Below are 48,140 nucleotides of genomic sequence, written 5' to 3'. Positions count from 1 at the left end.
AGCGCTGGCCCGCTCCGCTGCACAGCTTCGCAGGTGCAGACGCTACACGGGCCCTCCTCGGCATCGTAGTCCGGGCTACGACCTTCGTCGCGCGCCTTGCATCTGAGCATTTTTCGTGTCAAACGCGGCTCCCGGAGAGTTTTTCAACACCCTGCTAGGTCCTTGCTCTGGGGAATCTTTAGCGTGCAAGTGTTAAGCTCGGCCTCCTGGTTCGTTGAAACTTCGCTTCAGAGAAGGAAACCTAAAAATTGAAGGTGAGCAGCAAGACTATTCGCGGGACCTTGCTCCATTTGAAGGCGCGCCTCCGCGGAAACGGCTTGGCACAAAAGTACGCCGGCGACGAGCCACCGCTGCGATCGGAGCTGCTCAGTGCCGACCAGATGGAACAGCATGGCAAGACGCTGGCGGGCTCGCACAAGTTGAGTCTGACCCGCGCACCGGACCAGCTTCTGACACGGCTGGCTGAGAATGAAGGCGTCCTGATCGGGGTTTGCAACCTGCTTACGGCGGCAGTCAAGGCGAACCGACGGATTGCGCCGGCCGGGGAATGGCTGCTCGACAACTTCTATCTGATTGAAGAACAGATTCGCACGGCCAAGCGACACCTGCCAAAGGGTTACAGCCAAGAACTGCCGCGCCTAGCTCACGGCCCATCCGCCGGACTTCCACGGGTGTATGACATCGCGCTGGAGACGATCTCGCACGGCGATGGACGGGTGGACCCGGAAAGTCTCAGAAGTTTCGTAGCGGCCTACCAGAAGGTCACCGCCCTCAAGTTAGGCGAGTTGTGGGCAATCCCTATCATGTTACGCCTGGCGCTGATTGAGAATCTCCGGCGTGTTGGAGCGCGGATCGCCGCCTACACGCTCGACCGAGACCGCGCCGACTCTTGGGCGGACCAGATGATGGAGGTTGCCGAGAACGACCCGAAGAGCTTGATTCTGGTGATTGCGGACATGGCGCGGTCGAGCCCACCCATGGTGAGCTCGTTTGTCGCGGAACTTGCGCGCCGATTGCAGGGACAGAGCCCCGCTTTGGCATTGCCGCTCACCTGGATTGAACAGCGACTCTTCGAGGATGGCCTGACGATCGAGCAGTTGGTACAGTCGGAAAACCAACAACAGGCCGCCGACCAGGTCTCTATAAGCAACAGCATCGGCAGCCTCCGCTTTCTGGGGGCGATGGACTGGCGCGAGTTCGTCGAGACGATGAGCGTTGTCGAGCAGAAACTGCAGGAGGATCCGGGCGGGGTCTACGGCAAGATGGATTTTGCCACCCGTGATCGCTACCGCCACGTGGTGGAGAAGATAGCGAAAGCAAGCCGCCTGTCCGAAAGCGAGGTGGCGCGCAAAGCGATCCAACTGGCGCACGAGGGCACGGCCAGGAAAGACGGTGACGATCGAGCGGCACATGTTGGGTTCTACCTGATCGACAGGGGGCTGCCGCAGCTCGAACGAACGGCGGAGGTGCGCCTTTCTGCCTTCGAGGCTCTGCAGAGAATGAGCTGCCGGTTTCCTTTGCTCCTCTATCTAGGCACGATCGTGCTGCTGACGGTGATCTTCACCGGGAGCTTACTGGCAAAAGCTCATGCCGACGGGTTGCATGGTTGGATACTCGCGCTGATTGGCATCCTCTCGGCTTTGTGCGCAAGTCATTTGGCGGTTGCGCTGGTGAACTGGCTGGCAACGTTGCTAGCGACGCCGCATCTGCTGCCGCGCATGGACTTTTCCGGAGGAATTCCGTCGCAATCCCGCACTCTGGCGGTGGTCCCGGCCATGCTCATAAGCGCTCAAAACATCGAGGATCTGATCGAGGCACTTGAAGTCCGGTTCCTGGCGAATCGGGACGCAAACCTGCACTTCGGCCTGCTGACTGATTTTCGAGACGCGCACGAGGAAACGCTGCCGGAAGACGAACCGCTGTTGCGGCTGGCCCAGAAGAGAATCGAAGAGCTGAATGAAAAGTACCGGAGTGCGAAAGGCGACACTTTCTTCCTTTTTCATCGCCCACGCCGTTGGAATCCTCAGGAGCGGCTGTGGATGGGTTACGAGCGTAAGCGGGGGAAGCTGGCAGAGTTGAATTCGCTGCTCCGCGGCGGCAGGCAAGATAGTTTCTCGCTGGTCATCGGCACGACTGACGTGTTATCGACCGTAAAGTACGTCATTACCCTGGACACGGATACGCAGCTGCCGCGCGATTCGGCGTGGCAGTTTGTGGGAGCTATGGCGCACCCGCTGAATCGTGCGCGCTACGACGAAGACAAGCAGCGCGTCTGTGAGGGGTACGGCATCCTGCAGCCACGCATGGCCGTGAGCCTGCCGGGTACGAACCGGTCGCGGTATGCGCGACTGTGCGGGAGTGAGTCCGGCATCGACCCGTATACGCGCGCCGTCTCTGATGTTTACCAGGATCTGTTCGGTGAAGGCTCGTTCATCGGCAAGGGGATCTATGACGTTGATGCGTTCGAGGGGGCGCTCAAGGGACGCTTTCCCGAGAACCGGATCCTTAGCCACGACCTTTTGGAAGGGTGTTACGCGCGCGCCGGACTGTTGAGCGATGTGCAGTTGTACGAGGAATATCCCTCCCGCTACAGCGCGGACGTGAGCCGCCGCTACCGCTGGATTCGCGGGGATTGGCAGATTGCACAGTGGTTGCTGCCGCGCGTTCCCGGCTCCGGCGCCAGCCGCCAGAGAAATCCGCTCTCGGATCTGTCCCAATGGAAGATCTTCGACAACCTTCGGCGTAGTCTCGCGCCTTTGGCGTTGACGCTCCTGTTGCTGCTGGGCTGGACGGTCTTGTCACCGGCCTGGTTTTGGACCTTGTCGGTGATCGGAATCATCCTGATTCCTCCCTTGATTGCCTCTATTCTGGACATGTTCCAGAAGCCGGACGACGTGCTGCTAGGCCAGCATCTCGCCGCGGCATTACGCTCAGCTGGCCGGCACTTCGCTCAGGCGGCACCTACGCTCGTATGCCTCCCGTATGAGGCGTTCTTCAGTCTGGATGCGATCGTGCGCACGGCCGGGCGGATGCTGGTCACACACAAACGACTTCTGGAATGGAATCCGTCGGGGGAGCTGGATCGTCTGAGCCGCACGGACTTCATCGCCTCTTGCCGGTCGATGTGGATCGCTCCCGTTATCGCCTCTGCCGCGGTGATCTATCTGACACTATCAAACCCGGCCGCGCTAGCAGTGGCTGGGCCCATACTGTGCCTCTGGTTTGCCGCCCCCGCCATCGCCTGGTGGATCAGCCGACCGCTCGTTCGCCGCGCAGCCAGGCTGACGGCCGACCAGACCATTTTTCTCCAGAAGATTTCCCGCAAGACCTGGGCGTTCTTTGAAACCTTCGTCGGTCCGGAAGATCATTGGCTGCCACCGGATAACTATCAGGAGCATTCCGTTACTATGGTCGTGCATCGCACGTCCCCGACCAACATGGGACTTGCGCTACTTGCAAATTTGTCCGCGTACGACTTCGGCTACATTCCGGCCGGACAACTCATCGAGCGCACGGCGAATGCACTTCACACGATGGAAGCCTTGGAACGGCACCAAGGTCACTTCTACAACTGGTACGACACGCAGTCTCTGCAGCCGCTGCCACCTCTCTACATTTCGTCGGTGGACAGCGGGAACCTCGCGGGCCATCTGCTGACATTGCGGCCTGGGCTGCTCGCACTTCCCGATCACAAGATCCTGGGGTCGCGATTGTTTGAGGGCTTAAGCGACACACTGAGGATACTCGTGGACGCTGCGGGAGGAGACGCTTCTCCCCAGCTCGCTCAACTTCAGAAGGATCTGGAGTCTACATACGATTCCCGGCCTGCCACGCTCGCGGCGGCGCGGCGGTGGCTAGCCCAGCTGGCGACGTCCGCCGCGGAGGTGGCCGGCAGCCTCGATGTTGGCAACGCAACTGAGCCCGAGAGCGAAGCGAAGTGGTGGGCGCAGGCGCTGGCCCGGCAATGCCGGGGCGCGCTCGATGAGCTGGCGTTTCTCGCCCCATGGATATTGCTGCCGGCCGCGCCGAGTGGGCTCAGCGACTTCCCGGACATCGGTGAGATCCCAACGCTGCGCGAACTGGCAAGACTTGAGGTGGAGTGGCTGCCGGCAATCGCGCGTCGGCTCGACGCAGACGCGACAGCCGAGGAAAGCGGATGGCTGGATGAGCTTGGACGCGCCATAACGGCAGCAAGCCGCCGCGCCAATGAGCGGATTGCAGCCAGCGATCACCTCGCACTGCAAGCAAACGAACTCGCGCGGATGGAGTATGACTTCCTGTACGACAAGGCACGTCATCTGCACGCTATCGGCTACAACGTCGGTGAGCGCCGCCAGGACTCGAGTTACTACGACCTGCTGGCTTCCGAAGCGCGACTATGCAGTTTCGTGGCGATTGCGCAGGGACAACTACCGCAGGAGAGCTGGTTTGCCCTGGGGCGCCTGCTCACTACCGTCGGTGGCGAACCGATTCTCCTGTCGTGGAACGGTTCGATGTTCGAGTACCTGATGCCGCTGCTGGTGATGCCGACGTACGAACACACGCTGCTCGACCAGACCTATCAGACGGCGGTGGAGCGACAGATCGCGTATGGGAACCAGCGCGGCGTAGCGTGGGGCATGTCGGAATCCGGCTACAACACGGTCGACGCTGGTCTCAACTACCAGTACCGCGCGTTCGGCGTGCCCGGCCTGGGGCTCAAACGCGGACTGGTGGAGGATTTGGTCATTGCGCCGTATGCCTCGGCGCTCGCGCTGATGGTGGCGCCCGAGGCGGCGTGCCTGAATCTGCAGCGGCTCGCCGCTGAAGGGCTGGAAGGAAAATACGGCTTTTACGAGGCGATCGACTACACACCATCACGTCTGCCACGCGGGCAATCGAGCGCCGTGGTGCGGTCGTTCATGACTCATCACCAGGGCATGATCTTTCTCTCTCTGGCCTATCTGATCCTGGACCGTCCGATGCAGAAGCGATTCGAGTCGGATCCGCTGTTCCAGGCGACCACGTTGTTGCTTCAGGAGCGAATTCCAAAGGCTACGGCGTTCTATTTGCACACTGCCGAACTTTCCGACATTCGTGCGATTTCCAGCGGTCCGGAGATGCCGGTGCGCGTACTCAGCAGCCCCGACACTCCGATACCGGAGGTGCAGTTGTTGTCGAACGGCAGATACCACGTGATGGTCACGAACGCGGGCGGCGGCTACAGCCGCTGCAAAGACCTCGCCGTCACACGCTGGCGCGAAGACACTACCTGCGACAACTGGGGCACGTTTTGTTACATCCGCGACGTAGCCAGCGGGGAATTCTGGTCTACCGCTCATCAGCCGACACTGGCGCAACCGAAGAACTACGAAGTTATTTTTTCAGAAGGGCGAGCGGAGTTTCGCCGTCGCGACCACGATTTCGATACGTATACCGAGATCGTTGTTTCGCCGGAAGATGACATCGAACTGCGCCGGCTCCGCATCACCAACCGCTCTCGTATAAGCAGAACGATCGACGTCACGAGTTACGCGGAAGTGGTTCTCGCATCATCCGCTGCGGACGCACTGCATCCGGCGTTCAGTAATCTCTTTGTTCAGACCGAGATCATCCATCAGCGGCAGGCTATCCTCTGCACTCGCCGGCCCCGCTCCCTCGAGGAGCAGGCGCCATGGATGTTTCATCTGATGGCCATGCACGGAGCGGACCTCGGAGAGATTTCATACGAAACGGATCGCATGCGCTTCATCGGCCGCGGTCGCACCGTCGCCGCGCCTCAAGCGATGAGCGATTCCGCGGCACTCTCGGGCAGCCAGGGCTCGGTGCTGGATCCGATTGTCGCGATCCGGTATCGAATAACACTCGATCCGGAACAATCGGCAACGATCGATATGGTCTCCGGCATCGGCGAAACCCGCGACGCGTGCCTGGGCCTGGTCGGGAAATATCAGGATCGGCATCTTGCGGATCGAGTTTTCGAACTGGCGTGGACGCATAGTCAGGTGACCCTGCGGCAGATCAATGCCACCGAGGCCGACGCGCAACTCTATGGACGCCTTGCCAGCTCTGTCATTTACGCCAATTCCTCGCTGCGCGCCGACGCGAGCGTTCTCATCAAGAACCGCCGCGGGCAATCCGGTCTATGGGGCTACGCCCTTTCTGGCGATTTGCCGATCGTGCTACTGCAGATTAAAGACCCAGCGAATATTGAGTTGGTACGCCAACTCGTGCAGGCCCACGCGTACTGGCGCTTGAAGGGACTGGCCGTGGACCTGGTGATCTGGAATGAAGAGCGCGGCGGTTACCGGCAACTACTCCAGGAACAAATCATGGGGCTGATTGCCGTGGGCGTCGAAGCACACGTGATAGATCGACCCGGCGGAATCTTCGTGCGGCCTGCCGATCAGATTTCCAGCGAGGACCGCATTCTGCTCCAATCGGTCGCGCGCGCCATCATCACCGACAGTCGTGGAGCGCTGGCGGAACAGATCAACCGTCGCGGCTTTATAGAGAAGCGAGTCTCGCGGGCAGAACAGATCGACCGTCGCGGCTTTATAGAGAAGCGAGTCTCGCGCTTGGTGCCAACCAGAACCTACCGTCCCGAACTCCAGGCTGCCGCTGAGTTGTCGCGTCGCGATCTGATCCTCTTCAACGGACTGGGAGGATTCACCCCTGATGGGAGCGAGTACGTCATAACGACTGCTCACGGCCAAGTGACGCCGGCACCCTGGGTGAATGTGCTGGCGAATCCGCACTTTGGAACCGTCATTTCCGAGAACGGACTGGCCTATACGTGGAGCGAGAATGCCCACGAGTTCCGCCTCACGCCCTGGCACAACGACCCCGTGAGCGATGCGAGCGGAGAGGTCTTTTACCTGCGCGACGAAGAGAGCGGCCATTTCTGGTCTCCCACGCCTCTGCCCAGCCGGGGAGCGACACCTTACGTCAGCCGGCATGGATTCGGCTACAGCGTCTTCGAGCATGCGGAGGCCGGCATCCACTCAACGCTCACGGTTTACGTGGCAATGGATGCGGCCGTCAAGTTCTCGGTGTTGAAGCTGCGAAACATTTCGGGACGATCCCGCCGGCTCTCCGCCACCGGATATGTGGAGTGGGTGCTGGGCGATCTGCGGCCGAAATCGACCATGCACGTGATCACCGAAATCGACCCGCTCAGCGGAGCGCTCTACGCGCGAAACCGATACAACACGGAGTTCGCCGGTCGGATTGCCTTCTTCGACGTGGACGATGCGACTCGGACCTTAAGCGGCGACCGCACTGAATTCCTCGGGCGCAACGGCACGCTCAATAATCCGGCCGCTATGACTCGGTCGCAGCTTTCCAATAAGGTGGGGGCGGCTTTGGACCCCTGTGCCGCAATCCAAGTTCCATTCGAGCTGGCCGACGGGCAAGAGCGCGAGATCATCTTCAGGCTCGGCGTAGGGCGAGACGCCGATGATGCCAGCAACCTAGTGCATCGCTTCCGGGGATCAACCGCCGCGCGCGGCGCGCTCGACACGGTGTGGCAGCACTGGAAGCACACGCTCGGCGCAGTGCAGGTGGAAACACCCGACCAGTCCCTCAACGTGCTGACCAACGGCTGGTTGCTGTACCAAACGATAGCGTGCCGCCTTTGGGCGCGGAGCGGATACTACCAATCGGCGGGCGCCTTTGGTTTCCGCGATCAGTTGCAGGACGTAATGGCACTCGTCCACGCCGACGCGCGCCTTGTACGCGAACATCTACTGCTCTGTGCATCCCGTCAATTCAAGGAAGGGGATGTACAGCATTGGTGGCATTCTCCGTCGGGCCGTGGCGTGCGTACGCACTGTTCGGACGATCACCTCTGGCTGCCGTTGGCGACGTGCCGCTACGTTCTGAACACAGGGGATACCGGGGTGCTGGATGAATCCATCCACTTCATTGAAGGCCGGCCGGTGAACCTCGAGGAGGACTCGTATTACGATCTGCCCAGCCGGTCTGAGGAGGCGGCAAGTTTGTACCAACACTGTGCGCGAGCCATCCTGAGGGGTCTCAGATTTGGCGAGCACGGCCTGCCACTCATCGGCTCCGGTGACTGGAACGACGGCATGAATATTGTGGGCAAACACGGCAAAGGGGAAAGCGTCTGGCTGGGTTTTTTCCTTTATGAAGTGCTCATGCGATTCACCGAGGTTGCCCGCGTGCATGGTGACATATCCTTCGCCGAGCGTTGCCAGCGGGAGGCGGCTCAAGTACAACAGAACATCGAGCAGAATGGCTGGGATGGCGAGTGGTACCGCCGCGCTTACTTCGACGACGGTTCGCCGCTTGGATCGGCGAGTAACGCCGAATGCCAGATTGATTCGATTGCGCAAAGCTGGTCTGTTCTATCCGGTGCGGGAGATGCCAGACGCTCGCACATGGCAATGGAGGCGGTGGATAAGCGCCTCGTTTGCCGGGATCATGCGCTGATCCAACTTTTGGATCCGCCGTTCGACAAGTCGACTTTGAACCCCGGCTATATAAAAGGCTACGTCCCGGGCGTGAGAGAGAATGGCGGGCAATACACTCATGGGGCGATCTGGGCGGCGATGGCGTTCGCTGCATTGGGCGACAGCCGGCGCGCATGGGAACTGTTGGCCATGATCAACCCGGTAAACCATGCGAGATCTGCGGAGGCGATTGCCACCTACAAAGTAGAACCGTACGTGGTCGCGGCCGACGTGTATGCACTCTCGCCGCACACCGGCCGCGGCGGATGGACATGGTACACGGGCTCTGCCGGCTGGATGTATCGGCTTATCGTGGAATCACTCCTGGGGCTGAGGCTTGAAGTAGATAAACTGCGCTTTGTGCCGTGCCTCCCTGCGGATTGGGAGGCGTTCAAGGTGCATTACCGATACGGGGAAACTTTCTACCATATCGCCGTGCTGCATACGCGTGCCGGGAACGGCGAGATGAGTGTGATAGTTGATGGCGTTGAGCAACACGACAAGGCAATTCCTCTTGTTGACGACCGTCAGGAACACTCGGTCGAGGTGAGAATACACGCCCCACGCAGTTGATATCGAAGATTTCCCCACCATCAGCATCGTGTCAGTTCTGTCAACTTAACACCGTTATGAATTGAAAAAGCCGGCACGTGGGCGAGACTGTCACTGATGAAAGGCAATTCCCCCAGTGGCTAATAATTTGGGCTGGAAAACGATGACCGCGATACGAGAGGTGGGATGTGTTCATCCCCCATTTAGTCCCCTATCCTTGTAACTTGACAATACCCGGCCACTTGGGGTATTTCAACTATCTGATGCTCGCGGGGACGCTCTGCGGCGTCGAAATGGGACTGGCGATGGCAGGGGTACCGATCAGCCGGACCGGCGTGACTGCTGCCCTGGAATATCTGAGCGATGCGCAGCCTGCGACCCAGTCCGGCGGCCGGGTAGCCGTTACAACATGACGCCACGGTGGATTATTGCCTAGCCGGTTTTGCGCCAGAAGATGCTGCCGCTTTTTAGACAAAAAATTCGAGAGGAGATCACCAGCCATGAAGCCGCCAAAGTCACTGACCGTTCTACTGTTCGCGAGTATCTGCGCCGGCGCGGCGATGGCCGAGCCGATCGAAATCAAACTTGGCCATGTGGGCGAACCCGGCTCGCTGTTCGCCCAGTCGTCGGAGGAGTTTGCCCGCCGCGCCAACGCCAAGCTGGGCGACAAGGCCAAGGTTGTGGTGTTCGGTTCGAGCCAGCTGGGCGGCGACAAGGAGCTGCTTCAGAAGTTGAAGCTCGGCACGGTAGACATGGCGGTGCCTTCTACCGTGATGTCCTCGGAAGCGGATCTGTTCGGCGTCTTCGAAATGCCTTACCTGGTGAAGGACCGCGCCCACATGACGCGAATCGAGAAGGAGCTCTTCTGGTCAAAGTTCGAGCCCGAGGTGGAGAAGAAGGGCCTAAAGATCCTTGCGGTTTGGGAAAACGGTTATCGACACATCACCAACTCCAAGCGCCCAATCAACTCCCCGGCCGACTTGAACGGCATCAAGCTGCGCGTTCCCGAAGGCAAGTGGCGGGTGAAGATGTTCCAGGCCTACGGGGCGAACCCGAGCCCGATGAAGCTCTCCGAAGTCTTCACGGCGCTGCAGACCGGCGTGATGGACGGCCAGGAAAACCCCTTCACCCAGATTTACAGCCAGAAGTTCCAGGAGGTGCAGAAGTACCTTTCGCTCACCGGCCACGTCTACACGCCGGCCTACTTGACCGTCGGCGCTAAGAAATGGGCAACGCTGCCGGCCGACGTGCGCAAGAGCCTCGAGGACACGGCGAAGGAGACGCAGGCTTTCGTGTACCAAAGGGCGGAAAGCGACGATAACGAACTGCTCGGCAAGCTCAAGACCGCCGGGATGCTGGTGAACACATCCAACAAGGACGCCTTCATCGCAGCCTCGAAGCCGGTATACGAGGAATTCGCCAAGGAAGTTCCGGGCTCGAAGGAGATCATCGACCGCGCCATCGCGCTTGGAAAGCAGTAGCGCCATGAGCCTCGACTCGATCCGCGAGAGCTACGAGCGAGCCCTCGAGTGGCTGGTCGTGCTGCTCATGGCCGCGCTCGCGGTGGAAGTGACGCTCGGCGTCGTCTTTCGGACGTTCGGAGCATCCCTCGTGTGGTACGACGAGCTGGCCTCCATCCTGCTCGCCTGGCTCACCTTCTACGGTTCCGCCCTGGCATCGGTGAAGCGCGCGCACATCGGCTGTCCCGAGCTGGTGGCCTTCCTTCCACCCGTGCCCAAGCTCATCGCGCGAGTGATCGCGGAGGTGTTCACGATCGGCTTCTTCCTGCTGATGGGCTGGATGGGATACCAGGTGCTGGGCGTCCTCGATACCGACCATCTGGTGAGCCTGCCGTCGATCCCGGTGAGCTGGGTGCAGTCGGTGGTCCCGGTGAGCGCCGTGCTCATCATCGCGGCGGAGCTGATAACGATGCCGAAGGTGCTGGCCAACGCGATGGCGGCGCCCGCGGTGACCGGCGGGGCTTCGCACTGATGGAAATGCTCTTTCTCTTCGTCTGCGTGCTGGCGCTCGTCGTGATCGACGTGCCGATCGCGGTGTCGCTCGGCATCGTCGCGGTCGCCGCCATGGTATGGACCCAGGGCAGCGGCTCGCTTCCCAACCTGCCCATCGTGCTCTACAACGGCGCCACCAATTTTCCGCTCATCGCGATCCCGCTTTTCATCCTCGCGGGGGCGATCATGAACGCCTCGGGGATCTCGCGGCGCCTCATCGCCTTCGCCTCCGCCATCCTGGGCTTCATCCGCGGCGGGCTGGCCATGGTGTCCATCGGCGCGTCGATGTTCTTCGCCGAGATTTCCGGCTCCGCGGTCGCGGACGTCTCGGCGCTGGGATCGATCCTGATTCCCGCGATGAAGTCCAAGGGCTACCCGGCGCCCCTCGCCGCGGCCATCATGTCGTCGGCGGCCACGCTCGCGGTGATCATCCCGCCCTCGATCCCCATGATCCTCTATGCGGTCATGGCCGAAACCTCCGTCGTGAAATTGTTCGTTGCAGGCATCGTGCCGGGCATCCTCGGCGGCTTCGCGCTCATGGGCATGGCGTACTGGATGGCGCGTCGCTACAACCTGCCCATCGAGGAGAAGTTCCAGTGGTCGCGCGTGCGCAGCACCTTCCGGGGCGCGTTCTGGGCTTTCACGCTGCCGATGATCATCCTAGGATCGATCTTCGGCGGCTATGTCACGGCGACTGAAGGCGCGGCGATGGCGGTGCTCGCGGCGCTCTTCATCGGGCTTGCGGTTTATCGCGAGCTCGACCTGTCGCACCTCAAGACCGCGATGATCGAGGGCGGCGTGCAAACCGCGGTGGTGATGCTGCTCGTGGCCAGCTCCGCGCTTCTCGGCAGCTATCTCACGGAGATTCAGGCGCCGCAGAAGCTTGCCCATGTCATCACGCAGATCACGAGCAACAAGTGGTTCGTGCTGGCGCTCCTCAACCTGCTCTTCCTCTTGCTCGGGTGTTTCCTGCACTCGGCCGCGGCTATCATCCTGGTGGTGCCGGTGGTGATGCCGCTGGTAAGGTCGGTGGGCATTGATCCGGTGCACTTCGGACTCATCGTCACCATCAACCTCGGCATCGGGCAGCAGACCCCGCCGGTTGCCTCCGTGCTCATGGTCGCTTGCTCGATCGCCAAGGCGACGGTCTGGGAGGTGACGCGGGTCAACATATATTTCATCGGCGTGCTGTTCACGGTGCTGATGCTGGTCACCTATGTCCCCGTCACCGGCATGGGACTGGTACAACTCTTCTACCCATAGGCCATGTCCGACACGATTCTTATCCGGCGCGACGGTGCCGTCGCCACCGTTACGCTGAACAACGCGGAGAAGCTGAATGCCCTCACCTTCGGCATGTGGATGCGGTTGGGTGAGGTGATGCGCGAGGTGGACGCGGATGAATCGCTGCGCTGCATCGTGCTGCGTGGCGCGGGCGACAAGGCATTTGCGGCCGGCGCTGACATCTCGGAGTTTGCCACTGAACGCGCCAATTCGTCGCAGGCAAAGGCTTATGGTGAGGCCATCCATGGCACCATGCGGGCGATCGCCGATTGCCGGCACCCGACGGTAGCGCTGATCCAGGGCGTGTGTGTGGGCGGCGGGCTGGAGATCGCGTCCATGTGCGACCTGCGCATCTGCGGTGCCAGCAGTCGTTTTGGCGTGCCGGTGAACCGGCTTGGGCTGGTCATGGCATACGGCGAGATTCAGGGGCTCATGATGCTGGTGGGGCGGGCGACGGCGCTGGAAATCGTGTTGGAAGGCCGCGTGTTCGGTGCCGAGGAGGCGCGTGAAAAAGGCCTCGTCAACCGTGTGGTGCCGGACGACAAAGTCATCGAGGAGGCCTATGCCACCGCGCGCCGCATCGCCGACGGCGCGCCGTTGGCGGCACGCTGGCACAAGCGCTTCATCAATCGTCTCGGCGACCCGCGGCCTCTCACCGAAGCGGAGCGTGACGAGAGTTACGCCTGTTTCGACACCGAGGACTTCCGCATCGGTTATCGCGCGTTCCTCGCGAAGAAAAAACCCGAGTTCAAGGGGCAATGAACATGGGACCGCTGGCCGGCCTCAAGGTCATCGAACTTGCGCACATCATGGCCGGCCCCATCTGCGGCATGCTGCTCGCCGACATGGGTGCGGATGTCATCAAGGTCGAGAAGTTTCCTGGCGGCGACGATACGCGCCGCTTCGGCATTCCTGACATCCGCGGCGAATCCTCCGCGTTCATCGTCATGAACCGAAACAAGCGGGGCATAGCGGTCGATCTCAAGCAACCGGCCGGTAAGGATGTGTTGCGCCGCTTGTTGGCCACGGCAGACGTGGTCACCGAGAACTACCGCAAGGGGACGATGGAAAAACTGGGCCTCGGCTACGATGGGCTCGCGAAGGTGAATCCGGGACTCATCTACTGCGAGATTTCCGGTTACGGGCGCACCGGACCCTACTCCGACAAACCAGGCTTCGATCTGATCGCGCAAGGGATGTCGGGGCTTATGAGCATCACTGGGGAGCCGGGCCAGCCGCCCATCAAGTGCGGCGGACCAGTGACGGACGTGGGCGCCGGCGTGCTCGCGGCTCTGGGAATCGTCTCTGCCTACATCCATCGCCTGAAAACTGGCCAGGGCCAGCGAGTGGATACCTCGCTTTTCGAGGCGGGCATCATTCAGACCTACTGGCAGGCGGCCTACTTCTTCGCCACGGGAACGGCAGCCCCCGCCATGGGCTCGGGCAATCTCACCAGTGCCCCGTATCAGGCCTTTCAGACGAGCGACGGGTGGGTCAACGTCGGCGCAGCGAACCAGGCCAATTGGGAGCGACTGATTGCCGTGCTGAATACGCCAGAACTTGGCGCCGATCCGCGCTTCGCCAGCAACACCAGCCGAATGAAGCACCGCACCGAGCTGGTGGCGGCACTCAGCCCGATCATTAGCCGGTCCACCACCGCCAAGTGGTGCGAAAAGCTCGAAGAGGCGGGCCTGCCGGTCGGACCGGTCCTGAGCGTACCGGAGATGCTCGCTCATCCCCAGACCCTTGCGCGCGACATGGTCGTTGAAACCAATCATCGACGCATCGGCAAGGTGCCCGCACTCGGGTTTCCGCTCCGGTTCTCGCAAACGAAGGGCGAAGTCACCCGCAGCGCGCCGGTGCTGGGGGAGCACACACGGGAAGTGCTCGCGGAGTACGATTACACGGCAAACGACATTGAAAAACTGATCGAAGAAGGTGCCGTGGGCGTAGCTTAGGACGGGATTCGTTTGTTCCCGCCGTGCAGAAACCACGTTTGCATGATCGCCGAGACTTGGCGTGGCTATTTGTGGTCGTTTGACGAAAGGGAAATTAAAATACGCTAGGCCTTCGGTGTCGGACGTAGCGACCTGAATCCGCCTTTCTCCACATCCTTGTTTTGCCTCCAGGTGTAATCACCGGTCAAATAGAGCTTCGCGCTGAGCAAGAATATGTATCAAGGCTCAATTCCGGTGTTCACCGAACGGCGGGTTCTGGTGCAAAGTAGATTCGGGTCCACCATCCGTTGTGATTTTTGGAACTTTTCAACCACAACCCGTCGGAGGGTCGGCAAGTTGTTGCACCAGAACCATCCCAGGTTGAAGAGCAAATCCTCGCTTGGCAACCAGCTTATTAGATCTGGAATGCCTCAAACATCATAACGGTTCGGCAAGTTGTTCGAACACTTGAAGTGAGAACCCCAAACGTTCACGTGATGATCCCCTTACAAGCGTGCCTTCTTAATCTAGGCCGCATATAACCGGCCGAACCTGCCCAACGGCCATCTAAAGTACGCCGATAAAGTCACGCTTTCCGAGCTCGACTCCGACAAGCTCCGTCTGTCTGGCATACCTCTTGAGGTGAAAGACTCAATTCGGTTGATGATGAATGCCATTCTCCGTACGGAGCTGGCATCATCGAATCTCTCTATCGAAAAACGATCTTTTGGCACAGCCGCCAGAGAGTGAATCACCAAGTCTTTGAAGTTTGGTGGCCAAGGGCGGAATCGAACCACCGACACAAGGATTTTCAGTCCTCTGCTCTACCAACTGAGCTACTTGGCCATTTGATACTACCGGTACTTCGAGAAATCCTTGTTACAAGAATTTTGGCTCCGGCCGCGGGCTTCCACCCGCTTAACGTGCGACTAGTCGCACATTAGCCTGCACCTCAACAAGCCGCTTGCGCGGCGTGTTGTCAGTCCTCTGCTCTACCAACTGAGCTACTTGGCCATCCGTGCTGCTATCGATACTTCAAGAAATCCTTGTCACAAGGATTTTGGCTCCGGCCGCGGGCTTCCACCCGCTTAACGTGCGACTAGTCGTACAATTAGCCTGCACCTCAACAAGCCGCTTGCGCGGCGTGTTGTCAGTCCTCTGCTCATTCCGGCCAATTCCGTTGCATCGGGATTGGCGCTCGCAGGCTCGTCGCAGTGCGACTCGAATTCCCTGTTCGCCCAACTGAGCTACTTGGCCATTATTTGAAGCGCGGTATTACAATCTTAATTCAAAAACAAGTCAAGCCGACAAATTTGCGTGTACGTAAAACAAAACCCCTTGGCTACGAACCAAGGGGTTTTGTTTTTATGCTGAGACCGGGCAATTACATATCCATGCCGCCCATGCCCCCGCCAGGAACGGGCTTGTCTTCAACCAGTTCCGCCACCATGCAGTCGGTGGTCAACATGAGGCCGGCGATGGAGGCCGCGTTTTGCAGGGCATAACGGGTGACCTTGGTCGGGTCGAGCACGCCCATCTCCACCAGATCGCCGTATTCGTTAGTCTGCGCGTTGTAGCCGAAATTGCCTTTGCCTTCCTTGACTTTGTTCGCCACCACTGAAGGCTCCTCTCCGGCATTGGCCACGATTTGGCGCAGCGGCTCTTCTAGCGCGCGCATCACGATTTTGACGCCCGCGTCCTGATCGAGGTTGTCGCCCTTAACCTTGATATTGGCCCTCGCGCGAAGCAGCGCGACGCCGCCGCCGGCGACGATGCCTTCTTCCACCGCGGCGCGGGTCGCGTGCAGCGCGTCCTCGACACGGGCTTTCTTTTCCTTCATCTCGACTTCGGTCGCGGCGCCGACTTTGATCACCGCCACCCCGCCGGCGAGCTTGGCTACGCGCTCCTGCAGCTTCTCCTTGTCGTAGTCGCTGGTGGCGTCGTCGATTTGCTTGCGGATTTGCTTCACCCGCGCTTCGATGTTCTTAGAATCGCCTGCGCCGTCAATGATGGTGGTGTCTTCTTTCGCCACCTCGACGCGCTTCGCCTGTCCGAGATCCTTAAGCGTGGCTTTTTCCAGAGTGAGCCCGAGTTCTTCCGCAATCACCGTGCCGCCAGTGAGAACCCCGATATCCTCGAGCATGGCCTTGCGGCGGTCGCCGAAGCCCGGCGCTTTCACCGCGCAGGTCTTGAGAATGCCACGAAGGTTGTTGACTACCAGAGTGGCCAGCGCTTCGCCTTCCACTTCCTCCGCGACAATCAGCAGCGGCTTGCCGGCTTTCGCCACCTGCTCCAGCATCGGCAGGAGATCGCGGATATTGGATATCTTCTTGTCGTACAGCAGCACGTAGGGGTTTTCCAGCAGCGCAATTTGCTTGTCAGCGTTGTTGATGAAATACGGCGAGAGATAGCCGCGGTCGAACTGCATGCCTTCCACGACATCGAGCTCCATTTCCAGCGACGATCCGTCTTCCACGGTAATCACGCCTTCCTTGCCGACTTTCTCCATGGCTTCGGCAATTTTGTCACCGATGGAGGCGTCAGCGTTAGCGGAAATTGCACCGACTTGAGCAATTTCCTTCTGAGTAGTGCAGGGCTTGGAAATTTTCTTGAGTTCCTCAACGGTCGCCGTAACCGCCTTGTCTATGCCGCGCTTTAAATCCATCGGATTCATGCCGGCGGCCACGTACTTCATGCCTTCCTGAATGATGGACTGCGCCAGCACGGTCGCGGTGGTAGTGCCGTCCCCCGCCACATCGGAAGTTTTCGATGCCACTTCCTTCACCATCTGCGCGCCCATGTTCTCGAACTTGTCCTTGAGCTCGATTTCCTTGGCCACCGACACACCGTCCTTGGTGATGGTGGGGGCGCCGTAGGAGCGCTCAAGCACCACGTTGCGGCCCTTGGGGCCGAGGGTTATTTTCACCGCATCGGCGAGGATATTCACGCCGGCGAACATCTTCGCGCGCGCGGCTTCACTGAATCTTACGTCTTTAGCTGCCATGTTCTTCTCCTAAAATTAAGTTCCGCTTTAATTACTCAACCACGCCCATGATGTCTTCTTCGCGCATCACCAGAAGCTCCTCGCCTTTGACTTTCACCGTCTGGCCTGAATACTTGCCAAACAGCACTTTGTCGCCGACTTTCACATCGAGCGGCCGGACTTTGCCGTCTTCAAGAATTTTGCCCTTGCCGACGGCGACGATTTCACCTTGGTCGGGCTTTTCCGCGGCGGTGTCGGGAATCACGATGCCGGAAGCCGTCTTGCGTTCTTCTTCCAGGCGCTTGACAATAACCCGGTCATGTAAAGGACGAATTTTCATATTTCATCTCCGATAGTTAGAGGTATTTACTCGGCCTGGCGGCAGGAGTGCCGCCAAGCGCTGAAAAGGGGATTAGCACTCACCTCATGTGAGTGCTAATAATACGGCCTAAGTCTTTTATTATCAAGGGGTGCTTGTGGGAAACAGGGAATTTCTGGCACGCAGTCTCACCGCCGTATGGCATCCCTGTACCCAAATGAAAGTCCACGAGACCCTGCCGCTCATTCCCATCAAAGAAGGCAAAGGCATCTGGCTTTATGATTTTGACGGCGGGCGTTATCTCGACGCCATCAGCTCGTGGTGGGTCAATCTCTTCGGTCACTCCAATCCGCGCATCAACGGCGCGCTCATCGAACAGCTGGAAAAGCTCGAGCATGTGCTCCTCGCCGGCTTTACCCACGAGCCGGTGATTGAATTATCCGAGCGTTTGAGCAAGCTCGCGCCGCGCGGGCTGGGACATTGCTTCTATGGCAGCGACGGGGCATCCAGCATCGAAATCGCGCTCAAGATGAGTTTTCATTTCTGGCGCAACAGCGGGCGCGCCGAAAAGACCGATTTTATCAGCCTCGAAAATGGCTATCACGGCGAAACGCTGGGCGCGCTTTCGGTCACCGATATCGCGCTTTTCAAGGATACCTATGCGCCGCTGCTGCGTCACTGCGCACACGTTGTTTCCCCCGACTGGCGTTTTGCCGAGCCCGGTGAATACAGCCTGCAATACGCCCTGCGCTGCGCTGAAAAACTGGAAACCCATTTAAGCGAGCATCATCAGGAGATCGCCGCCTTCATCGTCGAGCCTCTGGTGCAATGCGCAGGCGGCATGGCAATGTATCATCCCGAATATCTAAAACGCGCGCGGCAGATTTGCGACCGGTATTCGGTGCATCTGATTGCCGATGAAATCGCCGTGGGTTTTGGCCGCACCGGCACGCTGTTCGCCTGCCAGCAGGCGGGCATCACTCCGGACTTTCTGTGTCTTTCAAAAGGCATCACCGGCGGCTATCTGCCGCTTTCAGTCGTCATGACCACCGACACCGTTTACCAGGCGTTCTACCACGACGAAGTGGCGCGAGGTTTTCTGCACTCGCATTCTTATACCGGCAACGCGCTCGCCTGCCGCGCCGCGCTGGCGACGCTGGACATCTTTGAGCAGGACCAGGTAATTCAGGCCAACTACAACAAATCCGCGCAGTTCACCAAAATCGCCAAGCCGCTTTCGCAGCACCCCAAAGTCAAGGATTTTCGCAACACCGGCATGATTTGGGCCTTTGAGGTGACCACCAACGATAAAAATTTCACGCGAAATTTCTATCACGCGGCGCTGGAGGCGGAACTGTTGCTGCGGCCGCTGGGGAATACCGTGTATTTCATGCCGCCCTATATCATCAACGAAGAAGAAATGCATTTGCTGTTGGACAGAACCGCAGGCCTTCTGGAGAAATTCTGAGCATGCGCTTTCATGCGTTGATTTTACTATTATTTTTTTCACCGCTGGCGGCGGCGGAACGCCCGCCTGCGCCGATCAACCAGGCGCTGAAACACGCGGGATTAAATGCAGAGCATGTCGGCATCTTCATTCAAGAAGTGAATGCCAAAACCCCAGTGCTGGTTTATGGCGCGGACCATCCGTTCAATCCGGCTTCCACCATGAAGCTGGTCACAACTTACGCAGGCTTGGAACTCCTCGGGCCGGCTTACACCTGGAAAACCGAGTTTTACGCCAACGGCACGCTAGAGGGCGGGGTATTGAATGGCGACCTGATCATCAAGGGCTACGGCAATCCCAGGCTCACACTGGAAAATTTCTGGCTGATGCTGCGCGAGCTGAAACTGCGGGGCTTAAGCGAAATCCGCGGCGATCTGGTTTTGGACCGCGGCTATTTCAAAATCGAAAACGGCGATCCTTTCCGCTTCGATAATGAACCGTACCGCCCTTACAACGTCGCTCCGGATGCGCTGCTACTTAATTTCAAGAGCATCCGCCTACAATTTATTCCCGATATCGACAAGAAAACAGTGAAGGTGATTGCCGACCCCAAGCCGCTGCAGCTTGAAATCGTCAATAACCTCATTCTCGCGGATGAATCCTGCGGCGACTGGAAAGCCAAGGAAGCAAGCGACATTCAAACCACCCCCCAATCCGCGCGCATCGTGCTGAATGGCGGTTATCCCCTGGGCTGCGGCGAGCAAATCTGGCAGGTGGCGCTTTTCAGCCATCCGCAATACGTCTACAGCGTGTTCAAGGAACTGTGGCAGGAATTGGGTGGAAAGATCAAAGGCACTGTGCGCGAAGCGGAAACGCCGGCTGAAGCGCGCCTTCTATTCAGCGGAGAGTCGGTGACACTGGGCGAGGCGGTGCGCGACATCAATAAATGGAGCAACAACGTGATGACGCGGCAGCTGTTCCTGACGATAGGCGCGGAAACTTCGCACCTGCCCGCCACGCCGGAACAATCCGCGCTGGCGATCAAGCAATGGCTCGCAGAAAAGAGCTTGTCATTCCCCGAGATGGTTCTGGAAAACGGGGCCGGATTGTCGCGGAATGAGCGGATCAGCGCAAGACACCTGGGCCTGATTTTGCTTGCCGCCTATAAAAGCCCGCTGATGCCGGAACTGATTGCCTCGCTGCCGCTGGCGTCGGTGGATGGCACGATGAAAAAACGGCTGAACGGCAGCGGCGTTTCGGGGAGAGCGCATCTCAAGACCGGGAGTCTTGAGGGCGTCAAAGCCATCGCCGGCTACGTGCTCGACCACCAAGGCCGGATGGTCGTCGTGGTGTGCCTCGTCAACCATCCGCGCGCCGGCGACACCGAACCGCTGCAGGACGCGTTGTTGCAATGGGTTTACCAGCGCAGGTAATCAGGGCCAGGAGGATTATGTCTACGTGCTGAACGACACCCAAACACTGCTTTTGGAAGACGGGGGACTCAATTAAAAAGTGTGAAGTATGCCCTTTAACTGGACTTGTCATAGGGCTATACTCGGGGGCGTATGGCGATTTTGTTGCCTTGTGACAGATATGGAGGACGCCATGAAATTCCATCCTTTAATTTCCCTGGTCTTGGGCGGCCTACTCCTGCCCTTGGCGGTAAGCGCGCAGAATTATGACGGTCAAGGCTACGCTGAAGCGGGCTACGGCGCGGACTCGACCCTGCTCAGATATAGTGGCGGCGTGGGTTTGAAATACCCCGCCCTCATGGGGCACTATTACCAGTTTGGAAAATATCTGGGCGCCGAACTCGGCAACATCGGTAATGGCAACGGCCTGTCGACGCCTTATGCCTTCGCTTCAAAAAGCCGGAATTTCATGGGAGTCGGTACGCTGCCCATCGGCGATAAATTCTCCCTTTTTGGCAAGTTCGGCGTCGCCAAATCCAGCTCGGATTATGGGCAGAACCTGAGCATCCCTTCTTATGTGCGGGAAAGAAACTCCGACCTCACTTACGGCATCGGGCTTAAATACAACTACAACCCGAATCTTAACCTGCGCCTAGGATGGGATCGCTACAACAGTCTGGGCGGGGAAGATACTTACAACAGCCAAAACGAAGTGCGCTGGTTCTCGCTTGGCCTCGGGCTGAGATTCTAGGCAACTTCCGAACCAGCGGCCTACAGCCCAAGCTCTTTCCAAAGCGCGTCGATTCGCCGCTTAACCGCCTCGTCCATTTTGATCGGCCGTCCCCACTGACGGGTTGTTTCCGCCGGCCATTTATTTGTAGCATCGATGGCCATCTTGCCGCCCAAGCCGGAAACGGGGCTGGCAAAATCCAGATAATCAATCGGCGTGTTTTCCACCAGCAGCGTATCGCGCCGGGGATCCACGCGCGTCGTCACCGCCCAAATCACCTCTTTCCAGTCGCGGATGTTCACATCATCGTCGGTGACGATGATGAACTTGGTGTACATGAACTGGCGCAGGAACGACCAGATGCCAAACATCACGCGCTTGGCGTGGCCAGGGTACTGCTTTTTCATGCTTACGCAGGCGAGACGATAGGAGCAGCCTTCCGGCGGCAGATAGAAATCGGTGATTTCCGGAAACTGTTTTTGCAACAGCGGCACAAACACTTCATTTAACGCCACGCCCAGAATCGCCGGTTCATCCGGGGGCTTGCCGGTATAGGTGCTGTGGTAAATCGGTTGGTGGCGCATCGTAATCCGTTGAATCGTAAATACCGGAAAGCGTTCCTGCTCGTTGTAATAGCCGGTGTGATCGCCAAATGGGCCTTCGAGCGCGGTTTCTTCCGGATGAATCGCGCCTTCTAAAACGATTTCGGCGCTTGCCGGCACCTGCAAATCGTGGCTTAAGCATTTCACCACTTCGGTCTTGGCGCCGCGCAACAGCCCCGCAAACTGATATTCGCTCAAGGTGTCCGGCACCGGCGTCACCGCGCCGAGCAGGGTCGCGGGGTCCGCGCCCAACGCCACGGCCACCGGAAAAGGCGTCCCGGGGTGCGCGAGCGTGTGGTCGCGAAAATCCAGCGCGCCGCCCCTTGCGCTAAGCCATCGCATGATCACTTTGTTCGGCGCAATCACCTGCTGGCGGTAAATACCCAGGTTCTGCCGCTTCTTGTGCGGCCCTCGGGTAACGGTCAGCCCCCAGGTGATCTGCGGCCCGGCGTCTTCCGGCCAGCAAGTTTGGATCGGCAGGCGCGATAAATCCACGTTCCCGCCTTCCCACACGATTTCCTGGCAGGGCGCGCCGGAAATTTCCTTCGGCGCCATGTTGAGCACTTGTTTCAGCACCGGTAGTTTATCCCAGGCATCTTTCAAGCCTTGCGGCGGGTCGGGCTCCTTGAGATAGGCAAGGAGCTTCCCAACTTCACGCAACGCTTCGACTGACTCCCCGCCCATGCCGAGCGCCACGCGCTTCACCGTGCCGAATAAATTGCCCAGCACCGGAATGCTGTGGCCCTTGGGTTTTTCAAACAGAATCGCCGGTCCTTGCGATTTCAGAACGCGGTCGCAGATTTCGGTCATTTCCAGCCGCGGATCGACTTCAGCGGCGACGCGCTTGAGCTCGCCCAGCTTTTCCAGTTGCGCGATGAAGTCGCGGAGATCCTGGTATTTCATTTAATCCCGTTCAGAAATAGCTATGGAAACGTAAAGTAACGGTCGAGCGCGATGCCGGCAAAAATCGCCGCGCCCACCCAGTTGTTGTGCAGAAACGCCTTGAAGCATTTGTCGCGCTCGCAGCTTTTAATCAAGGTGTAGTGATAGCCCACTATGCCTGCGGCCGTAAGCAGCCCGGCGTAATAAAATACTCCGAATTTAAACCGCAGGCCGACACCGGCAAGTATCGCGAGCATGGCGGCATAACATAGCATCACCGCCAGCACATCGTATTTTCCGAAAGTGATGGCGGAAGTTTTAATCCCGATCCTGATGTCATCGTCGCGGTCCACCATGGCGTACTCGGTGTCGTAGGCAATTGACCAGAACATATTCGCAAGGAGCAGCACCCAGGCGATCGGAGGAACCGCGCCAACGTTCGCGGCATAGGCCATGGGGATGCCGAAGCCGAAAGCGATGCCCAAATAAGCTTGTGGAATAGCAAAAAATCTTTTGGTGAAAGGATAGGTCGCGGCGATCAGCAGCGCTGGCACCGAAAGCAGAATCACCAGATGGTCGAGCGGGAGAATCAGCAAAAATGCAAAAAGCGCCAGCGCCGCGGCCAGCAGCAGCGCTTCTCCAGTACTGACTTGGCCGCTGGCAAGCGGTCGGTTCATGGTGCGCTCGACTTGCTTGTCGAAATTGCGGTCGGCGTAGTCATTGATGACACAGCCGGCTGACCGCATCAATACCGTACCCATAACAAAAATCCAAAGTATTACCCAGTTCGGGCGGCCGTAAGAGGAAATCCACAGGCCCCACAGCGTCGGCCATAGCAAAAGCAGAATGCCGATGGGCTTATCGAGCCGCATCAGCTTTTCATAGAGGTTGAGGCGCCCCTTGAACGTCATCGTGAAAGCTCCAAAATTCCGGGAAGAAATATTTCAGTCACCATTACCGGCCTGTCTCGCAGAATAAATACCGAGCGCCTTGCCCACAAGTGATTCGGCGGGGTCTTCAGCAACCGGCATGCCCTGTGATAAAGCTCATGATGCGCAGTGAGCTTTTTAAAATACAGAGGCGTACGCTTGACCAGCGGATTGGCGAACAGCGCTGCGCCCAAGGGTTTCACGCCCTGCCGGCTGATGGAGCACCAAGCCTCGCGCAGACTGCGCCTGCCGAGCACGCTATGTGCAAACACCACCGGGGTTTCGCCGCAATAAAGATTAACTTCGCGTAACATGACCAGCTCGCCGCGCCGCGCACCCACCAGGGCTGATTCATCGCGGCAGGGCTGCGCCAGCTTTGCCACACATGGCGCACGCTGAACGCGCTGCAACGCATTTGGATACGCTGGGTGAGCGAGCCGCGCGAAGTCAACCAGGAATGATAAGAATGCGGCGGATTGGTCAGGCGCCGCCGCCATGCTTGTTTCACCGGTTTACAGAGTGTGTGAAGAAGACCGCTTATTATGCCACCAAGGAACCTCTGTTACCGCGAAGGACTGAATCAAAGGTTCCTATACTCGAAGATAGTCTTTCCTGCCGCCCAGCCAGCGCGCGAGGTGCGCGTTTACCGCTTGCGGAAATTCGGTGAGCATGCGTGCGGCGGCGTTGCGTGCCGCTTCCAGCAAATCGGTGTCACTGTTGAGGTCGGCAAACCGCAACAGCGGCGTCCCGCTCTGCCGCGCACCGAGAAACTCGCCCGGCCCGCGCAGCAGCAAATCCTGTCTGGCGATTTCGAAGCCGTCGTTGATTTCAAAAATGATTTTAAGCCGCGCCCGCGCCGTTTCGCCCAGCGGCTTTTGGTACATCAGAATGCACACGCTGTTCTGCTCGCCGCGCCCGACTCGCCCGCGCAACTGATGCAGTTGCGACAGCCCCATGCGCTCGGCATGCTCGATGACCATCAACGAAGCATTGGGCACGTCCACGCCGACTTCAATCACCGTGGTCGCCACCAGCAATTGGATTTCGTCCTGCTGAAACGCCTGCATTACCGCCGCTTTTTCCTGGCTGGCGAGCCGCCCGTGCACTAAGCCGATTTTTAATTCGGGAAATGTGCTCTTTAACACGGAATAAGTTTCGAGCGCGGTCTTGAGCTGCAGCGCCTCCGCGCCCTCACCCTTACCCCTCTCCCGGCGGGAGAGGGGAACATTGTCACTCTCCCCCAACGGGGGAGAGGTAGGAGAGAGGGTCCCTTCGATCAGCGGGCACACCCAATACGCCTGCTTGCCCGCCACACAGGCATCGCGCACCCGGGCAACCACTTCGGCGCGCCGGCTGTCGGCGACCAGCTTGGTGGTAACCGGCACCCGCCCGGGCGGCAGTTCATCAATGACCGACACATCGAGGTCTGCATAGTAGCTCATGCTTAAAGTCCGCGGGATCGGCGTGGCGCTCATCATCAACTGATGAGGCTGCAGGCCCGGCCGGCTGCCCTTGATGCGCAGCGCCAAGCGCTGGTGCACGCCAAAGCGGTGCTGCTCGTCAATAATGGCCAGGCCCAATTTACGGAATTCCACCTGCTGCTGAATCAGCGCATGAGTGCCAATTACCAGCGTTGCTTCGCTTTGCAACACGCTTTTCAGCGCAACTTGCTTTTGTTTTTTACTCAAACTGCCGGCAAGCCACACCACTCTTATACCCAGGGGCACAAGCCAGCCCGAAAATTTGTGATAATGCTGCTCGGCGAGAATTTCAGTGGGCGCCATGATCGCCGCCTGGCAACCGCTCTCGATGGCCTGCAGCACCGCAAAAGCGGCGACGATGGTTTTGCCGCTGCCGACATCGCCCTGCAACAGCCGCTGCATCGGATAAGGCTGGGAAAGGTCGTCGGCGATTTCCTCCATTGCCCGGCGCTGGGCAGCAGTTAAAACAAACGGTAATCCCTGATGCAAGGCCCGTGTAAGCTGTCCGCGCTTGGGCAAGGCCGTGGCAACGCGGCTGCGCCGCTCGCGGTAATGCAGGCGCATGGATAATTGCTGTGCCAGCAGTTCGTCAAATTTGATCCTGCGCCACGCCGGATGATCGCGCTGTGCCAGCTGCGGCAATTTCACCCGCGGTGGCGGCTGGTGCAAAAACAACACGCTTTCCCTGAAACCCGGCAGCTTGAACGCCTGTAATATCTGTCGCGGCAGACTCTCCGCAAGATCGTTTTCGGCGAGGCTGTGCTTGATGAGTTTGCGCAGGGTGTCCTGCGACAGGCCCGCAGTCGTCGGATAAACCGGAGTCAGCGAATCCGGCAGCGGCATGTCGCCGCGTACGATGCGGTATTTGGGATGCACCATCTCCGCGCCGAAAAAACCCTGGCGGATTTCCCCCAGAACCCGCACGCGTGCGCCGGGCGCCAATGCTTTCACCTGGCTGCCGTAAAAATTGAAAAAGCGCATCACCAGCGGTCCGGTGCCGTCCTCCACTTGGCAGACCAGCGTGCGCCGCGGGCGGTATTGGATTTCGGTATTTACCACTACGCCTTCGACCTGCACGGTCTGGCCGGTGGGCGCGTCTCTGATGGGATAAAGCCGCGTTTCGTCCTCGTAGCGCAGCGGCAGGTGCAACACCAAATCCAGCGGGGTAGCGATGCCCAGCTTGGCGAGCTTGTCCTGCGTGCTCCTGGAAATACCGGTGATGGCGTGAGGAGTCCCCGGTTTCTTTGAAGGATAAGCGGGTCCGCCTTTCTGTTTTTCACCCCTCACCCTTGACTCCTCACACCTTACTCGCTCAGTACCAGCACCGCGTCTATTTCCACCAGCGCCCCGCGCGGCAGCGCGGCCACCCCCACCGCCGCGCGCGCCGGATAGGGTTCGTGAAAGTATTTGGCCATAATTTCGTTGACGCGCGCGAAATGGCCGAGGTCAGTCAGGAACACCGTGAGCTTGACCACATTATCCAGGCCGCCGCCCGCAGCTTGCGCCACCGCTTTCAGGTTTTCAAACACGCGCATAATCTGCGCTTCAATTCCCTCCATCAGTTGCATGCTCGCCGGATCCAGCCCGATCTGGCCGGAGAGATAAACGGTTTGACCTGCGCGCACCGCCTGTGAATAAGTACCGATAGCCTTCGGCGCGGCGTCGGTTTGAATATTTTTTTTTGCCATATCACGCTCCTTACAATTATTCGCCGGTCAACCCGCGTGCCGGGCGTTTTTAGCGCAAAAAACTCACGGCGATGTTATCAGGTTTGCCCGGTTTCAACACCGATTTTGCCTCACGGAATGCCCGGATTGCGCTATCATAACCGCATTCGCAAATGTTAATCCAAGTCCTCCGGTGAGCCCGCTCATTGCAAATCTGGAAAAAATGCTGGCGGCGGGCCGCGACGACGCGTTGCTGCGCTTCAGCCTGGGCAACGAATATCTGAAAAACGGCGAGTTTGCGGCTGCGGCACAACACCTGGGCGAGGCGGTGCGTCATGATCCTCTGTATTCGGCAGCGTGGAAACTTTTGGGGAAAGCACTCACGGAATGCGGCAAGCTCAAGGATGCACTGAATGCGTATCAGCGGGGAATCGAGGTGGCCGAAAAAAAAGGCGACAAGCAGGCCGCGAAAGAGATGCAGATTTTCGCGCGCCGGATTGAAATACAATTGAGAGACCATCGTAAGCCGCAGGCACAACAATAACGCATGCCTGATTTCGAAAAACTCCGTAAGTTTATAATCGGTGCCCCGCTCGACCCGCTTAAACCGGAAACCCGCCAGCATATTGTTCTGATCGCGTTCCTGGCGTGGGTGGGGCTTGGCGCGGACGGCCTGTCTTCATCTGCTTACGGTCCCGAAGAAGCGTTTCGCGCGCTCGGCACGCATACTCATCTCGGTCTTTACATGGCGGTGGCGACCGCGCTCACGGTTTTTGTCATTGCGATCGCCTACAACCAGGTCATCGAACTTTTCCCCTCCGGCGGCGGCGGTTACAAGGTAGCCACACAACTGCTCGGCCCGCACGCCGGGCTGGTCTCGGGTTCCGCGTTGATCGTTGACTATGTGCTGACTATCGCGATTTCGGTGGCGAGTGGCGTAGATGCGTTGTTTAGCCTGCTGCCAGTGGGTGCTCAACCGTTTAAGTTGTTCGCTGAAATTATCCTGATCTTGATGTTGATGGGGCTTAATCTGCGCGGCATGAAGGAGTCTGTTCAGGTCTTGCTGCCGATTTTTCTTGGTTTCGTCATAACCCATGTTTTGCTTATCGTCTACGGCGTGCAGGCGCATGCCGACAGTCTCCCCCGTCTGATACCCGACACCTTGAACGAAACGACAAGCCTGGCCCGCGAAACCGGCTGGTTGTTTGTCGCATCGCTGTTTTTGCGCGCCTATTCGCTGGGCGGCGGCACCTACACCGGCATCGAGGCGGTGTCCAACAACATCAACCGGCTGGCCGAGCCGCGGGTACGTACCGGCAAGCTCACCATGTTTTACATGGCGTTGTCGCTGGCGTTTACTGCGGGCGGCATCATTCTGCTTTACCTGCTGTGGGAGGCCAAACCAGTGGAAGGCCAAACGCTTAACGCAGTGGTCTTCCAGGGCATCATTTCGAGCCTCGGCGGGGGAAGCGAATGGATTAACGGCTTGGCTCTGGCGGTGGTATTGGCGCTGGAAGCGGGATTGCTGCTCGTCGCCGCCAACACCGGTTTTCTCGGCGGACCTTCGGTGATGGCCTACATGGCCGCAGATTCCTGGGTGCCGCGCCAGTTCCGCCAGCTCTCGAGCCGCCTGGTGACGCAGAACGGGATTTTCCTGATGGGCGTCGCGGCGCTGGCTATCCTCATTTGGACCGGCGGCAGTGTCGACCTTCTCGTGGTGTTGTACAGCATCAATGTATTTTTGACCTTTTCGATGTCGATAATGGGTTTGTGCGTGCACTGGTGGCGCAACCGCGAGTCGCTCGAGCATTGGCGCCGCAGGTTACTGCTCTCGATAGCCGGCCTTGCAATCACCAGCGGCATCCTGCTGGTGATTGTGGTCGAAAAATTCAGCGAAGGCGGCTGGGTGACACTGTTGATTACCGGCATGGTCATCGGGGTGTGCTTGCTGATTCGCAGCCACTACGACGAGGTGCGCGGCCAATTGCGCAAAATCGATGAGTTGTTCGTGGCCCAACCCAACTGGGACGAGAAGAAGATCACGCCGCCCGTGCTCGACCCGTCACAGCCTACCGCAGTGTTTCTGGTGGGCAAAAATCTGGGCGTGGGCATGCATACTTTGTTGTGGGTGCAGCGGCTGTTCCCCAACCATTTCAAGAATTTCGTTTTCCTTGCCGCGGGCGAAGTCGATGCGCAAAGCTACGACGCAAAAGAGACGATGGCCGCATTGCAACAAAAAATCAGCAACTCGCTCAAATACTACACCGGCTTCTGCCACAGTCATGGGCTCGCCGCCGCCGCCTACCAAGTTTTCGGCTGCGACCCGGTCGATGACCTCACCCAGCTCACCGAAAAAGTGGCGCAGCAATTTCCCAACTGCGTGTTCTTCGCCAGCAAGCTGATTTTCCAGCACGACAATTTCCTCACGCGCTGGCTGCACAACCAGACTGCGCTCATCATGCAAAGACGCTTGCACTTAAGAGGCATGCAGATGGTGATTCTGCCGATGAAAGTATCGTGAAGGGGCGCCGGGAACGAGGGTGCCGCGGCGGCGTGAAGCCTTTTTTAAGCGACGTGGCTTTTTCTTAAAAATGTGAGAGGCTTTATAGCATCACTTTAAGCCAAACATTTGTGATGTTTGCCAAATCGAATTCCAATGTCACGCAAAGTAAAGCCGGGGTCAAACAGAATAATTGCGTCACAGTATCCTACTCCAAACCTATTTCGGGAACGGCTCATTGAGGAAAGCCCAAAATATTCCCGTTTGTCCGATGCCTTCTACGAATTGTTGAAAGTTGACCGGTTTAACAACGTAAGCATTAACCCCCAATCGATAACTTTCCACCAGGTCCGCCTCCTCGCGCGATGAGGTCAACATGACGACCGGGATGACCTTGAGTGCGCTGTCGTTTTTCATTTGTCTCAGCACTTCCAGCCCATCCACCTTGGGCATTTTCAAATCAAGAAACACCACCAGGGGATAAATGTCATCGCGGGATTGGAATTGCCCCCGCCGATAAAGATAATCCAGCGCCTCGCCGCCGTGGCGCGTGATCACAATTTCGTTGGCCACTTTGAATTTCTTTAAAGCCGCCAAGGTCAGTTCGACGTCGTTCGGATTGTCTTCAACCAGCAGAATTGGTTTTAGCTTTGTCATGGACTATTCCTTATGAGAATTAGGAAGAGTGAAACAAAAAGTCGCGCCCTCATCAACCTTGCCTTCGGCCCGAGTCCGTCCGCCATGGCGATGAATGATCCGCTGCACGTTGGCCAAGCCGACACCTGTTCCCTCAAACTCATCGGCCCGGTGCAACCGCTGAAACACCCCAAAGAGTTTAGCGGCGTATTCCATATCAAACCCCGCGCCGTTGTCTTGCACGCAGAATTCAAATTCACCATTTTTCTCGCTGCACCCGACTTTGATCTTCGCCTGTTCGCGCCGCCGGGTATATTTAACCGCATTGGAGAGTAAATTCACCCAGACTTGTTTGAGCATGGCGCGATCCCCGTAGACTTTGGGCAAGGAATGAACTTCCCATTCGATATTTCTGCCCCGCGTGTCGCCCCCCATTTCTCGCACTACTTCATTCACCAAATCATCCATGCCGACCACCGTCTGTCGCATCTCGGCACGGCCCGTTCGAGAAAAAGACAGTAAATCGTCAATCAGCTTGCCCATCTGTTTCGCCGCGTCGGAAATGATCCCAAGATAGCGCTGACTAACATCACTCAAAGCCGAACCGCACTCCTCTCGCAACATATCCACAAAACCGTCAATATGGCGCAGCGGCGCGCGCAGATCATGGGATACGGAATGGCTGAAACTTTCGAGCTCCTCGTTGGCGGCTTCGAGCTGGGCAGTGCGTTCGACGACACGCTGTTCGAGCTCGGCTTTGGCCTTGCGGTCCGCTTCCCTCTGCTTATGGTGGAGGTAAATGCGAGAGATTAGATACACCAAGATAATAAACAGGACCGCAATCAATGCGTATGCGATGAGGACGCGCCTTAAAAGATCATCTTTCGCCGCAAACGCTTCGGTTTTGGGTTGCCCAACGACGACCCCCCAGCCATACTTGGTTATCGGCTCATAAGCGACAACACGTTCCTCGTTGTCTATTGGATTAAACAAAATATCAATGCCCCTCTCACCCCGCAGCGTCCTCTGGACAGACGGCACTGTGGAAAAATCCACGAGTTTGCCTTGCACGGGAAGTATTGGATGTGAGGCAAGTGTCCCTTTCCTATCTACGACATACACTAGCCCACCCGGACCAATGTCAATGCTCCTAATCCATTCGAGAAGCGTATCCGATCTTACCTGTAACACTAAAATGCCTAGCACTTCTTGTTTATTGCCTTTGATTGGAACGGCAGTTGCAACAACATTAAACTGCGGTTGTGCATATCGGGTATAGACATTGGAGACATACGGTTCCCATCCATGGCTCACGCCCTTATACCAGTCGCGGTCGGAAAAATCTTTGCCTCTGACTCCGGGCAGTTCAGGTATATCCGCCATCATTAATCCGGAGGGATCTGTCAGAAAGAGGCGTTCGATGAACGGGAAGTCTTGCGGTACACTCCTGAGAATTTCGCTCGCTTGATTCCATTTCCCGTCGCCGATCAGCTGGCGAAATTGAACGCGAGTTGCAAACGAACGCCCGACGTCTGTTAAACGGTCAAACTTTTCCGACAACATTGTTGCAGCAAGATAGGACACGGATTGACGCCTAGCCAAGGTGCTTTCGGTAAGATCCCGATCGATTGCCAGGTAACTCTGTACGAGCAACAGGACGATTCCGGAAAAGACAAATATACCAAGAGCGAGCTGTGTGTTTCGGGCGCGCGCGCGAAGAAAGAACGCAACAATCCTTGCAATCGCCTCCCCCATGCTTAGCCTCCCCTAGTGAAACCCAATTTGACGCTATCTGTGTACGAAAACAATTTAGCGAATAACCGTTTCTTAAGGCAACAAGAGCGTGGAGCCGGTGGTTTTGCGCGACTCCAAATCGCGGTGCGCCTGCGCTGCTTCTTGCAAAGGATAGGTCTGATTGACGGTGATCTTGACCGCGCCTTTTTTCACCACCGAAAAAAGTTCGCTTGCGCTCTTGAGCAGATCCTCGCGCTTCGCAGTGTAGGTCATTAAGGTCGGGCGCGTCAGAAACAGCGAGCCTTTCTGGGAAAGGACGGCAAGCTCGAACGGCGGCACCGCGCCCGAAGCGCTGCCGTAGCTCACCATCATGCCCAAGGGCGCAAGGCAGTCGAGCGAACCCATAAAGGTGTCCCTGCCGATGCCGTCGTAGACCACCGGCACGCCGGCGCCCTTGGTGATTTCCTTGACCCGTTCCGGAAATTTTTCCCTTGCAGTGACGATAACATGCCTGCAGCCAGCTTTTTTCGCGAGCTTCTCCTTTTCGTCGCTGCCGACGGTGCCGATCACGGCCGCGCCCAAGTATTTCGCCCATTGGCAGAGAATCTGGCCCACGCCGCCGGCGGCCGCGTGCACCAAAATCGTATCGCCCGCTTTGACCTTATAAGTGCGCCGCAGCAGATACTGCGCCGTCATGCCCTTGAGCATCATGGCCGCAGTGATCTTGTCGTCAATACCGGCGGGAATTTTGACCAGCCGGTCGGCCGGGCGCAGCAAAAGCTCCGCGTAAGCGCCGATCGGTTGCGCATAAGCGACGCGCTCGCCGATTTTAAACCCGCTTACTTTCGGTCCCACCGCTTCAATGATCCCCGCGCCTTCCATGCCCAGCGTGGCGGGGAGCGCCACGGGATACAGTCCGCTGCGGTGGTAGGTGTCGATAAAATTAAGCCCGATTGCGGTGTTGCGCACCAGCACTTGCCCGGGACCGGGTGTTTCAACCCCGACTTCTTCCCAGCGCATTTTTTCGGGCCCGCCAGTTTCGTGGATGCGGATTGCATAGGGCATGGGGTTGCGTCCTCTTGGCTTGTCAGTTCAGTCGATTTTTTGAAGAGCATCAAAAGCGTCTACAAGAAAGGCGCAATGTGTTTTCTTAACTGTGCTCTCCACAAGCAGCAAACTGCTTGAGTGCTTCCAGGTTGTTCGTGTTGCGCTTTCCTTTTCTTGCATTGCTCTCTTTCGAATAACTGAAACCTATTGTAGGAGATGGCCGGACACCTGTCTCGAACTGCCAACTTGCCGGGCACACTATTTTCGTCTATATGTAAAAATATATAAAACATGAAAATTCTGCCCAGGTAAAGGGCAAAATCTATCATTTTGTTAGATTTTGCTTAAAACCGTGACGATTAATCGCTTTTTTGGCATGTTCTAAGTAACGGAAGCGCTGTTTTCTGGCGAGAGGTCAGTTATTATTACGGTCGTTTTCATTAGCGGAGTGCGTAGTCATTTAACTCTTCATGCAGATGCCCGATCTACAGCATACGACCGACAGCCCGGGAAATGCCGCGCTGCCTGGTCCCACTCCCCCGCATAGAGCACCAAGCGGGATTGCCGGTGACGAATAGAGGTCGCGTGGAACCGGAACTGAAAATACTAATAGTCGAGGACAACCCGGCAGACGCGGAGCTCATGGTGCGGGAATTGCACCGCGGGGGAATCCGCTGCAGCACGCGGCTGGTCGACAATGAGCAGGGCCTCCGCAGGGAGCTCGACCAATTTGCGCCTAATATTATTCTTTCCGATTTCAGCATGCCGGGTTTCGACGGCTTGGCGGCACTCGCGGCAGTAAAGGAAAAACGACCGGACATACCTTTCATTTTTGTTTCCGGCACGATCGGGGAAGAAAAACTGATCGAGGCACTGAAGTCCGGCGCCAAGAATTACGTGTTAAAGACCAATTTGCGGAGATTGGCGCCTTCCGTGCAACAGGCGCTGCGGGAAGAGGGGCAGCGTGCAGCCCGCAAGCGGGCGGAGCTGAATCTGTTGCAGGAAAAGAATTTTTCCGAGTCGTTGATCAACAGCCTGCCTGGAATCTACTACCTTATTGACGAGCGGGGAAAAATACTGCGCTGGAACCGGCATTTTCAGGAAATGTCCGGGTACACCGGCGCGGAGATCGCTCAAGCCAATCCATCCGATTTTGTCGCCGAGGAAGATAAGGCCCTCAGCGAGGAAAAAATGCAGGAAGCCCTTGCCAAAGGCGAGTCCGCTGTGGAAGTACGCCTGTTATCCAAGAGTGGAAAAAAGACGCCTTTTTATCTCACCGCTTCGCGCATCAAGATAGACAACACGGCCTATCTCACCGGAGTAGGCATAGACATTACCGAGCGCAAAAAACAGGAACAAAAGATCGCACGGCTCAACCGGATCTACTCCGTCCTGAGCGGGATCAACTCCGCCATTGTCCGTATTCGCGACCGGCAGCAGCTGTTCGAAGAAGCCTGCCGCATCGCCGTGGAGCATGGCAAGTTCCGGATGGCCTGGATCGGGGTGCTGCCGCCCGGCGCGAACCTCGTCGTGCCTTTGGCTTGGGCCGGCCACGAAGACGGCTACCTAAAGAAGATCCGTGTTACGACACTGGAAGACGAACCCGGCAGCTACAGTGCGGGCGGCCAAGCGTTGCGCCTTAAGAGGTCGGTGGTTTGCAACAATATTGCCCAAGACACCCAGCTTGCCCCTTGGCAGAAAGACGCGCTGGAACGCGGCTACCAGTCGTTGGTAGGCCTGCCACTTGTGGTGGGAGACGAGGCGATAGGGGTGATGGGCCTCTACGCCGCGGAACCGGATTTCTTCGACAAAGACGAGATGGAGTTGCTGACGGAGCTGGCGGGCGATATATCGTTCGCTCTACAGTACATCGAAAAAGAAGAAAAGCTCAAATACCTCGCTTACTATGACACGGTAACCGGTCTTCCCAATCGTGCGCTCTGTTACGACCGGCTCAATCAAAACCTCCAGGCAGCGCGCATCGAAGGAACTCGCGCGGCAGTGGCTTTCGTGGACATTGAGCGCTTCCGGGAAATTAACGAGAGCCTGTCCCGGCACGGCGGGGATGCGTTGCTCAAGCAGGTGGGGGAGCGGCTGACTGATTCATTAGGAAGCGCCGCCAGCGTGGGACGTATTGCGGCAGACTGGTTTGCGGCCACGATAACCAACGTGCGCAAAGATGCGGAAATCGCTGATGTCATTGAGCAGAAAATTTTCCTGCCGCTGAATCAGCCTTTCAAAGTGAGCGGCCAGGAGCTCCGCATCGCCGTGAAAGTGGGTGTGGCATTGTCCCCGCATGACGGGGACGACGCCGAAACGCTGTTCAGGAACGCGGAAGCCGCGTTGAACCGGACCAAAACTTCGGGCGAGCGATATCTTTTTTATGCTCCGGAGATGAACGCCCGCGTCACCGAAAAATTGGCTCTCGAGAACAAGTTGCGTGTGGCTTTGGAAAAGCAGCAGTTCGTGCTGCACTACCAGCCGAAAGTCGATCTCGCCAGCCGGCAGGTGAGCGGGCTTGAAGCTTTGATCCGCTGGCAGGACCCGGAAACGGGGCTGGTGCCGCCGATGAAATTTATCCCCCTGCTTGAAGAAACCGGAATGATACTCGATGCCGGCTACTGGGCAATCAGCCAGGCTTCGGCTGATCACCGGCGGTGGAGCGCCAAAGGTCTGAATACGCGCATTGCGGTAAACGTGTCGCCGATTCAGCTGAGGCGAAAAGACTTTGTCGACACAATAAGGCGGGCCGTTGCGGAGCAGGCGGTCGACGCGCAAAATCTCGACCTGGAAATCACCGAAAGCCTGATTATGCAAAACATCGAGGACAATATTCGCAAGCTTAAGGCGCTGAGGGAAATGGGGGTCGGCATTGCGATTGACGATTTCGGAACCGGCTATTCGTCGCTGGGCTACCTGGCGAAGCTTCCGGTCAACGCCTTGAAGATCGACCGCGCGTTCATCGTCAACATGGTGCAGGATCCGGACAGCATGACCATCGTATCAACGATAATTTCCCTCGCGCATTCACTGAATCTCAAGGTGATCGCCGAGGGCGTGGACTCGGAAGAACAATCCAAGTTTCTCGGGCTGTTAAAGTGCGACGAGATGCAAGGCTTCTTGTTCAGCCGACCGGTGCCGTTTGACAAAATCGAGACGATACTGAAAGAAAACAGAGCTCTAAAATAATCCAAGTATGCGGACCTAATGCGGCCTCGCCAAGTAACACGGGCCCACGCATACCTATTCTTTTTATGGAGCCGGTCACTTCGAACTAATCGCCAGATCCGCGCTCGCTGGCAAACCCGATATATTCCAATCACCACCCAGCGCTTTGATCAAGAGCACGCTGGCAGTCAGTCTGCGGTTGAGGATGTCCACCGCAGTCCGCTCGTTGCTCAGCGCCGTGGCCTGTACCGTGACGACATTCAGATAGCTGACGGTTCCCGCCTTGTACTGATTGGTGGTCAAGGCTACGGATTCTCGGGCGGACTGCACCGCTTCATCCTGCACTTGGGCTTCCTGCTCGAGAATGCGCGCTGCCGCCAAGTTGTCTTCCACCTCCTGAAACCCGGTCAGCACGGTTTGGCGATAAGCAGCCACGTTCGCATCGTAGGCCGCGATGGCCTGGTCGGACTGCGCGCGTCTCAAGCCAGCGTCAAACAGGGTTTCCGCGATCGCCGGCCCGACCGACCAAAAGCGGCTGGGCAATGTGAACCACCTAGCGAAACTGGAACTCTCGAAGCCGCTTGACGCGGAAAGAGTGATCGCCGGGAAGTACGCCGCCTTGGCCACCCCGATCTGGGCGTTTGCGGCCGCCACCCGCCGCTCCGCCGCCGCGATATCGGGCCGGCGCTCAAGCAATTCCGAGGGCAGTCCGATGGGGATCGGTGGCGGCGCTACGGCGAGAGGCGCAACTGGAATGGAAAAAGTGGACGCGGGTTTTCCGACCAGCAGCGCAATGGCATGTTCCAACTGCGCACGCTGTACGCCCACATCGACCGCTTGGGCTTGCGTGGTTTTGAGCTGGGTTTGCGCCTGCACCATGTCCGCTTTGGCGACAACACCGGCGGCATACTGGTTCTGGGTGAGCCGCAGCGACTTCTCATAAGCGGCGACGGTGTCGTCAAGCAGCTGCTTCTGCGCATCCACGGCGCGGAGCTGGAAGTAATTCTGCGCCAGTTCGGCTTGAACGGAGAGGCGCGCGGCTTCGAGGTCCGCGGCGCTCGCTTGGGCGCTTGCCTGGTTCGCTTCGACTGTCCGTCGCACCCTGCCCCACACGTCCAACTCCCAGGCGGCATTGAGCGACAGCGAGTAGGTTGTAATCGGGACGGTAGAAACCGAAGGCCGGGTTCTGAGTCCCGAGGACTGGTGGGAACGCATATCCGAGGCGTCGGCGGAGAGGGTCGGAAAATAACCCGCCCGAGCGGACTGGACGAGTGCCCGCGCCTGACGAAACTGGGCTTCCGATTGGGCCAGGTTTTGATTTGAGATGTTGACCTGATCCTCCAGCGAGTTGAGCGGCGCATCATTGAAAGACTCCCACCACTTTCCCTTGATCTCCTGGTCCCTTGGCTGGGCAGTCTTCCAACTGTCCATCTCCTTGAAGGCAGTCGGCTCCTCTACCATCGGCCGGACATAATCCGGACCAACAGTGCAGGCAGTCAACAGCGCAAGCGGCGCCATCTGCGCGAAAAATCTCTTGTAACTTTGCTTCATTCTAACCTCCACAACTTCTTCATCCGACGCTATTCGGCGCCGTGCGCGTTGCGGCCAGACCGGTGCGCTTCGCCCAAACCCGTTGGCACCAAAAGCGGAAGCGATCCATATATAGATAGATCACCGGAGTGGTATATAGGGTGAGCAGCTGGCTCACCATCAACCCGCCAACGATCGAGATGCCAAGCGGACGGCGCAGCTCCGCCCCTTCGCCGAAGCCGACTGCAAGCGGCACCGCGCCCAGCAGCGCAGCCATAGTGGTCATCATGATCGGGCGAAAACGCAGCAGGCACGCCTGGTAGATCGCCTGCTCAGGGGCGAGCCCCTGCCTGCGCTCCGCGTCGAGCGCGAAATCGATCATTATGATCGCGTTCTTCTTGACGATGCCGATCAAAAGAATCACGCCGATGAGCGCGATGATGCTGAACTCGGTGTGAAACAAAAGCAGCGCAAGAATCGCTCCCACGCCGGCCGACGGCAGCGTCGACAGGATGGTGATCGGATGCACGTAGCTCTCATACAGCACGCCGAGCACGATGTAGACCGTGAGCAGCGCCGCCAGGATCAGCCACGGTTGACTATCGAGCGAGGCCTGGAAAGCCCGCGCGGTGCCCTGGAAGCTGCCATGGATTGAGGTTGGCGCACCGATGCGGTTAAGCGTGTCGTTGATTGCGCGCGTCGCGTCGGAGAGCGAAACGCCAACCGGGAGGTTGAAAGAGATCGTGGAGGCTACGAACTGGCCCTGATGGTTGACGCCGAGCGACGTGTTGGTGAACTCGTAGTGTGCGAAAGCCGAAAGCGGCACCTGCGCTCCGCCGCTCGTGCTCACATAGACGTTGTTCAGCGTCGCCGGGATTTGCCAGTACTGCGGCGCGGCCTCCATGACCACGCGGTACTGGTTGAGCGGATTGTAGATAGTCGAGACTTGGCGCTGACCGAAGGCATCGTTGAGCGTCGCGTCAATCAGGTTCGTCGTCACCCCGAGGCGCGCGGCGGTGTCTCGGTCGATGACCAAGGAGGTCTGCAGACCTTTGTCCTCCTGATCGGTGTTCACATCGGCCAGTTCGGGCAACTGGCTTAGGGCCTGCAAGATTTGCGGGCTCCAGGTGCGAAGATCGCCGAGCTCATCGGCTTGCAGCGTGTACTGGTATTGGGCATTGCTCTGCCGCCCGCCCACGCGGATGTCTTGCGCCGCTTGCAGGAATAGGCTCGCACCGGGCTCGCGCGCGAGCTTGCCGCGCAGCCGCGCAATCACCTGGTCCGCCGACAGCTTGCGCTCCTTGAGCGGCTTGAGCGAGACGAACATGAAGCCCGAGTTGACCCGGGAGCCGCCGGTGAAGCCGACCACGCTCTCCACCGCCGGGTCTTTGCGGATGATCTCCATGAAATCGGCAAGCTTCTGCCGCATCGCCTGGAACGAGATGCTTTGGTCTGCCTGAATGTTGCCGGTCAACCGCCCGGAGTCCTGCTGAGGAAAGAAGCCCTTGGGCACGATTACGTACAGGTAAACGTTGAGGCAGACGGTGCCGGCGAGCAGCAGCAGCATGAAGCGCCCGTGCCGCAGCGCCCAGGCGAGCGTCCTTTCGTACCAGCGCAGCAGCGCGGCGAACGCCCGCTCGCTTGCTTGGTAGAAGCGCCCTTGCTTGCGCTTTGTTTCCTGCTTCAGCAGCCGCGCGCACATCATCGGCGTCATGGTGAGCGATACCGCAAGCGACACCAGGATCGCCGCCGACAGGGTGACAGCGAATTCGCGAAACAACCTGCCGACAATGCCACCCATGAGCAGGATGGGAATGAACACCGCGATCAGTGAGAGGCTCATCGACAGCACAGTAAAACCCACTTCGCGTGCGCCTCGTAACGCCGCTTTCATGGGCGGCACGCCTTCTTCGATGTGGCGAGAAACGTTTTCCAGCACCACGATGGCGTCGTCCACCACGAACCCGGTGGCGATGGTGAGCGCCATCAGAGACAGAGTGTCCAGGCTGTAGCCGGCCAGGTACATCACGCCGAAAGTTCCGAGCAACGACACCGGCACCGTGACACTCGGGATCAGCGTGGCGCGCACGTTGCGCAGGAACAGGAACACCACCATGATTACCAGTCCACTCGAGATCAAGAGGGTGCGCTCGACATCGTGCAGCGCGGCGCGGATGGTCGGCGTGCGGTCCAGCGCGACAGACAGATCAATCGCTCTCGGGATCGAGGCGTGCAGCAAAGGCAGCAGCGTATTGACCCGATCGATGGTCTCGATGATGTTCGCACCGGGCTGCTTGTACAGAATCACCAGGACTGCCGGCTTTCCGTTTGCCGATCCCGCATTGCGGAGATCCTGCACCGAGTCCACCACCTCACCCACCTCCGACAGATGCACCGCGGCGCCGTTGCGGTAAGCCACGATGAGCGGCAGGTACTCGGCGGCCTTCTTGGCCTGGTCGTTGGCGTAAATCTGCCAGTGCTTATCGCCGTCCTCGACCGCGCCCTTGGGCCGATTCGCGTTGGTGGCCACGATCGCCGCACGCACGTCTTCAAACCCGATGCCGTACTTGTTGAGCACGGCCGGGTTTAATTCCACCCGCACCGCCGGTAGCGCACTGCCGCCTACGTTCACTTGGCCGATGCCCTGCACCTGCGATAACTTCTGGGCGAGTATGGTCGAGGCCGCATCGTACATCTGGCCCTGCGTCATGGTGTCCGAAGTCAGCGCCAGAATCATGATCGGCGCATCGGCCGGGTTCACCTTGCGGTAGGTCGGATTGCTCGGCAGCCCCGTGGGCAGCAGGCTGCGGGCAGCGTTGATCGCCGCCTGCACGTCACGGGCGGCGCCGTCAATGTCGCGGTTGAGGTCGAACTGCAAGACCACGCGTGTCGAGCCGAGCGAACTTGACGAGGTGATTTCCGTGACGCCTGCAATGCGGCCGAGCGAGCGCTCCAGCGGCGTGGCCACGGTCGCGGCCATGGTCTCGGGGCTCGCGCCCGGCAGCGACGCCTGCACTGAGATGGTCGGAAAATCCACCTGCGGCAGCGGCGCAACCGGCAGCAGCTTGAAAGCGACCAGGCCAGCGAGCGTTACGCCCAAGGTGAGCAGAGTCGTGGCGACCGGCCGCTCAATGAAAGTAGCGGAGAAGTTCACGGCCGTACCCCGTCAGCTTCGCGGCCGTCAATTTTGCGCGAACGGCGCGCCTCGACACGTCGCGCGAGTCGGTCGAACGCCAAATAGATGACCGGGGTGGTGAACAACGTCAAAACTTGGCTCACCAGCAGCCCACCCACCATGGTGATGCCCAGCGGCTGGCGCAGTTCCGCGCCGATGCCGGTGCCGAGCATCAGCGGCAGCGCCGCGAGCAGCGCCGCCATGGTAGTCATCAGGATCGGCCGGAAACGCAGCTGGCAGGCCTGGAAGATCGCGTCACGGGGCGGCTTGCCTTCCCGGCGTTCGGCGTCGAGGGCGAAGTCGATCATCATGATCGCGTTCTTCTTGACGATGCCGATCAGCAAGATGATGCCGATGATCGCGATGATGTCCAGGTCTTTCCCCGAGACCATGAGTGCCAGCAGTGCACCAACGCCGGCCGAGGGCAGCGTCGAAAGAATCGTGATCGGGTGGATATAGCTCTCGTACAACACACCGAGCACAATGTACACGATGATGATAGCGGCGAGGATCAGCAGCAGCGTGTTGTTGAGCGAGGCCTTGAAAGCGAGCGCGGCGCCCTGGAAGCTGGTCTGCACGCTGAGCGGCAGGCTGATTTCCTGTTCGGCGGTGCGAATCGCCTTCACCGCGTCGCCGAGGGAGGCACCGCGCGCCAGGTTGAACGAAATGGTCGCCGCCGGAAACTGGCCAAGATGGTTGACTACCAGCGACGCGGGGTGCTCGCTCACTCGCGCGATCGTGCTGAGCTTTACCTGCCGCGGTATTTGTGGACTACTGGTCGTTGGTTGAGCAATCGTGGTCGCTTGGACAACCGGAGCGGTCGCAACGTAGATGTCGTCCAGCGCCGCCGGACCCTGCTGGAACTCGGGCTGCACTTCCAGTACCACGCGGTACTGATTGGATTGAGTGAAGATGGTGGAAACCAGACGCTGGCCGAAGGCGTTGTAGAGGGCGTTGTCGATTGCCCCCGGCGTGATGCCGAGCCGGCTCGCGGTACTGCGGTCGATATCCACATAGGCCTGCAGTCCTTGATCCTGCAGGTCGCTCGCCACGTCTGCAAGTTGCGGGATCTGGCGCAGCCTCTCCACCAGCCTGGGCACCCAGGCGCTCAATTCGTCCGGGTCGGCGTCCTCGACGCTGAACTGGTACTGGGTGCGGCTCACCCGATCCTCGATGGTCAGGTCCTGTACGGGTTGCATATAGAGCGTGATGCCTTCCACTTGCGCGAACTTCCCTTGCAGACGGCGGATCACGTCCACGGCACTAACACCGCGGGCGTCGAGCGGCTTCAAGTTGATGAGCATGCGCCCGCTGTTGAGCGTGACGTTGGTGCCGTCCACCCCGATGAACGACGACAAGCTTTCAACCGCCGGATCCTGCAACACCACGCGGGCCAGCTCCTGTTGCCGCTGTGCCATGGCGGAGAAAGAAATGGATTGCGGGGCTTCGGAAATGCCCTGGATCACGCCCGTGTCCTGCACCGGGAAAAAGCCCTTGGGCACGTAGATATACAGCAGCACCGTGAGCACTAGCGTGCCGATCGCGACCAGCAGCGTGGCGCCCTGGCGGTCCAGCACCCAGTTGAGCATCACGCCGTAGCGCCGAATCACTGCATCGAAGAACGCGCCGCCCTTGCGATAGAACCACCCCTGCTCGGCCTCGGGTGTGTAGCGCAGCAGCTTAGCGCACATCATCGGCGTGAGCGTGAGCGAGACGAAAGCCGAGATCAGGATGGCCACCGCGAGGGTGATCGCGAATTCGCGGAACAGCCTCCCCACCACGTCGCCCATGAACAACAACGGAATCAACACCGCGATCAACGAAAAAGTGAGCGAGATAATCGTAAAACCGATCTGCTCGGCGCCTTTGAGCGCGGCTTTCAACGGCGGCTCGCCCTGCTCAATGTAGCGGGCGATGTTCTCGATCACCACGATGGCGTCGTCCACCACAAAGCCGGTGGCGATGGTCAACGCCATCAGCGTCAGGTTGTTGATGCTGAAGCCGGCGAGGTACATCACGCCGAAAGTACCCACCAGCGACAGCGGTGCCGCCACGCTCGGAATGGCGGTGGCGGAGGCGTTGCGCAGGAACAGGAAGATCACCATCACCACCAGCGCCACGGCCAGCATCAGGTCGAACTGCACATCCTTGACCGAGGCGCGTATGGTGGTAGTGCGGTCGGTGAGCAGGCTCACCTCCACCGAGCCGGGCAAGGTGGCCTGCAACCGGGGCAAGAGCTGCTTGACGCGGTTCGCCACCTCAATCACATTGGCGCCGGGCTGGCGCTGGATATTGATGATCAACGCGGCTTGGTCATTGGCCCACGCGGCGAGCCGTGCGTTTTCGGCGGCGTCTACCGCCTCGGCCACGTCCGTCAGACGCACCGGTGCCCCGTTCCTGTAGGCAATGATGAGCCGCTGGTATTCGTCGGCGGATTTGAGCTGGTCGTTGGCGTCAATGGTGGAGGCGCGGGCAGGGCCGTCGAAGCTGCCCTTGGCCTGGTTCACGTTGGCGCTGCCGATCGCGGTGCGCACATCGTCGAGGCTCATGCCGTAGGCCGCCAAGGCCTTCGGGTTAACCTGGATGCGCACCGCGGGCCGCTGGCCGCCGCTGATGCTTACCAGGCCCACGCCCGGCAGCTGGGAAATCTTCTGCGCGAGCCGAGTGTCAACCAGGTCCTCCACCTTGGGCAGCGGCAGCGTCCTAGACGTGATCGCCAGCGTCAAGATCGGCGCGTCGGCCGGATTGACCTTGTTGTAGATCGGCGGTGTGGGCAGGTCCGTGGGAAGCAGGTTTCCGGCCGCGTTGATGGCCGCCTGCACTTCCTGCTCGGCCACGTCGAGACTCAACGCGAGGCTGAACTGCAGCGTAATCACCGATGCGCCGCCCGAGCTCGTCGATGACATCTGGTTCAACCCCGGCATCTGGCCGAACTGGCGTTCGAGCGGCGCGGTAATCGACGAAGTCATCACGTCGGGGCTGGCGCCCGGATAAAGTGTCACCACCTGGATGGTCGGGTAATCGACTTCCGGCAGCGCGGAGAGCGGCAGCAGTCGGTAGGCGACAATGCCGGACAGCAAGATGGCCAGCATCAAAAGCGAGGTCGCAACCGGCCGCAGGATGAATAAACGAGAGGGATTCATTCGCCGGTTCCGTTGCCGGGTTTCTTGGACGTATCCTTCTGCGCCCCGTTGCGCGTTCCGCGACGTTGTTCCTCATCTGGAGGACGCCGACTTATCGCGGACGCCACGCCCGTGTCGCGCGAGACGGGTTCGACTTTGGCGCTCTCGCGCAACTTGTCCATGCCATCGATGACGACGATTTCACCGGGCACAAGGCCGGTTTCGATGGCCGTTTGTTCAACCTGCGTTGGCCCCAGCTTCACCTGCCGCACCGTCACCGTCTGGTCCGGTTTCACGACGTAGACGAACGTGCCCAGGCTGCCGCGCTGAATGGCGGCCGACGTTATAACCGTGGCGCCTTTTCTGATGTCTATGAGCATGCGCGCGTTCACGAACTGGTTGGGAAACAGTTTGTAGTCGTCGTTGGCGAATTGCGCCTTAAGCTTGACGGTGCCGGTGGTGGGGTCGATCTGGTTGTCCGCGGTCAGCAAGAAACCGGTGGCGAGTTTGGTTTTGCCTGCACGGTCGTAGGCGTCTACCACAAGCGGGTTACCCGCCTGCAGTTTTTTCATCACTTGGGGAATGCTATCTTCGGGAATGGTAAAGATGATGGTGACCGGCTGCAATTGAGTAACCACCACCAAACCATTCTGATCGCTGGCGTGGACGATATTGCCCGGGTCCACTTGGCGTAGTCCCACGCGCCCGTCGATGGACGCGGTAATTCGGGTGTAGACGAGTTGCAGCTTGGCGCTGTCGATCTGCCCCTGGTCGGTTTTCACCGCACCCTGGTATTGACGCACCAGGGCTGCTTGAGTGTCCAGTTGCTGCTTCGCGACCGAATCCTGCGCAAACAGCGTGCTGTAGCGCCCCAGGTCGAGCTGCGCGTTCTTCAGCAGGGCTTGGTCGCGCGCCATTTGACCCTCGGCTTGTGTCAACTGCACTTGAAACGGTCGCGGATCGATCTCCGCCAGCAAATCTCCGGCATGGACGAACTGGCCTTCCTTAAACATCACCTTGAGCAACTGTCCGTCAACGCGGCTCTTCACGGTAACGGTATTTAAAGGCGTGACCGAGCCCAGGCCGGTAAGATAAACGTCGATATCGCCTGTTTGCGCCGCTGCAACCACAACGGGCTGGCTTTTGGCCGGCAAGTCCGATCCGCGCTTGGAAGCAGACGTCTGTGTATCGCCAAGTTTGGTCAGCAGCGGATACGCCGCTGCGGCCAGCAAGCACATTAGCAACAACCCAATCCACAGCCGGCGCGGCACGCCGGCGAAAAGCGGCTTTCTTTCCGCGCGCATGGACGGATTAATCAGTTGACTTTCTTTCGGCATCAACCTTCCCCGGATTGGCGTTGATGCCGTTTTTCCAGGAAGCGTTCCATCCGTTGGCGTTTTTCTTTGATGGCGTTTATCACTACCTCTTGCTGCTCAGGCGATAACCCGGAGTAAAACGCGAGTGCATGTTGACGGAAATCCCTGCGTGCTGCGTAAATTTGCTCGTGGGCCGTGTCCGCTGCCGTACCCAGGGCTGCCAAGTCCAGGTGGGGCTTGGCGAATTCCGCGTCAGCTGCATCATGCAGCTGCCTGCGGGATTCCATCATTTTTTCGCGCAGCGACCTTTCCTCATCTTTAAGCGCCTCCCACTGCCGATCCTGATCGGGCATGAGTTTTAGCTGCGTGTGCAACTGTTCGCTGAACATCCGGTTAAATGGCCTGTCCTGCCAAGCCGTTTGAGGCGCTGCTGCGCCGGTAAGCATGCCCCCAGCCAGCGACAGGCCGGCGATGGCAAGGATGATTTTCGAGGTCTTCATCTTGGGTCTCCTTCAGTTTTAACTCTATATAAAGCATGGCGGCGCCGAAAAATTCGCGCCGACAAGCACTGTGCGACATCTGTTATTTAATCACTGCAATGTGATTGGGGCTTCTCCGCCAGCGGGATTTTTGTAACATATCCTGGCGGGAACGGAACCTGTAACATTGTGTTACAAAAATGCGCTTCGAGATGACTTAAAGACGGGGTATAAATTTTTCATGGAAGTCGCGGATCACATATTGGTGGTGGACGATGACGCCGAGATTAGGCGCCTGCTGCATGAGTATCTTACGAAATCCGGCTATCGCGTAACGGCGGTAAAGGATGGCAGCGGCATGTGGGAGGCTGTCGACGGCGGGCGTGTCGATCTAATCGTACTCGACGTCATGTTGCCGGGCGACGATGGGCTGTTGCTATGTCGGTCGTTGAGGGCACGTTACCAAACACCGGTCATTATGCTCACCGCACGCGGCGAAGAAACCGACCGTATTATCGGATTGGAGATAGGGGCGGATGACTATTTGCCGAAGCCGTTCAGCCCCCGGGAACTGCTCGCCCGCATCAAAGTGGTTCTGCGGCGCGCAAGATCTTTGCCCGACAATCTTAAGCCTGACGAAACGCGTGCGATTCGTTTTGCGGACTGGCGACTCGACGCAGTTTCTCGCCACCTGGTGTCGCCCGCCGGTGTGGTGACGCCGCTGAGCGGGTCGGAGTACCGCTTGTTGCGGATATTTCTGGGGCACCCTAATCGGGTTTTGACGCGAGACCAGTTGATGGATCTGATGCAGGGCCGCGAGACGGAACCCTTTGAGCGCAGCATTGATGTTCAGGTAAGCCGCTTGCGGCGACGCTTGGGCGATGATGCAAGAGAACAGGCCATCATAAAAACGGTGCGCAGCGAAGGCTACGTACTTGCCGCCGAGGTGGAGATGGAAAGATGAAGTGGCTGCTGCCCAGAAGCCTCTTCGGCCGCATGGTGCTGGTATTGGTGTTGGGGCTGATTGCCGCGCAGATTCTGAGCGCCGCCATCCTGTTTCGGGAACGGGAGCAGCATATCGTTCAGATACGGGTTACCCGGGTCGCGCAAAAGATAAATGACGCAGTCCGTGTCCTGGAGGCGCTCAATGCGGAACAGCGGCGCAGCGTTGTGCCGTTGTTCAACAGCAACACGTTTTCGGCATCGTTGGGCAGCGGCGCTGGTTTTGTTGAAAAATCAGATCCTGAATTGGGTGATACAGCCCAGGATTTTGCAGCCGGGCTACGATCCATTTTAGGCAGTCAAAGGACAATCAGGACGCGGGTGATGTATGGCGTCGACGCAAGTTCGAGCGGAGAAGAAACGGGTTCGGGTCCAAGTGGGCCCAAGCCGGACGCTGAAACATTGCGGCGGGAGCAATCGAGGTTCCGGCCTTTGACGCTTACCGCCCAAGTGAGTTTGGCGGATGGAACCCTCGTCAATTTTCGGGACCAGTTTCCGAGGGAGCCGGGGCGCTGGCCATATCGGCTGGCTTTCGATCTCTCGGTCAGGCTGGCGGCGGTCGTAATACTCTCGCTTATCGCCGTTCGCTGGGTAACGCAGCCTTTGTCGTCGCTGGCAGAAGCCGCGAAAAATCTTGGGGAGAACATAAACAGACCCCCCATTGACGAGTCCGGCCCCTCCGAAGTAAGCAGTGCCGCACACGCCTTCAACAAAATGCAGTCGCGCCTGGCAAATTATGTCAATGACCGGACTCGCGTCTTGACAGCGATGTCCCATGACCTGAAAACGCCAATTACACGCCTGCGCTTGCGCACTGAGTTGCTTGACGAGCCCGAGCTCAGGGCCAGGTTTGCAAAAGATCTCGACGAGATGGAATCAATGGTTCGGACGACGTTGGATTTTATGCGCGGCGTGGAGGTTGATGAACAATTTCAACCTATCGACGTCATGGCTCTTCTGGAAAGCCTGCAGGCTGATTTCGAAGAAATGGGATACCAAGTCCGTATAAAGGGTAACACCGCCTCTGCATTCGTGGGCAAACCACGTGCGCTCAAGCGCTGCCTCAACAACCTTATCGAAAATGCCGTGAAATACGGCAACAACGCGACTATCATCGTGCAGGAAGAAGAAGCGCATCTAGTCCTGAAGATTGAGGACGAAGGCCCGGGAATTCCTGCGGAAGAACAGGAAAACGTATTTGCTCCCTTTTACCGGATTGAAACCTCGCGAAATCGCGACAGCGGCGGCACGGGATTGGGTCTTAGCATTGCCCGCAGTATTGCACGCGACCACCGGGGCGACATAGCTTGCAGAAACCGGGAAACGTCCGGCTTGCAGGTAATCGTAACTTTACCCAGGCAGGTTTCGACTTGAAGTGGGAATGGTGGAGTCGAGGAGGATCGAACTCCCGACCTTCGCATTGCGAACGCGACGCTCTCCCAGCTGAGCTACGACCCCACTGCGGAAAGGGAAACTATTATACTCGGGAAAACGCCCGCATTCACCAACCCGGATATGCAAATTACGCCGCCTTAAAGCAACACCGTTCCGCTCGACGAGTTTCCGCGTGGCGCGCAAGACTTAAACTCGTTTGTGGTAACTCCACCACAGTATCCAGATCCCGCCCGCTATCATCGGCAGCGAGAGCCATTGCCCCATGCTCAAATTAAGAGCAAGCAGGCCCAAAAACGAGTCCGGCTCGCGGGTAAACTCCACCAGAAAGCGGAACAGCCCGTAG

At 58.6% G+C, this 48,140-nt stretch carries 30 protein-coding genes, 2 tRNA genes and 1 pseudogene; 15 read left to right on the top strand and 18 right to left on the bottom strand.

The annotated features are described in order from the left end of the window. Positions 1-317: 317 nt before the first annotated feature. The 7 genes and pseudogenes from VHE58_03960 to VHE58_03930 all read left to right on the top strand — a co-directional run bounded on the left by VHE58_03960 (position 318) and on the right by VHE58_03930 (position 14,262). A complete protein-coding gene (locus VHE58_03960; GenBank protein HVS26436.1) occupies positions 318-9,029 on the top strand; it encodes a glucoamylase family protein in 8,712 nt (2,903 codons plus the stop codon). 215 nt (positions 9,030-9,244) lie between these two features. After that, positions 9,245-9,421 (top strand): annotated as a pseudogene (locus VHE58_03955) (serine--glyoxylate aminotransferase). An 87-nt stretch (positions 9,422-9,508) separates the two neighbouring features. Continuing rightward, positions 9,509-10,489 carry a TRAP transporter substrate-binding protein gene (locus tag VHE58_03950; protein ID HVS26435.1) on the top strand — a complete coding sequence of 327 codons (981 nt, stop codon included), beginning with the start codon at positions 9,509-9,511 and terminating at the stop codon, positions 10,487-10,489. Positions 10,490-10,493: 4 nt separating this feature from the next. Next, positions 10,494-11,000, top strand: a complete 507-nt coding sequence (locus VHE58_03945; protein HVS26434.1) for a TRAP transporter small permease — start codon at positions 10,494-10,496, stop codon at positions 10,998-11,000. Next, positions 11,000-12,283 carry a TRAP transporter large permease gene (locus VHE58_03940; protein HVS26433.1) on the top strand — a complete coding sequence of 428 codons (1,284 nt, stop codon included), beginning with the start codon at positions 11,000-11,002 and terminating at the stop codon, positions 12,281-12,283. The genes VHE58_03945 and VHE58_03940 overlap by 1 nt, the downstream gene beginning before the upstream one ends. Positions 12,284-12,286: 3 nt before the next feature. After that, positions 12,287-13,066 (top strand): enoyl-CoA hydratase-related protein, encoded by a 780-nt coding sequence (locus VHE58_03935; protein HVS26432.1) that lies wholly within the window; start codon positions 12,287-12,289, stop codon positions 13,064-13,066. A gap of 2 nt (positions 13,067-13,068) precedes the next feature. After that, the gene (locus tag VHE58_03930; protein HVS26431.1) at positions 13,069-14,262 is read left to right on the top strand and encodes a CaiB/BaiF CoA-transferase family protein; all 1,194 of its coding nucleotides are present in this window, start codon (positions 13,069-13,071) and stop codon (positions 14,260-14,262) included. A 749-nt stretch (positions 14,263-15,011) separates the two neighbouring features. Here the strand turns inward: VHE58_03930 and VHE58_03925 are convergent. The 3 genes from VHE58_03925 to groES all read right to left on the bottom strand — a co-directional run bounded on the left by VHE58_03925 (position 15,012) and on the right by groES (position 17,564). Next, positions 15,012-15,087, bottom strand: a tRNA-Phe gene (locus tag VHE58_03925). 538 nt (positions 15,088-15,625) lie between these two features. Beyond that, a complete protein-coding gene (gene groL, locus VHE58_03920; protein ID HVS26430.1) occupies positions 15,626-17,245 on the bottom strand; it encodes a chaperonin GroEL in 1,620 nt (539 codons plus the stop codon). A 31-nt stretch (positions 17,246-17,276) separates the two neighbouring features. Further along, positions 17,277-17,564 carry a co-chaperone GroES gene (groES, locus tag VHE58_03915; protein HVS26429.1) on the bottom strand — a complete coding sequence of 96 codons (288 nt, stop codon included), beginning with the start codon at positions 17,562-17,564 and terminating at the stop codon, positions 17,277-17,279. A gap of 136 nt (positions 17,565-17,700) precedes the next feature. Between groES and bioA the strand changes: the two genes are divergently transcribed. The 3 genes from bioA to VHE58_03900 all read left to right on the top strand — a co-directional run bounded on the left by bioA (position 17,701) and on the right by VHE58_03900 (position 21,153). After that, positions 17,701-19,011 carry an adenosylmethionine--8-amino-7-oxononanoate transaminase gene (gene bioA, locus VHE58_03910; GenBank protein HVS26428.1) on the top strand — a complete coding sequence of 437 codons (1,311 nt, stop codon included), beginning with the start codon at positions 17,701-17,703 and terminating at the stop codon, positions 19,009-19,011. Between the two features lie 17 nt (positions 19,012-19,028). Further along, positions 19,029-20,423 carry a D-alanyl-D-alanine carboxypeptidase/D-alanyl-D-alanine-endopeptidase gene (gene dacB, locus VHE58_03905; GenBank protein ID HVS26427.1) on the top strand — a complete coding sequence of 465 codons (1,395 nt, stop codon included), beginning with the start codon at positions 19,029-19,031 and terminating at the stop codon, positions 20,421-20,423. Between the two features lie 172 nt (positions 20,424-20,595). Then, positions 20,596-21,153 (top strand): outer membrane beta-barrel protein, encoded by a 558-nt coding sequence (locus VHE58_03900; protein HVS26426.1) that lies wholly within the window; start codon positions 20,596-20,598, stop codon positions 21,151-21,153. Between the two features lie 20 nt (positions 21,154-21,173). Here VHE58_03900 and ubiD read toward each other — a convergent pair whose 3' ends face one another. The 5 genes from ubiD to VHE58_03875 all read right to left on the bottom strand — a co-directional run bounded on the left by ubiD (position 21,174) and on the right by VHE58_03875 (position 26,714). Continuing rightward, positions 21,174-22,637 (bottom strand): 4-hydroxy-3-polyprenylbenzoate decarboxylase, encoded by a 1,464-nt coding sequence (ubiD, locus tag VHE58_03895; GenBank protein HVS26425.1) that lies wholly within the window; start codon positions 22,635-22,637, stop codon positions 21,174-21,176. A 20-nt stretch (positions 22,638-22,657) separates the two neighbouring features. Continuing rightward, positions 22,658-23,527, bottom strand: a complete 870-nt coding sequence (ubiA, locus tag VHE58_03890) for a 4-hydroxybenzoate octaprenyltransferase (protein ID HVS26424.1) — start codon at positions 23,525-23,527, stop codon at positions 22,658-22,660. Beyond that, positions 23,524-24,042: a chorismate lyase gene (locus VHE58_03885; GenBank protein HVS26423.1), complete on the bottom strand. Its 519-nt coding sequence runs from the start codon at positions 24,040-24,042 to the stop codon at positions 23,524-23,526. Before VHE58_03885 ends, ubiA begins: the two co-directional genes overlap by 4 nt. Before the next feature lie 93 nt (positions 24,043-24,135). Continuing rightward, a complete protein-coding gene (gene recG / locus VHE58_03880) occupies positions 24,136-26,313 on the bottom strand; it encodes an ATP-dependent DNA helicase RecG (protein HVS26422.1) in 2,178 nt (725 codons plus the stop codon). Positions 26,314-26,330: 17 nt separating this feature from the next. Continuing rightward, complete coding sequence (locus VHE58_03875; GenBank protein ID HVS26421.1) at positions 26,331-26,714, bottom strand: RidA family protein; 384 nt, start codon at positions 26,712-26,714, stop codon at positions 26,331-26,333. Between the two features lie 172 nt (positions 26,715-26,886). On the opposite strand from VHE58_03875, the gene VHE58_03870 reads away from it, so the two are divergent. Both VHE58_03870 and VHE58_03865 read left to right on the top strand, forming a co-directional pair. Next, on the top strand, positions 26,887-27,237 hold the full coding sequence (locus VHE58_03870; GenBank protein ID HVS26420.1) for a tetratricopeptide repeat protein: 351 nt from the start codon (positions 26,887-26,889) through the stop codon (positions 27,235-27,237). Between the two features lie 3 nt (positions 27,238-27,240). Further along, entirely contained in the window at positions 27,241-29,214 is a 1,974-nt protein-coding gene (locus tag VHE58_03865) for an APC family permease (GenBank protein HVS26419.1), read from the top strand. A 198-nt stretch (positions 29,215-29,412) separates the two neighbouring features. On the opposite strand, the gene VHE58_03860 is transcribed toward VHE58_03865, so the two are convergent. The 3 genes from VHE58_03860 to VHE58_03850 all read right to left on the bottom strand — a co-directional run bounded on the left by VHE58_03860 (position 29,413) and on the right by VHE58_03850 (position 32,628). After that, positions 29,413-29,850, bottom strand: coding sequence for a response regulator (locus VHE58_03860; protein HVS26418.1), 438 nt, complete (start codon positions 29,848-29,850; stop codon positions 29,413-29,415). Positions 29,851-29,853: 3 nt separating this feature from the next. Next, entirely contained in the window at positions 29,854-31,584 is a 1,731-nt protein-coding gene (locus tag VHE58_03855; protein HVS26417.1) for an ATP-binding protein, read from the bottom strand. 72 nt (positions 31,585-31,656) lie between these two features. Beyond that, entirely contained in the window at positions 31,657-32,628 is a 972-nt protein-coding gene (locus VHE58_03850; protein HVS26416.1) for a quinone oxidoreductase, read from the bottom strand. A 549-nt stretch (positions 32,629-33,177) separates the two neighbouring features. Between VHE58_03850 and VHE58_03845 the strand changes: the two genes are divergently transcribed. Continuing rightward, positions 33,178-35,799, top strand: coding sequence for an EAL domain-containing protein (locus VHE58_03845; GenBank protein ID HVS26415.1), 2,622 nt, complete (start codon positions 33,178-33,180; stop codon positions 35,797-35,799). Positions 35,800-35,874: 75 nt separating this feature from the next. Here the strand turns inward: VHE58_03845 and VHE58_03840 are convergent, their stop codons facing one another. Genes VHE58_03840 through VHE58_03820 form a run of 5 tightly spaced genes read right to left on the bottom strand, consistent with a single transcriptional unit; the run spans position 35,875 to position 45,421 of the window. Beyond that, positions 35,875-37,329 carry an efflux transporter outer membrane subunit gene (locus VHE58_03840; GenBank protein HVS26414.1) on the bottom strand — a complete coding sequence of 485 codons (1,455 nt, stop codon included), beginning with the start codon at positions 37,327-37,329 and terminating at the stop codon, positions 35,875-35,877. Positions 37,330-37,348: 19 nt separating this feature from the next. Continuing rightward, positions 37,349-40,462 carry a multidrug efflux RND transporter permease subunit gene (locus VHE58_03835; protein HVS26413.1) on the bottom strand — a complete coding sequence of 1,038 codons (3,114 nt, stop codon included), beginning with the start codon at positions 40,460-40,462 and terminating at the stop codon, positions 37,349-37,351. Further along, entirely contained in the window at positions 40,459-43,626 is a 3,168-nt protein-coding gene (locus VHE58_03830; GenBank protein HVS26412.1) for an MdtB/MuxB family multidrug efflux RND transporter permease subunit, read from the bottom strand. Before VHE58_03830 ends, VHE58_03835 begins: the two co-directional genes overlap by 4 nt. Next, positions 43,623-44,942, bottom strand: a complete 1,320-nt coding sequence (locus VHE58_03825) for an MdtA/MuxA family multidrug efflux RND transporter periplasmic adaptor subunit (GenBank protein HVS26411.1) — start codon at positions 44,940-44,942, stop codon at positions 43,623-43,625. The genes VHE58_03830 and VHE58_03825 overlap by 4 nt, the downstream gene beginning before the upstream one ends. Next, positions 44,942-45,421: a Spy/CpxP family protein refolding chaperone gene (locus VHE58_03820; protein ID HVS26410.1), complete on the bottom strand. Its 480-nt coding sequence runs from the start codon at positions 45,419-45,421 to the stop codon at positions 44,942-44,944. The genes VHE58_03825 and VHE58_03820 overlap by 1 nt, the downstream gene beginning before the upstream one ends. Positions 45,422-45,641: 220 nt before the next feature. On the opposite strand from VHE58_03820, the gene VHE58_03815 reads away from it, so the two are divergent. Together VHE58_03815 and VHE58_03810 are read left to right on the top strand one after the other, a co-directional pair. After that, on the top strand, positions 45,642-46,364 hold the full coding sequence (locus tag VHE58_03815; GenBank protein HVS26409.1) for a response regulator: 723 nt from the start codon (positions 45,642-45,644) through the stop codon (positions 46,362-46,364). Next, on the top strand, positions 46,361-47,776 hold the full coding sequence (locus tag VHE58_03810; protein HVS26408.1) for an ATP-binding protein: 1,416 nt from the start codon (positions 46,361-46,363) through the stop codon (positions 47,774-47,776). The genes VHE58_03815 and VHE58_03810 overlap by 4 nt, the downstream gene beginning before the upstream one ends. A gap of 8 nt (positions 47,777-47,784) precedes the next feature. Here VHE58_03810 and VHE58_03805 read toward each other — a convergent pair. Further along, a tRNA-Ala gene (locus tag VHE58_03805) sits at positions 47,785-47,860 on the bottom strand. A gap of 123 nt (positions 47,861-47,983) precedes the next feature. After that, a partial coding sequence (locus VHE58_03800) for a prolipoprotein diacylglyceryl transferase family protein (GenBank protein ID HVS26407.1) occupies positions 47,984-48,140 on the bottom strand: 157 nt, incomplete at its 5' end.

It is taken from the genome of Burkholderiales bacterium (assembly GCA_035543335.1).
Lineage (GTDB): Bacteria > Pseudomonadota > Gammaproteobacteria > Burkholderiales > JAHFRG01 > JAHFRG01.
The sequence above is the reverse complement of the archived record's forward strand: the minus strand, read 5'-3'. Positions and strand labels throughout refer to the sequence as shown.

What these genes read in the sequence shown, in the direction of transcription:
- VHE58_03935 (HVS26432.1), top strand. Translation starts at nt 12,287, where the DNA reads ATGTCCGACACGATTCTTATCCGGCGCGACGGTGCCGTCGCCACCGTT.
- VHE58_03850 (HVS26416.1), bottom strand. Translation starts at nt 32,628, where the DNA reads ATGCCCTATGCAATCCGCATCCACGAAACTGGCGGGCCCGAAAAAATG.
- VHE58_03945 (HVS26434.1), top strand. Translation starts at nt 10,494, where the DNA reads ATGAGCCTCGACTCGATCCGCGAGAGCTACGAGCGAGCCCTCGAGTGG.
- ubiD (HVS26425.1), bottom strand. Translation starts at nt 22,637, where the DNA reads ATGAAATACCAGGATCTCCGCGACTTCATCGCGCAACTGGAAAAGCTG.
- VHE58_03860 (HVS26418.1), bottom strand. Translation starts at nt 29,850, where the DNA reads ATGACAAAGCTAAAACCAATTCTGCTGGTTGAAGACAATCCGAACGAC.
- VHE58_03950 (HVS26435.1), top strand. Translation starts at nt 9,509, where the DNA reads ATGAAGCCGCCAAAGTCACTGACCGTTCTACTGTTCGCGAGTATCTGC.
- VHE58_03830 (HVS26412.1), bottom strand. Translation starts at nt 43,626, where the DNA reads ATGAATCCCTCTCGTTTATTCATCCTGCGGCCGGTTGCGACCTCGCTT.
- VHE58_03855 (HVS26417.1), bottom strand. Translation starts at nt 31,584, where the DNA reads ATGGGGGAGGCGATTGCAAGGATTGTTGCGTTCTTTCTTCGCGCGCGC.
- VHE58_03875 (HVS26421.1), bottom strand. Translation starts at nt 26,714, where the DNA reads ATGGCAAAAAAAAATATTCAAACCGACGCCGCGCCGAAGGCTATCGGT.
- VHE58_03930 (HVS26431.1), top strand. Translation starts at nt 13,069, where the DNA reads ATGGGACCGCTGGCCGGCCTCAAGGTCATCGAACTTGCGCACATCATG.
- groES (HVS26429.1), bottom strand. Translation starts at nt 17,564, where the DNA reads ATGAAAATTCGTCCTTTACATGACCGGGTTATTGTCAAGCGCCTGGAA.
- VHE58_03825 (HVS26411.1), bottom strand. Translation starts at nt 44,942, where the DNA reads ATGCCGAAAGAAAGTCAACTGATTAATCCGTCCATGCGCGCGGAAAGA.
- VHE58_03900 (HVS26426.1), top strand. Translation starts at nt 20,596, where the DNA reads ATGAAATTCCATCCTTTAATTTCCCTGGTCTTGGGCGGCCTACTCCTG.
- VHE58_03865 (HVS26419.1), top strand. Translation starts at nt 27,241, where the DNA reads ATGCCTGATTTCGAAAAACTCCGTAAGTTTATAATCGGTGCCCCGCTC.
- VHE58_03885 (HVS26423.1), bottom strand. Translation starts at nt 24,042, where the DNA reads ATGGCGGCGGCGCCTGACCAATCCGCCGCATTCTTATCATTCCTGGTT.
- VHE58_03840 (HVS26414.1), bottom strand. Translation starts at nt 37,329, where the DNA reads ATGAAGCAAAGTTACAAGAGATTTTTCGCGCAGATGGCGCCGCTTGCG.
- VHE58_03820 (HVS26410.1), bottom strand. Translation starts at nt 45,421, where the DNA reads ATGAAGACCTCGAAAATCATCCTTGCCATCGCCGGCCTGTCGCTGGCT.
- VHE58_03815 (HVS26409.1), top strand. Translation starts at nt 45,642, where the DNA reads ATGGAAGTCGCGGATCACATATTGGTGGTGGACGATGACGCCGAGATT.
- VHE58_03940 (HVS26433.1), top strand. Translation starts at nt 11,000, where the DNA reads ATGGAAATGCTCTTTCTCTTCGTCTGCGTGCTGGCGCTCGTCGTGATC.
- groL (HVS26430.1), bottom strand. Translation starts at nt 17,245, where the DNA reads ATGGCAGCTAAAGACGTAAGATTCAGTGAAGCCGCGCGCGCGAAGATG.
- VHE58_03810 (HVS26408.1), top strand. Translation starts at nt 46,361, where the DNA reads ATGAAGTGGCTGCTGCCCAGAAGCCTCTTCGGCCGCATGGTGCTGGTA.
- ubiA (HVS26424.1), bottom strand. Translation starts at nt 23,527, where the DNA reads ATGACGTTCAAGGGGCGCCTCAACCTCTATGAAAAGCTGATGCGGCTC.